The organism is Vibrio makurazakiensis, from assembly GCF_050337375.1.
In the GTDB taxonomy this organism is placed as follows: domain Bacteria; phylum Pseudomonadota; class Gammaproteobacteria; order Enterobacterales; family Vibrionaceae; genus Vibrio; species Vibrio makurazakiensis.
In genome coordinates this window covers 1-41,833 of record NZ_JAKJSW010000027.1, presented here as the reverse complement: position 1 = coordinate 41,833, position 41,833 = coordinate 1, and the positions used below count along the sequence as shown (strand labels likewise).

40 protein-coding genes are annotated in these 41,833 nt (G+C 42.9%); 12 read left to right on the top strand and 28 right to left on the bottom strand.

Going from position 1 to position 41,833, the window contains the following annotated elements:
• Positions 1–205: 205 nt before the first annotated feature.
• The 3 genes from thiI to pomA all read right to left on the bottom strand — a co-directional run bounded on the left by thiI (position 206) and on the right by pomA (position 3,650).
• A complete protein-coding gene (gene thiI, locus L4C33_RS04640) occupies positions 206–1,654 on the bottom strand; it encodes a tRNA uracil 4-sulfurtransferase ThiI (RefSeq protein ID WP_428811283.1) in 1,449 nt (482 codons plus the stop codon).
• 269 nt (positions 1,655–1,923) lie between these two features.
• Positions 1,924–2,871 carry a flagellar motor protein MotB gene (locus L4C33_RS04635; protein WP_428811282.1) on the bottom strand — a complete coding sequence of 316 codons (948 nt, stop codon included), beginning with the start codon at positions 2,869–2,871 and terminating at the stop codon, positions 1,924–1,926.
• Between the two features lie 14 nt (positions 2,872–2,885).
• Complete coding sequence (gene pomA, locus L4C33_RS04630) at positions 2,886–3,650, bottom strand: flagellar motor protein PomA (protein WP_428811281.1); 765 nt, start codon at positions 3,648–3,650, stop codon at positions 2,886–2,888.
• A gap of 299 nt (positions 3,651–3,949) precedes the next feature.
• On the opposite strand from pomA, the gene xseB reads away from it, so the two are divergent.
• The 3 genes from xseB to dxs are packed head-to-tail and all read left to right on the top strand — an operon-like array spanning position 3,950 to position 7,001.
• Positions 3,950–4,192, top strand: a complete 243-nt coding sequence (gene xseB / locus L4C33_RS04625; RefSeq protein WP_428811280.1) for an exodeoxyribonuclease VII small subunit — start codon at positions 3,950–3,952, stop codon at positions 4,190–4,192.
• A gap of 20 nt (positions 4,193–4,212) precedes the next feature.
• Positions 4,213–5,097 (top strand): (2E,6E)-farnesyl diphosphate synthase, encoded by an 885-nt coding sequence (gene ispA, locus L4C33_RS04620; protein WP_428811279.1) that lies wholly within the window; start codon positions 4,213–4,215, stop codon positions 5,095–5,097.
• A 20-nt stretch (positions 5,098–5,117) separates the two neighbouring features.
• A complete protein-coding gene (gene dxs, locus L4C33_RS04615) occupies positions 5,118–7,001 on the top strand; it encodes a 1-deoxy-D-xylulose-5-phosphate synthase (protein ID WP_428811278.1) in 1,884 nt (627 codons plus the stop codon).
• A 108-nt stretch (positions 7,002–7,109) separates the two neighbouring features.
• Here the strand turns inward: dxs and L4C33_RS04610 are convergent, their stop codons facing one another.
• The 16 genes from L4C33_RS04610 to vcdP all read right to left on the bottom strand — a co-directional run bounded on the left by L4C33_RS04610 (position 7,110) and on the right by vcdP (position 20,676).
• Complete coding sequence (locus tag L4C33_RS04610) at positions 7,110–7,469, bottom strand: putative quinol monooxygenase (protein ID WP_428811277.1); 360 nt, start codon at positions 7,467–7,469, stop codon at positions 7,110–7,112.
• A 45-nt stretch (positions 7,470–7,514) separates the two neighbouring features.
• Entirely contained in the window at positions 7,515–8,021 is a 507-nt protein-coding gene (gene pgpA, locus L4C33_RS04605; protein WP_428811276.1) for a phosphatidylglycerophosphatase A, read from the bottom strand.
• 2 nt (positions 8,022–8,023) lie between these two features.
• The gene (gene thiL / locus L4C33_RS04600) at positions 8,024–8,992 is read right to left on the bottom strand and encodes a thiamine-phosphate kinase (protein WP_428811275.1); all 969 of its coding nucleotides are present in this window, start codon (positions 8,990–8,992) and stop codon (positions 8,024–8,026) included.
• 110 nt (positions 8,993–9,102) lie between these two features.
• Positions 9,103–9,570, bottom strand: a complete 468-nt coding sequence (gene nusB / locus L4C33_RS04595; RefSeq protein ID WP_137373508.1) for a transcription antitermination factor NusB — start codon at positions 9,568–9,570, stop codon at positions 9,103–9,105.
• Complete coding sequence (gene ribH / locus L4C33_RS04590; protein WP_004741508.1) at positions 9,570–10,040, bottom strand: 6,7-dimethyl-8-ribityllumazine synthase; 471 nt, start codon at positions 10,038–10,040, stop codon at positions 9,570–9,572. The genes nusB and ribH overlap by 1 nt, the downstream gene beginning before the upstream one ends.
• A gap of 194 nt (positions 10,041–10,234) precedes the next feature.
• Entirely contained in the window at positions 10,235–11,344 is a 1,110-nt protein-coding gene (ribBA, locus tag L4C33_RS04585; protein ID WP_428811274.1) for a bifunctional 3,4-dihydroxy-2-butanone-4-phosphate synthase/GTP cyclohydrolase II, read from the bottom strand.
• 107 nt (positions 11,345–11,451) lie between these two features.
• Positions 11,452–12,108 (bottom strand): riboflavin synthase, encoded by a 657-nt coding sequence (locus L4C33_RS04580; protein WP_428811273.1) that lies wholly within the window; start codon positions 12,106–12,108, stop codon positions 11,452–11,454.
• 27 nt (positions 12,109–12,135) lie between these two features.
• On the bottom strand, positions 12,136–13,218 hold the full coding sequence (gene ribD / locus L4C33_RS04575) for a bifunctional diaminohydroxyphosphoribosylaminopyrimidine deaminase/5-amino-6-(5-phosphoribosylamino)uracil reductase RibD (protein WP_428811284.1): 1,083 nt from the start codon (positions 13,216–13,218) through the stop codon (positions 12,136–12,138).
• A 58-nt stretch (positions 13,219–13,276) separates the two neighbouring features.
• Positions 13,277–13,726, bottom strand: a complete 450-nt coding sequence (nrdR, locus tag L4C33_RS04570) for a transcriptional regulator NrdR (protein WP_428811272.1) — start codon at positions 13,724–13,726, stop codon at positions 13,277–13,279.
• A gap of 169 nt (positions 13,727–13,895) precedes the next feature.
• A complete protein-coding gene (locus L4C33_RS04565) occupies positions 13,896–15,146 on the bottom strand; it encodes a glutamate-5-semialdehyde dehydrogenase (protein ID WP_428811271.1) in 1,251 nt (416 codons plus the stop codon).
• Between the two features lie 37 nt (positions 15,147–15,183).
• The gene (gene proB / locus L4C33_RS04560; RefSeq protein WP_428811270.1) at positions 15,184–16,368 is read right to left on the bottom strand and encodes a glutamate 5-kinase; all 1,185 of its coding nucleotides are present in this window, start codon (positions 16,366–16,368) and stop codon (positions 15,184–15,186) included.
• 97 nt (positions 16,369–16,465) lie between these two features.
• Entirely contained in the window at positions 16,466–16,855 is a 390-nt protein-coding gene (crl, locus tag L4C33_RS04555; RefSeq protein WP_428811269.1) for a sigma factor-binding protein Crl, read from the bottom strand.
• 116 nt (positions 16,856–16,971) lie between these two features.
• The gene (gene frsA / locus L4C33_RS04550; protein ID WP_428811268.1) at positions 16,972–18,219 is read right to left on the bottom strand and encodes an esterase FrsA; all 1,248 of its coding nucleotides are present in this window, start codon (positions 18,217–18,219) and stop codon (positions 16,972–16,974) included.
• 87 nt (positions 18,220–18,306) lie between these two features.
• Positions 18,307–18,771, bottom strand: a complete 465-nt coding sequence (gene gpt, locus L4C33_RS04545; RefSeq protein ID WP_428811267.1) for a xanthine phosphoribosyltransferase — start codon at positions 18,769–18,771, stop codon at positions 18,307–18,309.
• A 40-nt stretch (positions 18,772–18,811) separates the two neighbouring features.
• Positions 18,812–20,107 carry an NCS2 family permease gene (locus L4C33_RS04540; protein ID WP_428811266.1) on the bottom strand — a complete coding sequence of 432 codons (1,296 nt, stop codon included), beginning with the start codon at positions 20,105–20,107 and terminating at the stop codon, positions 18,812–18,814.
• A 482-nt stretch (positions 20,108–20,589) separates the two neighbouring features.
• Positions 20,590–20,676 carry a small protein VcdP gene (gene vcdP / locus L4C33_RS22755; protein WP_489686427.1) on the bottom strand — a complete coding sequence of 29 codons (87 nt, stop codon included), beginning with the start codon at positions 20,674–20,676 and terminating at the stop codon, positions 20,590–20,592.
• Positions 20,677–21,140: 464 nt separating this feature from the next.
• On the opposite strand from vcdP, the gene L4C33_RS04535 reads away from it, so the two are divergent.
• Positions 21,141–22,610, top strand: coding sequence for an aminoacyl-histidine dipeptidase (locus L4C33_RS04535; RefSeq protein ID WP_428811265.1), 1,470 nt, complete (start codon positions 21,141–21,143; stop codon positions 22,608–22,610).
• A gap of 98 nt (positions 22,611–22,708) precedes the next feature.
• Here L4C33_RS04535 and L4C33_RS04530 read toward each other — a convergent pair whose 3' ends face one another.
• Entirely contained in the window at positions 22,709–23,248 is a 540-nt protein-coding gene (locus L4C33_RS04530) for a DUF3332 domain-containing protein (protein ID WP_428811264.1), read from the bottom strand.
• A gap of 265 nt (positions 23,249–23,513) precedes the next feature.
• Between L4C33_RS04530 and L4C33_RS04525 the strand changes: the two genes are divergently transcribed.
• Positions 23,514–24,569 carry a succinylglutamate desuccinylase/aspartoacylase family protein gene (locus L4C33_RS04525; RefSeq protein WP_428811263.1) on the top strand — a complete coding sequence of 352 codons (1,056 nt, stop codon included), beginning with the start codon at positions 23,514–23,516 and terminating at the stop codon, positions 24,567–24,569.
• Positions 24,570–24,658: 89 nt separating this feature from the next.
• Here L4C33_RS04525 and L4C33_RS04520 read toward each other — a convergent pair whose 3' ends face one another.
• Complete coding sequence (locus tag L4C33_RS04520) at positions 24,659–24,973, bottom strand: DUF3622 domain-containing protein (protein WP_428811262.1); 315 nt, start codon at positions 24,971–24,973, stop codon at positions 24,659–24,661.
• Between the two features lie 348 nt (positions 24,974–25,321).
• Here L4C33_RS04520 and L4C33_RS04515 point away from each other — a divergent pair, with 348 nt between their 5' ends.
• Positions 25,322–26,320, top strand: a complete 999-nt coding sequence (locus tag L4C33_RS04515) for an adenosine deaminase (protein ID WP_428811261.1) — start codon at positions 25,322–25,324, stop codon at positions 26,318–26,320.
• A gap of 143 nt (positions 26,321–26,463) precedes the next feature.
• Here the strand turns inward: L4C33_RS04515 and L4C33_RS04510 are convergent, their stop codons facing one another.
• On the bottom strand, positions 26,464–27,648 hold the full coding sequence (locus L4C33_RS04510; protein WP_428811260.1) for an NnrS family protein: 1,185 nt from the start codon (positions 27,646–27,648) through the stop codon (positions 26,464–26,466).
• 311 nt (positions 27,649–27,959) lie between these two features.
• Here L4C33_RS04510 and L4C33_RS04505 point away from each other — a divergent pair, with 311 nt between their 5' ends.
• Positions 27,960–28,520, top strand: coding sequence for a gamma-glutamylcyclotransferase family protein (locus L4C33_RS04505; RefSeq protein WP_428811259.1), 561 nt, complete (start codon positions 27,960–27,962; stop codon positions 28,518–28,520).
• A 76-nt stretch (positions 28,521–28,596) separates the two neighbouring features.
• Here L4C33_RS04505 and L4C33_RS04500 read toward each other — a convergent pair whose 3' ends face one another.
• The gene (locus L4C33_RS04500) at positions 28,597–28,929 is read right to left on the bottom strand and encodes a tRNA-binding protein (RefSeq protein WP_428811258.1); all 333 of its coding nucleotides are present in this window, start codon (positions 28,927–28,929) and stop codon (positions 28,597–28,599) included.
• A gap of 220 nt (positions 28,930–29,149) precedes the next feature.
• Here L4C33_RS04500 and L4C33_RS04495 point away from each other — a divergent pair, with 220 nt between their 5' ends.
• Positions 29,150–30,154, top strand: a complete 1,005-nt coding sequence (locus tag L4C33_RS04495; protein WP_428811257.1) for a substrate-binding domain-containing protein — start codon at positions 29,150–29,152, stop codon at positions 30,152–30,154.
• A gap of 180 nt (positions 30,155–30,334) precedes the next feature.
• Here L4C33_RS04495 and L4C33_RS04490 read toward each other — a convergent pair whose 3' ends face one another.
• The gene (locus tag L4C33_RS04490) at positions 30,335–31,225 is read right to left on the bottom strand and encodes an aldo/keto reductase (protein WP_428811256.1); all 891 of its coding nucleotides are present in this window, start codon (positions 31,223–31,225) and stop codon (positions 30,335–30,337) included.
• Between the two features lie 209 nt (positions 31,226–31,434).
• On the opposite strand from L4C33_RS04490, the gene L4C33_RS04485 reads away from it, so the two are divergent.
• Positions 31,435–32,346: a LysR family transcriptional regulator gene (locus L4C33_RS04485; protein WP_428811255.1), complete on the top strand. Its 912-nt coding sequence runs from the start codon at positions 31,435–31,437 to the stop codon at positions 32,344–32,346.
• 128 nt (positions 32,347–32,474) lie between these two features.
• Positions 32,475–32,861 carry a 3D domain-containing protein gene (locus L4C33_RS04480; protein ID WP_428811254.1) on the top strand — a complete coding sequence of 129 codons (387 nt, stop codon included), beginning with the start codon at positions 32,475–32,477 and terminating at the stop codon, positions 32,859–32,861.
• Positions 32,862–32,929: 68 nt separating this feature from the next.
• On the opposite strand, the gene galM is transcribed toward L4C33_RS04480, so the two are convergent.
• The 4 genes from galM to galE all read right to left on the bottom strand — a co-directional run bounded on the left by galM (position 32,930) and on the right by galE (position 37,575).
• Entirely contained in the window at positions 32,930–34,000 is a 1,071-nt protein-coding gene (galM, locus tag L4C33_RS04475; protein WP_428811253.1) for a galactose-1-epimerase, read from the bottom strand.
• Between the two features lie 83 nt (positions 34,001–34,083).
• The gene (galK, locus tag L4C33_RS04470) at positions 34,084–35,238 is read right to left on the bottom strand and encodes a galactokinase (RefSeq protein WP_428811252.1); all 1,155 of its coding nucleotides are present in this window, start codon (positions 35,236–35,238) and stop codon (positions 34,084–34,086) included.
• A 156-nt stretch (positions 35,239–35,394) separates the two neighbouring features.
• Complete coding sequence (locus tag L4C33_RS04465) at positions 35,395–36,450, bottom strand: UDP-glucose--hexose-1-phosphate uridylyltransferase (RefSeq protein ID WP_428811251.1); 1,056 nt, start codon at positions 36,448–36,450, stop codon at positions 35,395–35,397.
• 105 nt (positions 36,451–36,555) lie between these two features.
• The gene (gene galE, locus L4C33_RS04460; protein ID WP_428811250.1) at positions 36,556–37,575 is read right to left on the bottom strand and encodes a UDP-glucose 4-epimerase GalE; all 1,020 of its coding nucleotides are present in this window, start codon (positions 37,573–37,575) and stop codon (positions 36,556–36,558) included.
• 381 nt (positions 37,576–37,956) lie between these two features.
• Between galE and ebgR the strand changes: the two genes are divergently transcribed.
• Positions 37,957–38,940, top strand: coding sequence for a transcriptional regulator EbgR (ebgR, locus tag L4C33_RS04455; protein WP_428811249.1), 984 nt, complete (start codon positions 37,957–37,959; stop codon positions 38,938–38,940).
• 314 nt (positions 38,941–39,254) lie between these two features.
• The coding region (ebgA, locus tag L4C33_RS04450; RefSeq protein ID WP_428811248.1) for a beta-galactosidase subunit alpha at positions 39,255–41,833 on the top strand (2,579 nt) is incomplete at its 3' end.

Genomic DNA, 41,833 nt, shown 5'->3' with positions numbered 1-41,833 from the left:
AACATATACTTCCTGTATTTATTTTGTCCTGTCTGTCAAATTTTTTCGCACCGCCTTTATGGCGGTGTTTTTTTATCTGCACTATTAATCATTTATAAAAGTATCAATTAGGTACAAGCTATTCTTATCCGAGAATAAAAAAACCGCTCACTTTTCAGCGAACGGTTTTAGTTTTCTCAATGAGCTTATCTTTAAAGATTGGAACCTAAGGGCGATAAACTTTAACGTTAGCAAAGCCTTGCTCTTGTAAGTAAAGTGCTTGTAGGCGACTCATCACACCACGGTCACAGTACAACAAGTATTCTTTAGACTGGTCTAAATCACCAAACTTAGTCGAAAGCTTAAAGAAAGGAAGGTGCTGAACTTCTACACCATCAATTTCTAGTGGATTTTCGTCTTCTTCGTCTGGGCTACGAATATCTAAAACAATAGCATGCTCAGCCACAGCTTGAACTTGCTCCACTTCCGGTGCTTGTTCCTGGCTCTCTTTCTCAATGTCACGGATATCCATAACACGAGCGTTTTCGATCACTTGATCCAAAACTTCAAAGTTAAACTTAGCTTCTTCAGCTTCTAGTTTACCTTTCTTCGCTTTCACTGTCGGTTTCTTAGAGATAACACCACAGTACTCTGGCATTACTTTCGCGAAATCTTCAGTGCCGATAATACGAGACAGGTCGATGATGTCTTCTTTGTCCCAGTTAATCAGCGGGCGAAGGATCAAAGTATCCGTTACGTTATCGATGTGGCGCAGGTTAGTTAGCGTTTGGCTAGATACCTGACCAAGAGCTTCACCTGTTACTAGAGCTTCAATACCGAAACGCTCAGCAACCATGCCACCAGCACGCATAAACATACGCTTAAGAACAACGCCCATTTGGCCGTCTTCTACGTTCTCAAGGATCTCTGCAACTACTGGTTCAAAGTCGATAGAAATGAACTTCACCTTTGCAGATGAGCCATATTTATTCCATAAGTAGTGAGCGACTTGCTTAACGCCAATCTCGTGCGCAGGGCCACCAAGATTAAAGAAACAATAGTGAACCTTAGAGCCACGTTTGATGTGAAGGTAGCTTGAAACACCAGAATCAAAACCACCAGAGATCAAGCTCAATAGATCTTCTTGTGTACCAAGAGGGAAACCACCTAGGCCTTTGTGACGAGCAAGTACTTGGTTTAGCTTGTCGTTAGCAACTTCAACCTTAACCGTTACGTCCGGGTTCTTCAGTCTTACTTTCGCAGACTCTACAGCTTGGTTCAGACCGCCACCTACATAGCGCTCTAGTTCAATAGACGTAAAGTCGTGCTTACCACGACGTTTAGCGCGAACAGAGAAGGTCTTACCTTCGATATCAGCACGGCTACGCTCTAACACTTGCTCGTAAATATCGTGCAAGTCTTTAAATTCTGACTGCTGAACTTCTAGAGAGTGGTGAATACCCGGAGTCTGAGTCAAAGCCTCTAGCACWTCTGAGTAATACTGGTCACTTTCTGACGTCACTTCAATATGGTCACGACGGTTGAATACCGCAACACTTTCACAGCTACGCTGAATAACGTTACGGATATTACATTCTAGAATCCTTGTGAAGCGCTTACGCACCGATTCACTTTTTACAAAAATTTCCGGATGAGGCTTAACAATAAATTTCATAATACTTTCACAACCATAAGGTTCACAACAAATAAAGGATTCACCGCCGAGCGAGCAGGTATGACACACCGCTCTAGAAGCAGAATAGATCATTATCTAAATCTAAGGGCGCGAATTATACATGAGAAATACAAACAAGGAAAAGACTGCCTAACAGCGCAGTTTAATAAGTTAGCTGCTCACTCGATTATTCACCCCATTCTGCAATARATAGGCACAAAAAAGCCCAAGCACACTAAGTGGCTTGGGCTTTCAACATGATGGCTTAATCAAAGGCCAGGAACTGGAACTTCATCACTATAGATAGGCTCACCTTGCATAATACTGATTTCAACACGTCGATTTAAGCTGCGCTGTGTTTCCGTATCATTTGGCCCAAGCGGTTCAGTATCTGCCATACCTCTAACTCTCAATCTTTGATGAGAGAAACCTCTGACCTTTTCCATCTCTTGTGCAACTGAAACTGCTCGCTGAGAAGATAAGTCCCAATTTGAACGGTATAGCTCGGAGTCCAAACGTTGGTCATCCGTATGTCCAGAAATTCGAACAATACCCGGAACATCTCTCACCAACTCAGCTACCTGTCTAACAAGCGGTCGGAATTTAGGTTGTAAGAACGCTGACCCTGACGGGAATGCACCTTTCTCTCGAATACGAATAACAATTTGCTGACCAAGGTTTTCAACTTCAATTGCACCTTGATCGATTTCACGCTCCAAGGCTTTCTTGATGCTTTCCATCAAGGTTTCCATTTCTTGAGATTGTGCTTCAGCTTGCTGCTGTTGCATCTCAGACTCAGAGTTTTGATTATTTTTCGTCGACGTTTCAGGTGATTGACCACCAGTTAGTTTGCCTTCATCACGCTTAGTACCACCAGCTCGGTCTTCTTCCCCTTCATGGAATTCCAACGTCTGCTGAGTAATATCTATGGTTTGCTGCATGATCACATCAATGGGTGTCGGTTCAGGTCGTCCTGGACGAAACTCTTGCGCGATAATACTGGTACCTTTAGGAATATCTTTAACTTCCAATCGGTTTTGCACACCAAAAGCGAATTTCATCGAACCCGCGATTTGCTTAAATTTCAGTACATCCATTTCCGAGAACGAAAGCAGAAGTACGAAGAAACACATCAACAAAGACATCAAATCCGCAAACGTACCCATCCATAACGGGAGGCCGGGAGGTGGACATTTACAGGGAGTTTCTTCTTCCATTATCTATCACCTCTTTAATCAGCATCGCCTTCAAGGACACGACGACCTTCATTAAGGTAGTTTTTCAAGTAGCTATCAATAACACGTGGGTTTTGGCCATCTTGAATTGCCAATACACCATCCATGATCAAACGGCGATTTAGCGTTTCCTGATCACGACGCAACGCCAGTTTATCGGCGATAGGGAAGAAAACCATGTTTGAAAGAATCGCACCATAAAGCGTTGTTAAGAGTGCTACCGCCATTGCTGGACCAATCGATTTTGGATCATCCATGTTTGACAGCATCGCAACCAGACCAACAAGAGTACCGATCATCCCCATCGCTGGTGTTACATCACCAAAAGCACTGAATACTTTACCGCCCTGCTCATGACGCTCATCGGTCAGAGAGATGTCTTTTTGCAATGCCGCACGAACTACATCAGCATCATGGCCATCAACAAGTAAGTCGATGCCCTTTTGCATAAAGCTGTTAGTGATTTCCATTTCTTCTAGTGCAAGGAAGCCGCCTTTACGTGCCGCATCAGCCATTTCAACTACTTTTGCGATTAAATCTTCTGGTTCATCAGATTTAAATGCAAAAGCTTTACCGGCGATTTTTACGGCTCCGAAGAATTGCCCCATGGTGAATTTCATTAACACAACGAAAATTGAGCCACCGACCACGATAAGGATGGAGGTAACATCGATAAACATTGAAATACTGCCGCCAAGAATCATTGCCATGATTACAAAGGCAAACCCGCCAATTAGACCTAATAGGGTTGCTAAATCCACAAAGCACTCCTCATGCTGTTATGCGTCTTCTTTGAGAATAATATTCTTATCGGCCAGAGCCGAAGATCTTTTAGTGAAATCTTGAGGTTAGTATCAAACTTTTTGTGGCTACCAGCTTCATTTCAGATGCTAGCTTAACCCTAGTATCGCTCACTTTGGAGCGTTAAGTTGTAAATTCGGATAACACTTCTATATTTGACCGCCTTCTCAGCGATTTTCTGACAATTTTTATAGCTTAAATTTGACCATCTCAACGCCCTAAGGTAACGTTCGTTCATCTTTATTAACGCAGAATTATTATGGCGACTAAGAAACCTGAAAATATGTCTTTCGAGGCAGCAATTGAAGAACTTGATGGCTTGGTTGATCAACTAGAGAATGGTGATCTAGCCTTAGATGATGCGCTGAAAAAATTTGAGCGTGGTATTGCACTCGCTCGTGCTGGTCAAAGTAAACTAAGCGATGCAGAACAACGTGTCAGTATTCTATTACAGAATGATGAAAACGCAGAACTTAGTGACTTTAACCCACAATCAGAATAAATAATTGTATGAGATCCCCTATGATCGAGACTTTAACGTCTTATCAAGAACGTAATAACGACCAATTAAATCTATGGCTTGATCGCCTACCTCATCAAAACCAACCTCTTATTAACGCTATGCGTTATGGTTTGCTATTGGGAGGAAAACGCGCACGCCCATTTCTTGTTTATATTACAGGGGAAATGCTGGGATGCTCCAAAGAGTCGCTTGATACACCAGCTTCAGCGATTGAATGTATCCACGCTTACTCTTTGATACACGACGATCTCCCAGCAATGGATGACGACGCGCTACGTCGTGGTCACCCAACTTGCCACATTAAGTTTGATGAAGCGACAGCTGTATTAACCGGTGATGCTTTGCAAACACTCGCTTTTTCAATTATTGCTGAAGGTGGGTTAAGTGAACAAGGCGAGACCTGCCGAGTCAAAATGATTCAGCATTTAGCGGAAGCATCTGGCGCTCAAGGCATGTGTATTGGTCAAGCATTAGACCTAGCTGCAGAAAACCGCTTAGTGACCCTTGAAGAACTGGAAGAAATTCACCGCAATAAAACCGGTGCTCTAATGAAGTGTGCGATTCGTTTAGGAGCGTTAGCTGCTGGCGATAAGGGTGTGGAAATATTGCCACAACTCGACACATTTGCAGATGCAATCGGCTTAGCTTTCCAAGTCCAAGACGATATCCTCGATATCATCAGCGACACAGAGACTCTGGGTAAACCTCAAGGTTCTGACCAAGAATTAAACAAGAGTACCTATCCTTCTTTGCTAGGATTAGAGGGGGCTCAACAAAAAGCCCAAACTCTGTTAAAGGAAGCACTTCAAGCTTTAGACACAATCCCATACAATACCCAGTTACTCGAAGAGTTCGCCCGATACGTCATCGAGCGCAAGAACTAAGACAATAAGCGCGCCATACTATGACTCTTGATATATCAAAGTACCCAACACTTGCTTTGGCAGACATGCCAGAGGATTTGCGTCTACTTCCAAAAGAGACGCTGCCTACGCTATGTGACGAACTACGTCGCTACCTACTGAATTCTGTTAGTCAAACTAGTGGGCACTTAGCTTCTGGCCTGGGTACTGTTGAGCTTACCGTTGCTCTACACTACGTTTACAACACCCCATTTGACCAATTGGTCTGGGATGTTGGTCACCAAGCTTATCCACATAAGATCCTAACGGGTCGCCGCGAACGTTTATCGACTATCCGTCAAAAAGGTGGACTACATCCTTTCCCTTGGCGCGAAGAAAGTGAATTCGACACACTATCTGTCGGTCACTCTTCTACTTCTATCAGTGCTGCGCTTGGTATGGCGATCAGTGCTGAAAAAGAAGGTAAGAACCGTAAAGTCGTTAGCGTAATTGGCGACGGTGCAATCACTGCGGGCATGGCTTTTGAGGCAATGAACCACGCTGGTGATATTCACAACGATATGCTGGTCATTCTGAATGACAACGAGATGTCGATTTCAGAAAACGTTGGTGCACTGAACAACCATTTAGCTCAAGTGCTTTCTGGCAGCCTATACACGTCTATACGTGAGGGCGGCAAGAAAGTTCTTTCAGGTGTTCCACCAATCAAAGAATTAGTTCGTCGTACAGAAGAGCACTTAAAAGGCATGGTTGTTCCTGGCACTATGTTTGAAGAGCTCGGTTTCAATTACATTGGCCCTGTTGATGGTCATGATGTTAACGAACTCATCAAAACTCTGAAAAATATGCGTGAGCTGAAAGGTCCTCAGTTCCTACATATTATGACGAAGAAAGGCAAAGGCTACGAGCCTGCAGAGAAAGATCCAATTGGGTACCACGGCGTACCTAAATTCGATCCTGCACACTCCAGTTTGCCGAAAAGCAGCAACTCAAAGCCAACTTACTCAAAAATCTTTGGTGATTTTCTGTGTGATATGGCGGCTCAAGATCCAAAACTGATGGCGATTACACCCGCTATGCGTGAAGGTTCTGGCATGGTGCGCTTTTCCAAAGAATTCCCTAAGCAATACTTTGATGTCGCTATTGCAGAACAACACGCTGTGACACTAGCTACAGGCATGGCTATTGCTGGTGACAAGCCTATTGTCGCGATTTACTCAACGTTCCTACAGCGTGGCTACGATCAACTGATCCACGACGTCGCTATCATGGATTTACCAGTCATGTTCGCTATCGACCGTGCAGGGCTTGTTGGTGCTGATGGCCAAACTCACCAAGGTGCGTTTGATTTAAGCTTCATGCGCTGCATTCCAAATATGGTGATCATGGCGCCAAGTGACGAAAATGAATGTCGCCAAATGCTGTATACCGGCCATCAGCATACAGGCCCTAGTGCCGTTCGTTACCCTCGTGGTAGTGGTATGGGAACTGAAATTCAGCAAGAGTTTACCGCTCTAGAAATTGGTAAAGGTCGTGTGGTTCGCCAAAGTACGAAATCAAAAGATGGTAGCAAGGTTGCTATTCTAAGCTTTGGTACTTTCCTAGAAAGCGCTTTAGAAGCAGCGGATTCGATTGATGCTACAGTCGCTGATATGCGTTTTGTTAAGCCACTAGATGAGGCTTTGATTAAGCAATTAGCAGATGAGCACGATGTACTCGTTACCATCGAAGAAAACGCTATTGCAGGCGGCGCAGGTGCAGGTGTACTTGAATTCCTAATGCAAGAAAAGCTGTTAATGCCAGTTCTGAACCTTGGCCTGCCTGATAAATTTATCACTCAGGGAACTCAAGGCGAGTTGCATGAAGAGCTTGGCTTAGACGCAAAAGGCATTGAAAAATCAGTCTGTGATTATTTAGCTAAATAGATTAAATCTTATAGATAGCGCAGCAATTAAAAGTAACAGAAACAAAAAAGGTTGGCCCTGAGGCCAACCTTTTTTATTGCGTGCTTTAAAAACTAAACGTTAGCTAAATTAGCAGCAAGGCTTTAATACTGGCGCGTCGTAGTTTTCAGGTTCATCAGAGTAAATAGTTACATTAAACTTCTCAACTAAACCAGTTTCTTCAACACACTGCTCTTGGAAGAACTGTTGGATCTCTTTACGTTGGCAATGCGCTTCAAACGCTTCGTTGTCTGCCCAAATTTCGTTAAAGGCAATTGGAAAGCTCTCACCTTCAGCAAATGAACTTTGGATGTGACGAGTTACTGTGTACTGAATACAACCATCTTCACGTAACGTGTTTGGTTCTAGCGATTTTAAAACTTCAAAAAGCTCATTCAGCTTACCTTCTTTTGGCAAAAACTGAGCGATACAGTAAACCTTCTTAGACATTGTAATTCCTTATTTTATTTATCATTTAGCTCGCTTAATAGCGTATTAAACTAACCAACCCGCAAAGTGTGCCACAGCATAAAGTGCAATTGCCGCCATAATACCCGCGACAATATCATCAATCATAATACCTAAGCCGCCGTGAACACGCTTATCTAACCAACCAATTGGCCATGGCTTTACCATATCGAAAAAACGAAATAGAACAAAGCCTGTTAACAGCCATTTCCAATCATCAGCAGGGATTTTCAGCATCGGCACCAAGCTCATGGTGATCCAGAAACCTGCAAACTCATCCCAAACAATAGAACCGTGGTCGTGCACGCCCATATCATCGGAAGTCACCTGACAAATTTTAACGCCAACAATGCAAGTAATGACAACGATCGCGAGGTACACAGATAAAGGCAACTGAACAAGCAGCAAATAAAGTGGTACTGCTGCTAACGTCCCCATAGTGCCGGGAATAATCGGAGATAGTCCGCTACCAAAACCTGTCGCTAAAAAATGCCACGGGTTTTTAAGAGAGATAAGAGATAATGGGTTAGACATAGTTAAGCCTTAAAGTGATCGAAACCGTTTAAATCCCAATGTAACGGTTTGCTATTGTTATGTAATTCAAAATGTTCTTGAGGGCGAATTTGTCCAATACAAGTTACCTTGGTACCGGTATGGCTCAGAATGCTTTCCAACGAGCCTTTATTTTCTTCTGGTACCGTAAAGCACAACTCATACTCCTCGCCACTTGTTAATGCGTATTGTTGCGCCGCTTCTTGAGAGCCCACGAACTGCACCAACTCTTGGGATATTGGTAGCAGACTTACGTCAATACTCGCACCAACTTCCGAGCGGTTTAAAATATGCTTAAGATCAGCAATAACGCCGTCTGAAATATCAATAGCTGACGAAGCAATACCACATAAAGCTTGGCCGACTAATACACGTGGCGAGCTCATAAAATGACGCTCTTCCAATTCTGTCGCACAAGGTTTATTTCGGTTAGCTTCATCAAGTATAACGTCTAGCCCCGCTTTGCTATCACCCAGGTTACCCGTTACGTAGATCCAGTCGCCAATTTTTGCCCCATCACGTCTTAGTGCTTTATCTTCTGCGACAAAGCCTTGAACGGTCAAAGTAAGACTTAAAGGACCTTTGGTCGTATCCCCACCAATTAACTGAATACCAAAGTAATCAGCAAGCTTGAAGAAAGAGTCACAAAATGGTGCCAACCATTCTTCATCAACTTCAGGCATGGTTAACGCGAAAGAAACCCACGCAGGTGTTGCGCCCATAGCAGCTAGGTCACTAATGTTAGACGCTAACGCTTTATGTGCAACCCAACTAGGGCTCGCATTAGTAAGAAAGTGTGTGCCAGCAACCAATGTATCGGTGCTGATAGCAATATGGACATTGCTTGGTGCTTTGACTAAAGCACAATCATCGCCAGCAGCAAGGTGTACATCCTTGCGTTGAGGTTGTCGGTTAACAAAATATTTTTCAATTAAGTTAAATTCACCAGACATAATGTCAGTCCCTAGCTCTCTGTGTAGGTAAGTAAATGCTTATTTACTTAATTTTGGATACAAAAAAGGCCAGCAATTTAGCTGACCTTTTAAATTCAATATACGAAGGGTTACTTCTTACGTACGTGCGGTGCAGCTTTATCTAGCACACCGTTTACGAACTTATGGCTATCTTCTGCTGCGAATACTTTCGCTAGCTCGATAGCTTCATTGATAACCACTTTGTAAGGTACATCTTCACGACGAGTCATCTCGTACATTGCAAGACGTAGCAGAGCAAGTTCCATCAAATCCAAATCTTGCATAGGGCGAGATACGAATGGGCGAAGTTTGCTATCAAGTTCCATGTGGCTTAAAGCAACACCAGTCAGTAGGTCGCGGAAATATGCAACGTCTGTTTCTGGCATAGCTAGTGCAGGTTCTGCAGCATGATGCTCTTCTTCATCATACTTACCACCAGATAAGAACTGTTCTTCAACTGTGGCTACATTTTCTTTAGTAATTTGCCAAGAATAAATAGCTTGTAGAGCAAATTGACGTGCATTACGACGTGCGGCTGGTTTCACACTGGCCCCCATTAGGAATCGATTTCAGAAAGAACGTTGATCATCTCAAGTGCGCTTAGTGCAGCTTCTGCACCTTTATTACCAGCCTTGGTTCCTGCGCGTTCAATAGCTTGATCGATCGTATCAACAGTAAGAACACCAAATGCTACTGGTAGTGAGTACTCCAGAGACACTTGAGCCAAACCTTTATTGCATTCACTACAAACATAGTCGAAATGAGGCGTACCGCCACGGATTACTGTACCTAAAGATACAATCGCATCGAACTTACCAGTTTTAGCTACGCGTTGAGCTACTAGTGGAAGTTCCACTGCACCAGGGCAACGAACAACAGTGATGTTGTCTTCGCTTACTTGTCCATGACGCTTTAAAGTATCGATTGCACCAGAAAGTAGACTTTCGTTAATAAAACTGTTGAAACGAGCAATAACGATAGCAATTTTTGCATTTGGCGCTGGGAAGCCACCCTCGATCACTTTCATAAGCCTTCCTTTAACTATGTTCATCAAGTGAGAATCGCCGGATTCTAGCACAAAACTGTGAGCAATATCTAATGGATATTGAAGTTTATAGCTGTCAGCGTCTTGTCTCTTGAAATTATTATAAAAAATGGAAAAGGAAGCCCTGTGCTTCCTTTTTATCTAAATTGAAAAGCCAAAATGCTTTTCAATAATGTTTATTCACACACGTATTCAACCACATTCAAACCGAAACCACCAAGAGCATGGTAACGTTTTGAGCTAGAAGACAATAAGCGCATATCTGTCACGCCTAAATCAGCCAAAATTTGAGAGCCAACACCTACACGACGTGATGTACCTTGCTTCTTAGCCATAGTTGGAGCTTCACCTTTATCTTGAGCTTCAAAGGTTTTCACTTTATGAATAAGTGCATCTGAAGTTTCTTCGTTRCCTAAGATAACTAAAACACCACCCTCATCACCAATTCGCTTCATCGCTTTATCCAATGTCCAGCTGCGCTCTGTACCACGGTCAGAATGAAGTAGATCGGTAAACGTATCATGCAAGTGAACACGCACCAGCGGAGCTGCATTAGTAAGCTCGCCTTTTTGCATAGCGTAGTGAATTTGATTATCAATAGTGTCACGGAAAGTTACTAGCTCAAAATCACCAAACTCTGTAGGAAGGTGGCATTGAGCAACGCGCTCGATAGTCGTTTCAGTATTGTTACGGTATTCGATAAGGTCTGCAATCGTACCAAGCTTGATATCATGCTTTTCTGCGAAGACTTCTAGATCAGGACGACGAGCCATAGTGCCATCATCATTTAGGATCTCAACGATAACTGATGACGGGTCACAACCCGCTAGACGAGCTAAGTCACAACCAGCTTCCGTGTGACCTGCACGTGTCAGAACGCCACCTTCTTGAGCCGTTAGTGGAAAAATATGCCCCGGCTGAACTAGGTCGGCAGCTTTCGCATCTTTCGCAACTGCAGCTTGTACAGTGACAGCACGGTCAGAAGCAGAGATACCCGTTGTAACGCCTTCAGCAGCTTCAATAGAAACCGTAAAGTTAGTTGTGTATTGCGCGTTGTTGTCTTGCACCATTGGCGCTAAACCTAAACGGTCAGAGCGTTCTTTCGTCAGTGTTAAACAGATTAAGCCACGGCCAAACATAGCCATAAAGTTAATCGCTTCTGGCGTTACGTGCTCGGCAGCCATAATCAGATCGCCTTCATTCTCGCGATCTTCATCATCCATCAGGATAACCATTTTTCCTAGGCGAATGTCTTCAATAATTTCTTGAGGAGTACTAATTGGCATTGTTCTATATCCTTTGAAATGGTTCTGCTTCCTAGAACCGACACTATTTAAACCTGATGATATTGCTTAGCTTTACAAAGTGATGTGTTCAGTCTTTGTATTAGCGGTTAGGCAAAACCATTCTGCTGTAAGAATTCCATTGTCAGCTTAGACTCTGGTTGAGACTCTTCTTGCTGACCTTGAAGTAAGCGCTCCATGTATCGAGCTAGTACATCCACTTCAAGGTTCACTTTACGACCCACTTGGAACTGGTCGATAGTAGTTTCTGATGATGTATGAGGGACAATCGTCAGTTTGAATGCATTTTTACGAAGGTCATTCACTGTTAGGCTAATGCCATCAACCGTGATTGAACCTTTTTGTGCCACGTATTTAGACAAGTCTGCAGGCATATCAATCCAAAATTCAATTGAACGTCCCACTTGGTTGCGTTCAACAATTTCGCCCACACCATCGACGTGACCTGATACGATATGACCACCAAAGCGAGTCGTGGGTAGCATTGCCTTTTCTAGGTTTACTTTATCGCCCGCTTGGTAATCAATGAAACCCGTTCGCTTAAGTGTCTCTAGTGACAAGTCAGCACTGTAGCTACTGTCATTAAATTCCACCACGGTTAAACACACACCATTGGTTGCGATACTGTCACCTAGCTTAACATCAGACATATCTAAGTTTTCAGCGTTAACGGTTATGGTAATGTCTTCTCCTTGAGGAGAAATCGCTTTTAGTGTACCTACCGCTTCTACAATTCCTGTAAACATCTTATAACTCTTATTTATTTTCTGACGCTAGTCTTCGTGATTGATAAAGACTGGCTGAGCAACGATACGAATGTCCTGCCCTACTTGGCGAACATCCTGAATTTTCAAATCGATAACGTCTGACATATCCGACAAACCTAAAGAGCCCATCAAGCCTCGGCCATCGCTGCCCATTAATTTAGGCGCAAGGTAAATGACTAATTCGTCAACTAACTGCGATTTCATCAAGCTACTTGCCAACGTCGCACCCGCTTCAACCCAAATATGATCAATATGGTGAGAAGGCAATTGAGACAATAATTCACTTAAATCGAGCTGACCATCAGTATCTAGTGATACGTTAATATCCGCATTTTCTTCTGCCACTTTAAGAACAGGCGCAGCCGATTGGTAAAGTTTTAGGTCGCTATGCAGTTTGTTCTGTCTATCCAAAATGATACGTGTTGGCTGGCGTAATGTCTCTGCAGGGTTATTAGCCTTTAAGCTTTCAGGTAACTCTGACCAACGAACATTTAATGACGCATCATCTTCAATAACGGTTTGACTGGTGGATAAGATCGCACCTGATTGAGCACGGTATCGTTGAACATCTTGACGAGCTTCTTTTGATGTAATCCACTGGCTTTTGCCATTACTTAGTGCTGTTTGACCATCTAGGCTCGCAGCCATTTTTAGTTGTACAAACGGCTTACCTGTTTGCATTCTTTTAATGAATGCTGGGTTCAGTGCAATAGCATCTTGCTCTAACAAACCTACTTCTACTTCAATTCCGGCGTCACGCAGCATATTAATACCGCGCCCCGCGACCTTCGGATTTGGGTCTTGCATTGCACAAATAACTTTAGCCACTTTGGCATTAATCAAGCCTTCAGCACAAGGGGGAGTTCGGCCATAATGCGAGCAAGGCTCTAACGTAACATAAGCGGTTGCGCCTTCAGTTCGACCTTCTGCCATACGCATCGCGTGAACTTCAGCATGTGGCTCGCCTGCTTTGTGGTGATACCCTTCACCGACTATCTCACCGTCTTTTACAATGACACAGCCAACATTCGGGTTAGGCGCAGTAGTGTAGATGCCACGCTTAGCTAAAAGAATCGCTTGCGACATCATTTTGGAATCAAAGGAAGTAAATTTAGACATGGGGACATTCATTTATTTATCGAGCCAGTTAATCTTCTAACTTGGCAATTTCTTCACCAAATTCTCGAATATCTTCAAAACTGCGATACACAGATGCAAAGCGGATATACGCGACTTTATCGAGTTCTTTTAGTTGATCCATAACTAGGTTTCCAATCATTTCTGTTGGAACTTCACGCTCACCAGTAGCGCGTAACTGAGATTTGATAGTACTAATTGATAATTCAATTGAGTCAGCACTCACTGGGCGTTTTTCTAAAGCGCGTTGAAGCCCACCGACCATTTTTTCTTCATTAAATGGTTCGCGGTTTCCATTAGACTTAATCACCTTAGGCATGACTAACTCTGCCGATTCAAACGTTGTAAAACGCTCACTACACGCTAAGCATTGGCGACGACGACGTACTTGGTGCCCATCAGCAACAAGTCTTGAATCTATTACTTTAGTGTCGTTCTCAGAACAAAAAGGACAATGCATATCACCTCCAAACAGTTGTTAACAGTGTAACGGAATTGCCAAACGTTAGGAAAGAAAAAGGGCCTTTTAAGGCCCTTTACTATCATTACTCATCAAGATTTGTTAACTACTCACATATTTCGTAGTTCATTGGAAATCTGATGGCTAGTTATCATTCACAACACATGCATTAGCTGCGAATTAGATAGTCTGCTTTACCGACCCATTTATAACTTGTTAACTCTCCCAGCCCCATAGGGCCGCGAGCATGTAGCTTTTGCGTTGATACAGCAACTTCAGCCCCTAAGCCAAACTGAGCACCATCTGTAAAGCGAGTTGAAGCATTCACATATACCGCTGCAGAACCGACTGAATTAATGAATAACTCTGAGCTTTGAAGACTATTCGTCATGATTGCATCTGAGTGGCTCGCATTGTGAATGCGCATATGGTCTACAGCATCACGTACGTCACGCACAACTTTCACGCCTAGCGTGTAACTTAGCCATTCGGTATCAAAGTCACCTTCCACCGCATCACGTTGGTCTTCAAAACCAGCTAATAACGTTTTAGCACTGTTATCAGTAACTAGGGTTACTTTTCCTACTAAACGTTCTGCTAGTTTAGGCAAGAATTGAGATGCTACCGCTTCGTGAACCAATAACGTATCTAACGAGTTACACGCAGAAGGACGCTGAACTTTTGAGTTCTCTACAACGTCTAGCGATTTATCCAAATCTGCACTTTCATCAACAAAAATATGGCTAATACCGAAACCACCGATGATCACAGGGATAGTACTGTTCTCTTTACACATTTTGTGTAAACCAGCACCGCCACGCGGGATAATCATATCAACGTAATCAYCTAGCTTCAGAAGTTGAGATACTAATTCACGGTCAGGCTTTTCGATGTACTGAACAGAAGCCGCTGGTAGCTCAGCTTTCTCTAATGCAGATTGAATTACTTTTACCAATTCCATATTAGAGAAGAATGTCTCTTTACCGCCACGAAGAATACTTGCGTTGCCCGTTTTTAGGCAGAGTGCTGCGATATCAATCGTCACATTAGGACGAGCTTCGTAAATCACACCAACTACACCAAGAGGTACACGGCGACGTGATAAAGACATACCATTTTCTAGAACTTTACTATCAATTTCGCTGCCAACAGGATCGTTCAAGCTGATAACGTTACGAACGTCGTTAGCAATACCCGACAAACGCTCTTCATTCAGTAATAGGCGATCAAGCAACGCTTCCGTTAAGCCCGCTTCTCGGCCAAGTTCGATATCTTTTGCGTTCGCCGCCAGAATATCTTTTGAATTCGCTTCAAGTTCATCCGCAATAATTGCCAATGCTTGGTTTTTCTGCGCTGTCGATGCAGTCGCTAGGTGAAATGCAGCTTCTTTTGCTGCTTTACCCATGTTGGTTAAATCCACGTTTAACTCTCCCTAAATCTTTTTAATATTGTTGAATCTATTCTTGGATAACCACGAGATCATCTCGGTGAATCACCTCTGAGCCATAGTCATAACCCAAGATTGCACCAATATCTTTACTGTGTTTTCCGACAATTTTCGCCAAGTCTTGGCTAGAGTAGCTAGAAATACCACGCGCAATAACCTTTCCTTGGCTATCGGTAATACGGGTAACATCGCCACGTGAAAATTGACCACTAATTTTGGTTAGGCCTTTCGCAAGTAAGCTGCTGCCTTTATTGATAACCGCATTAACCGCGCCATCATCAATCGTAATATCGCCAACGGCGGCTGGGCCAGCTAGGATCCAACGCTTACGATTTTCAAGTGCTTCTTCTAATGGTAAGAAGCGCGTACCTTGTGGGTCATCACTTAATGAGTCAAACACCACGTTTTCAGCACTACCTGCAGCAATAATGACTTCAATACCTGCGCGGCGAGCAATATCTGCAGCTTGCAGTTTTGTCGCCATACCACCAGTACCTAACGTAGTACCGCTATCGCCTGCAATTTTACGCAAGGTATCGTCGATTGTTTTAACTTCTTTAATTAACTCAGCATTCGGATCTTTTCTTGGATCGGCTGTAAAGAGACCTTTTTGGTCAGTTAATAGTAGTAATTTGTCTGCACCACATAAAATGCCCACTAATGCCGACAAATTATCGTTATCACCAACTTTGATTTCGCTCGTTGCTACAGCGTCGTTTTCATTAACGATCGGAATAATATCGTTCTCGACAAGCGCATTTATCGTGTCTCGTGCATTGAGGAAGCGCTCTCGGTCATCAAGATCGGCGCGAGTTAGCAACATTTGACCTATTTTAAGGCCATAAATAGCAAACAAAGACTCCCAAGCTTGAATCAATTGGCTTTGGCCGACGGCCGCTAGTAATTGCTTACTTGCCATTGAATTGGGGAGTGCGGGGTAACCGAGGTGCTCACGTCCGGCAGCAATTGCACCAGACGAAACCATGACCACTGAATGGCCTTGTTTTTTTAATTCAGCACATTGACGTACAAGCTCTACCATATGAGCTCGATCTAACGCCAAAGTTCCACCAGTTAAGACACTGGTACCCAGTTTTACAACAACAGTTTTGGCCTGCATTGTGGTCCCGCTTTGATGATTGGATTTCATGAAGTCTTTTATGAAAAAAACAATTAAGAAATGATGTTTTAGCAATCAACACGGGAATTCACAAGCAGAAAAGGTGCTATTTAGCACCTTTTTATACGTTTGATGGGAATACAGCTAGAAATACTAGCTTTTTAGGTCGAAATCAGACGAATTCAACCGACTCTTCATCAAGAGTCACATCAATTTCAAATTGAGTAGACAGTAGGTCAACCAACTTCTGGTGGAACGCTTCCTGCGTACGATTGATTTCCTCAACAGCCTTTTTAGGTAAGGTTTGAGAGTCCCAATCACCAGCTAAGTTGTACTTACCGATATTGTATTTTGCTGAAAAACCTTCTTCAGACTTATCCAGCTCAAGCCACCACCCCCAAAACTCTCGTTCTTCAGGTGACTTTTTGTCGTTTACACAAACAGATAAACAATCAAAAATATAATGCCCTTCTTCGGACTGAGGTTCACGAAGGTAAGGACCAATAGCTTTTAGCGCAGACAACAAACGATAATGAGTAGGTTTTTTTGCCACTTCTGACATATTGAATCTCCATTTCAATGTTAAGAATGACGAACCTTGGTAGTAGTTATGTTTTTCACCAAGGATCATATACTTATAGCATATGAATATCATGCTTAACTAATTTAGGAGAAATGTCACCTAAATAATTCTTCCTCTAGCCACTTTATAGCCAAATCGAGGGATTGCTCATATCCCTTACTGATCGACTTTGCATTAATTTTCTTAGCTTTACCGTATTGGCTAAACATCGCCGCCAATCGATTGTCACTATGAGGAGAAATAGGATCGCCTTCTAATGAGAGTGCAAGAACTGGCACTTGAGTTTTACTGTTCGACAATAAACCTTGTACTTTCAGCGACCACGCCATCATTTGCCCTGAAAGGCTATTTATATCAACAGGGGCTTTACCCAAGCGAGATGACAAAACATCTAAGTACATCTTAGGCATGGCCTTTAATTTTTTAGGGCTAGCCAATACATCATGGATCGGGGCACCTAATGAAACACACGCTTTAACTTTTTTCTGCTCAAGAAAAGAAAGGCGTACCATCGCATTGCCACCAAAACGAAAACCAAATAACCCCACTTTGAATTGATCAACCCAAGGAATATTGGGTAAATCATCAAGTACCGCCTGGTGTAAACACGATGAGTCTTCGGTTAAATTCCAATGAGAACTGTGCCCCACAGAAGGCATGTCAACGGTTAGCATAGCTATCCCTTTAGGAGCCAAATAGTCCCTAAACAAACGCCACATGTCCGTTTGTAGACTGTCTAAACCAGCACTAACAATCACGACAGGTTGTGGTTTTGAGGTGTCCGTTAAATGGATATGAGCTCTGATTTTTTTGTTCTTGTAAGGAATATCAAGCTTTTTGATAACAAAGCCTGTCCGCTCGCTCGCCTCTTCATAGGCTGAATTAGCCAAGACTTGTGCTTGGGCTGCTAGGCTGTCATTTTTTAAGTGCGGATAACCAGCGATACTAAAACACAGTGATGCAGAAAATAACTCGTTCGCAGCATCCTCTCCCACGAGATCATTCGATTTCTTCTGGTGCTGCATGCCTAATTTGGTCCACTCATAGGCCCAGTTACCAGACCGATACCCCATAACTGTATCTAGCCATTCATCCGTCGTACGGGAGTTCTTTGAAGATGCAATACGTGAAAGTACCGCCTCTTGTTCGATAGGATCAACACCTTGCCAAATCCATTGAAAGCGACGCAAGTTACGATACCAAGATTGATTATCTTGCTCACGCTTCTCATCAAGTAGAGCTTCCGAAGTCGGCATATAATGAGTAAGCATCGAGGTTTCTTTCGCTTGTTTGTGTTTTACAAATAGCGTTTCAGAAAGGTTATTGCTGGTTTCTTCAGGCATGGGCTTTTTTAAATTGGGTGTTTGTTCTAATAGTATAAAAAAAAATGCCCCTATAAAGGGGCATTTTCAATAAATAATAACTCGCGCTTACTTTTGCTTGCGGTTGATTGGCTCAACGAAGCTTAAGCTAGTATCCCATGGTTGCTCAATCCAAGTGTCTTGTGCGATATCTACAACGTAGTCGTCAAGTAAATCAGCACCAGATGGCTTAGCACATACAGCGATTAGCTTCGCTTTAGGGTACATTTCACGTAGTTTACGTGCTGTGTCACCACTATCTACAAGGTCTTCAACGATAAGGAAGCCTTCGCCATCACCTTCAGGAGCTTTAACTACTGTCATGTCACGTTGGTGATCGTGGTCGTAGCTTGAGATACAAATTGTATCTACGTGGCGAATACCTAGCTCACGAGCCAGGATAGCGCCAGGAACCAAGCCACCACGACTTACAGCCCAGATACCTTTCCACTGCTCAGCTGGCATTTGCTTTTCAGCTAGTTGGCGACAGTATGCTTGCATGTTGTCCCAAGAGATGATGAATTTAGTCGTCATAGTATAAAACCTAATAGTTATAAGCTTGTTGGTTTACGAATTAAGCAGCAGTTAAAACGTATTTCAAAATAAAGATTGCAGCCATTACCCATACACTGATGGATACATCACGGCCTTTACCACTTGCTAGTTTGATTGCCGCGTAAGCAATGAAACCTAGAGAAATACCTTCCGCAATAGAGAAAGTCAGTGGCATTAGAAGACACGTAACTACAACAGGTGCAGCTTCTGTCAGATCGCGCCAGTCAATGCTTACTAGACCCGATAGCATTAGAATTGCTACGTAGAATAGTGCACCGGTTGTCGCATATGCTGGGATCATACCCGCTAATGGCGAGAAGAATAATGCAAGTAGGAATAAAATACCAACCACAACTGCTGTTAAACCAGTACGGCCACCAGCAGAAACACCAGCAACACTCTCAATGTAAGACGTAGTGTTTGAAGTACCTAATACCGCACCTACAGTCGTCGCTGTAGAGTCAGCAAGTAATGCTTTGTTTAGGCGAGGGATTTTTCCATCTTTATCAATAAGGTCTGCTTTTTGAGCCACACCAACTAGCGTGCCAGCCGTGTCGAATAGGTCAACAAACAAGAATGCAAATACAACTGAAATCATGCCGATTTCGAATACAGCAGAGAAATCTAGCTGCATGAAAGTAGGCGCAATACTTGGTGGAGCAGAGATGATGCCACCGTATTGAACGTCACCAAAGATAAGGCCCAAAACCGTTACAGCTAGGATAGCGATCATAACGCCACCTTTCACACCACGATGAACCAAAGCAATAGTTAGGAAGAAACCAATAGAAGCCAATACTGCAGGAACAGAAGTAATAGCGCCCATAGAAACAAGTGTTGCTGGGTTATCAACTACGATACCCGCATTTTTCAGTGCGATGAACGCAAGAAAAAGACCAATACCCGCAGAGATACCAGTACGCAGTGACATAGGAATCGAATTAATAATCCACTCACGGATTTTAAATACGCTTAATAGAAGGAATAACACACCAGAAACAAATACAGCTGCTAGTGCTACTTGCCACGTATGGCCCATGCCCAAGACAACAGCGTAAGTGAAGAAAGCATTCAGACCCATACCCGGAGCTTGAGCGATTGGGTAATTAGCTACCAAGCCCATGATGAAACAGCCAATAGCAGCCGCTAAACAGGTTGCTACAAATACCGCGCCGTGATCCATTCCTGCATCAGCCAGCATTGCTGGGTTTACAAAAATGATGTAAGCCATTGTTAGGAATGTAGTCACACCTGCAATGATTTCAGTGCGCACATTCGTGCCATTTTCACTGAGTTTGAATAGCCTTTCGAGCATAATCGAGTCCTATAAGGGTAAAAAGTAAACGGTTGCGTAATCGTTTGGCCTCGGATTATAAAGTCATCAAATAACAAATTCCAGATAGAATTAAGACTCTAAACGATATTTATCGCACACCATTATGAAACAGTACGATTAATAAGCATGGAAAATCCACATAAAACACTATAAAAACAATAACTAAGGAACATAAAAAACCATGAGTTAACAATGGTGTTTTTTACATCACCGACTAAATCATCATAAAAATAAACGCCATTCAGTTCGATTTAAAATAGCGAAAGCTAGAACCCAATCAACAGATTCAGTAATAACGAGCAAAATGGGTGCTTTGAGGATAAAAAGTAGCCAGAACTTTTCTACAGGCAAAAAAAACGCCACTCAATTTGAGCGGCGGTAGAATTACTCAACCAAATGGTTGTAAAAAAATTCTTAATATATAGGGGCGAACATAACGTTCAAGTCACATGCACTTGGTCTTAGTAACCAAAGCTTGTTGGGTATGCAAAGTTGCCAGTGTAAACAGAGCTGTTTAGCCAGAACATTGCAGATGGTAAACCTTTCATAACTATCACCTTAATAAATCAATTAAATACAATTTTGATTTCTCGGTTCCTTGGAGGCGATAAACGGACTCATCCTTTGAGCATTTACTCTTCAGCGCTGAAGTTGGTGCTAATATACCCAACAAGAATAAATATTACAAGATTTATTTGACGCAAGTCACAAATAGTTCAAAACAACACTAAAACACAGGCTAAAACTGAAAGTTAATTACAACACTGACAGTAACAAACGTAACGCCTGCCTGATTTATAAAAGCAAACGTTTCCTTTTGTCATATTCATGCTTGTATGATCTCTCTTCTTTTAAAAATTGAAACATTTACTCTGGGGAATCCCTACTCGTCCTTTCTAGGGAGTGGTATGCTGTCAGTCATCAAATGAGACCTTTTCATTTAGTTTATTACACTGTGAATTAGTATTGATTAGCTCAATACTATGGTCATTAAACACAATAGGAGTCATCCGTGTCTGAATTCCATTCTGAAATTAGCAGCTTATCCCCTGCACCTATTTGGCAATTTTTCGATAAAATTTGTTCTATTCCACACCCTTCAAAACACGAAGAAGCACTAGCTCAATACATTATCTCTTGGGCTCAAGAGCAAGGCCTAGATGTACGCCGCGATCCTACCGGTAACGTATTCATCAAAAAGCCAGCAACACCGGGTATGGAAGATCGTAAAGGTGTAGTACTTCAAGCACACATCGATATGGTTCCACAGAAGAACGAAGACACAGTTCATGACTTCACTAAAGATCCAATCCAGCCATACATTGATGGTGAATGGGTTACAGCGAAAGGCACAACGTTAGGTGCAGATAACGGTATGGGTATGGCTTCATGCCTTGCTGTACTAGCATCAAACGAAATCAAACACGGCCCTATCGAAGTTCTATTAACCGTAGACGAAGAAGCAGGTATGACTGGCGCATTCGGCCTTGAGGCTGGTTGGTTAGAAGGTGACATCCTTCTGAATACCGATTCAGAGCAAGAAGGTGAAGTGTACATGGGTTGTGCTGGCGGTATCGATGGTGCAATGACATTTGAAATTGCACGTAATGCGATTCCAGCAGACTTCGTAACTCGTAAGCTAACACTAAAAGGCTTAAAAGGTGGTCACTCAGGTTGTGATATCCACACTGGTCGTGCGAACGCAAACAAATTACTAGCTCGATTCCTTGCTGGTCACGCAAAAGAATTAGACCTACGTATCGTGGAGTTCAAAGGTGGTAGCCTTCGTAACGCTATTCCTCGTGAAGGTTTCGTAACGGTTGCTGTTCCAGCTGCAAACCAAGAGAAACTGGCTTCGCTATACAACTACTACACAGAACTGCTTTCAGCAGAGCTAGGTAAAGTAGAAGACAGCATTGTTACTTTCAACGAAGAAGCTTCTGTTGAAATGGGCACTATTGCTGCTGCCGACCAAGCTCGGTTCATTGCTGCGCTAAACGCATGTCCAAACGGCGTGATCCGTATGAGTGATGAAATTGAAGGTGTTGTTGAAACATCTCTAAATGTTGGTGTTATCACAACAGAAGAAGATTCAATCACAGTTCTTTGCCTAATCCGCTCTCTTATCGATTCTGGCCGTAGCCAAGTAGAAAGCATGCTTCACTCAGTTGCTGAACTTGCTGGTGCAAACATTGCGTTCTCTGGTGCTTACCCAGGTTGGAAGCCAGACGCAGATTCAGAGATCATGCATATTTTCCGCGATATGTACGAAGGTATCTACGGTCATAAACCAAACATCATGGTGATCCATGCTGGTCTTGAGTGTGGTCTATTTAAAGAACCTTACCCGAACATGGATATGGTTTCTTTTGGTCCAACTATCAAGTTCCCACATTCTCCTGATGAGAAAGTGAAGATCGACACAGTTGAGCTTTTCTGGAACCAAATGGTTGCGCTACTGGAAGCTATTCCAACGAAGTAGCTAAATCTATAACCTACTCCAACTAGGTTTAAGTAAATAAAAACAGGTGCTCATTGGCACCTGTTTTTGATCTAAGCTTGTTCTGACCAAATTAATGATTAAGCGCGTGAAGCCGCGTAGCTTTCCAGTTCATCAATTGAAGTTTGCGCTACTACTTCACCATCAATGAAGTACGTCACCATTTCACCATCACGAACACCAACTAGTGTCGCTCGCTCACCAGACTGGTAAGTAATATCCATTTGAATGGTATTTTCATCAATTTGCTGCATTTGACCTTTTTCGATCATGTCAGCACTAGAAATAGGACCAATAGGTGCATCTCTAAGTGATGGGTCTAGCTGGTCATTAATATCCAACATTGTATCGACTTTCGTATCGAAGATATGTGGTGCACCTGTTAGAGGGTTACTACCAGTCCAGAACTCTAATGAGTTAAACACTAAGTAGTCGGCTGCAACAGTTAAACCGTAAGCAGGAGCCAATAGTAAGTTTAAGCCACCACGAGCATAACGGTTATCAACGGCTTTAAGGTTGAACTTCATTAGGTAGCCAGTCACTGCATTGCTACCAACACAGCCAGAAAGAGCGACAGTCGCAACAGAAAGAGCGACAAGTTTAGTAATGGTCTTTTTCATGATTCTCTCGATATAAATATTACCCCACCAAAATGGGAGCCGGATAATATCGATAAAGATCACACTCTTAATCATGGAAATGTCAGAATCTATTTCATGCTCTATTGAGTTTGTTTTGGATCATGAATAAGCAATATTTCTTGTTACTGACTTGAAAAGAAGAACGATTAAAACTATTTATCGACACCTTAAAGCGATTGATTCGTACTAAAAATCAACGATTGGTACATTCCCAAAACAGAAACCACTTGATTGGAAATGCATCATGGCAAGGCTAAAACTAAACCAGCCCTTTGAGCTACTCGGCTATACGGTACAACCAGGAAAAAGACTCGATATAGAACTAAAAGCCGCACAGCTTTATACCCACTCGCCACTCTCGATTCCTATTGAAATTATCAATGGGCACCAAACTGGCCCAACGTTAATGGTCAACGCTGCCATTCATGGTGACGAATTAAATGGCGTCGAAATCGCAAGACAAATAACCAATGCTATTGATCCTAAAAAACTCAAAGGCACATTAATTGTCGTTCCGATTGTTAACGTATTTGGCTTTATCSACAAATCACGATATTTACCTGACCGCCGCGATTTGAATCGCTGCTTCCCAGGTAGTGAAAAAGGATCATTAACATCGCGCATTGCCTATACCTTTTTCGAAAATGTCGTGAAGCAATGTGACTATATTTTAGATTTACATACGGGAGCTATCCATCGTACGAACTTGCCACAAATTCGCGCAAACTTGTCGAACCCAGAAACACTGCGTATCGCGAATGCCTTTGCGACCCCTGTTGTTATTGATTCGGCATTACGTGATGGCTCGCTACGAAGTGAAGCTGAAAAATTAGGTATCCCAGTATTAACTTACGAAGGCGGTGAAGCACTACGATTTGATCATCTAGCCATTCGAGCAGGCTACTTAGGTGTGCATCAGGTAATGAAAGAAATAGGTATGTTACGTGCGAACCGTAAAAAACTACCCTTGCCAGTGATCTGCCGTTCTACTAGCTGGATCCGCGCTGAAGCTGATGGGATTGTTCGTAATATGGTTCGACTAGGCGAAAAAGTAGAGGCAGGGCAAACCATCGCTTACATCAGCTCTCCGTTAGGTCATCAAGAAATTGAAATGAAAACAGCCAAAGGTGGCATAGTGATAGGTCAGCAAACTTTGCCTTTGGTGAACGAGGGAGATGCTGTTTTCCACATTGCCTACTTTAAACAAGATGACGATGATGTTGAACAAAGCGTTGAAAGCTATATTGAAGAAGTAGCCGAACAAGGCTGGGATGACGGTCTTAACGTGGAGTTCAAATAAATAGAGGCGCTAAAATAAAACAGCGTTAACTAAAAAGCCCCGAGGCAGTTTCCTGTCTCGGGGCTTTAATCAATTACGTAAGAGTTAGATTACTCTTCGTCTAGCTCAGCTGCGCGAGCTTTTGCACGTGCTTCACGTACTTGTTCAGCTTTAAGCTCTTTAGCATGACGAACTTCTTCACGCTCTTTACGTTGGTCAGCTTTACGGTCGTTACGCTCTGCTTGATTTTGAACGAAAGACGCTAATTCTTTTTCTGCCCACTCTTGTGCTTGAGCTTCAGTTTCGAAACCAGTTTCACGCTTAGATACGCGAGTGCTACGAGACGTTACTTGACGAGTGATTTCAGCACACCAGCCGTTACGTTTTTCAGTAAGGCGGATATCAAATTTTTTATTCTTAGACATTTTCTATATTTCCTAAGGGAGATCATTAAGGGATCGGTCAACTTTGATAACTCCATCTAAGCTGAGCATCTTTAACACCATCCCTTGGTAAGCGCGGTATTAGAGCACAATTCTATATATATTGCTGCAAATATTTGCAGCGGATCACACTACAAAATACCTAATCGTTTGCGAAGCCATTCCAAGCTGACTTCTTACTTCCGTTTCAGTCTGTTATTCAAGCTATTACACCAAAAATATTTCAGTGAACTATGCTCAAATGATTACCAAATGATCGATAAAGCGATCGTTAACTTTGGTATCAAACTCAAAACTGCTCCCAATAACAAAAATAGCTAAGGAGTTGCTATGGATAGCTTCATTCAAAATCTGCCAAAAGTTGAGCTGCATTTACATATAGAAGGAACACTTGAACCAGAGCTGATGTTCAAGTTGGCTAAACGTAACCATGTCTCCATTCCATTCGAAAGCCCTCAAGAAGTGCGCGATGCTTATCAGTTCCATAATCTTCAGTCTTTTCTCGACATCTACTACCAAGGTGCTGAAGTGCTTATCCATGAACAGGATTTTTATGATCTTACGTGGGCGTATCTATTAAAGTGCCAGCAAGACAAAGTCGTGCATACAGAAATCTTCTTTGACCCACAAACCCACACCGAGCGTGGTATCGCATTTGAAACCGTCGTCAATGGTATAAGTAAAGCTCTCAAACAAGCAGAACAAGAACTGGGAATTAGCAGCCAGCTCATCATGTGTTTTCTGCGTCACCTTGATGAATCCTCTGCTTTTGAGACTTTACAACAAGCCCTCCCCTTCAAAGACAAAATCATTGCGGTCGGCCTTGATTCATCGGAACAAGGTAATCCACCAGAAAAGTTCAAACATGTATTTCAAGAAGCCATAGAGCACGGTTTCCTCACCGTGGCACACGCTGGTGAAGAAGGCTCTGCTCAAAATATTATTGATGCGCTAGAAATGCTTAGTATTACTCGAATAGATCATGGTGTGCGTTGCGCTGATAATGAAGAATTAGTTGAACAACTCGCAGCGAAACGAACTCCACTAACAATTTGTCCGCTCTCAAACACCAAATTAAAAGTGTTCGATACGATGCAAGAACACAATATTGTCGATCTATTAAGAAAGGGGCTATGTGTCACCATTAACTCCGATGATCCGGCGTATTTCGGTGGCTATATGAATGACAATTTCAAAGCAGTCGCAGACGCACATTCACTATCTAAACAAGAGTTAGCTCAATTCAGTATCAATGCTATAGAGGCAAGCTTCATTGCCCCTTATGTGAAAGAAGATTTAATTGCTCAAGTTCGTCAATGCATACATTAAATGACGTAAAGGGTTTAACTGGCTAAGATCCTAGTTCTAGTTCTAGTTCTAGCGTCAGAAACAACAAAGGGAAGCCATGTGCTTCCCCCTTGTTATTTGAATATAGAATTCAATAAATTGTTATTAGCCCAAAAATGCTATCGTTAACCTGGGTGTCCATCTGCTCTAGGTTTCAATAACATCATCGCGAAATGCCACATATACATAGCAAACGCAAATACCCAGAGAGCTGCACTCACGTTAATAAGCTCTAGCATGTAGGCAGGGAAAAAGCTCACGCCGACACTTCTCAATAACGCCGCAACAAAAATTAAGCCAAACGGCAAAGCCATATTCGGCCCGTTATAGATAGCTCGACCAGTATGACCCATTGTCACTCGGGCTATCATCGCGAGGATCAAGCCACCCAACGCGCCTATCGCAAACAAGTGCACCATGTTGTGATTAGCAAACGGGTTATCAAGTAATCCACGCAACAATAAACTGAGAGGAATACACACATAAGCAGTATGTAACGCCCACACAAGAGGTTCAGATAACGTTAACCATGCTTTCCAACGAACAAAACGCACCAATTGGAAAACGCCAGCTAATAGCATGAGTTCTTGGCCAAACTGAGAAAATGTCAGTGGGAAGAAGCTTAGAATAAACAGCCCAACTAGTGGTAAGTTTGCTGCCCACTCTAGCCACACTAAAGGCTGTGCTTTTTCGAAGTTGAACTTCTTCGCCGTAAAGAACGGGATCACTCTGCCACCCATTACCGACAATAAAATGGTGAACCACCACAGCATTGCTTGCCAAACAGCTGAAGCAGGAAACGGCGGTAAGCCTTTGATCGCTGCATAACTCGCAAAATTTGCCACCACAGCAAGAATAAACAGAGGTACAAAAAACAGGTTCTTCCAGCCTTTTGACTTCACGACTCGGAAGCCCACTTCATAAGCGACAGCAATAAGGAAAAGCGCCTCAACAGAAGATACAAGCCATAGAGGTGCTGGTGTCCAAAATAAAATACGAGGCGCAAGCCACAACCCTACTAATACGGCTAGCCTATGATGCTTGGTTCCGTTAACCCCCGTCCAAGTTTGAACGGCCGTCAGTACAAAACCCGCTACAATCGCCATTGAGAAGCCAAACAACATCTCATGCACGTGCCACCACAATGCCGGAACTTGTAATGCACTTGGTTGGCCGTTTTGAAACATCCATACCCAAGCCGCAATCGCAATAATCGCGTAAGCGCTGCCCAAAAAGAAAAACGGACGAAAGCCCAAACGTAAATACGCAGGGATAGTATCTTCAACGCTCTTATCAGTGATATTTAACAAACTCACTCCTAACTGTCTTATCTATCTATGTGCTTTTAGAACAGCACTCATTCCCCATACTCTAAGCATTTATCAAGCCAACTATAAAAGTCATGTAAATCAACGCTTCAAAGATAAAATCACCTATTTCCATGTCAAAAAGACCAAATCAATAAAAGTCATAAAGACTCGACAGGTGATAAATGACTTCAATACTAAGTCAATAAAGCCACTACCAATCTTTTTAGCAACAAGTAATAATGGGTTTTCGAAGAGCTTTATTATTGAAAGGCTTTAGCACCTAACTTTGTCACAGAAGAGCAAGGAGAGTTATGTATATATTTGGTTATGGAAGTTTGATTAATGCGGCTTCGCGACAACTGACAGGACAAACTGGTACAGCTATTCCTGCTATTGCTCACGGCTTAGTTCGTCACTGGGGCAAAATTGATGACAGCTATACCCTTTCTCCGCTGGTCGTAAACCAGGGCGACGGGCAAGTTAACGGTGTGCTACTTGAAATTGATGATGTCGCGTTAGAAGAGTTTGATCGCCGAGAAAGAGGCTATCACCGCATCCAAATTACCGCGGATCAAATTGAAACCGACTCAACGTTTAATAATGAACACCCAATTTGGGTTTACGTGAAAGACAAGCCCGACGCCCCATGTACCAACAGCCCAATCATGCAAACTTACGTCGATACCGTACTTGCTGGCTGTCTGGAAGTATCAGAAAGTTTTGCTCAGCACTTTGTTCATCACACTCAAGGTTGGCAACATCCTATGGAAGACGATCGCCACCAGCCTAAATATGGCAATTTAGCCGGGGTTTCTAAGCATCACCAACCCGTGATCGATCGGTTGGTTCAAGCTGCCCGTTTGGGTTCTTAATTTCCGACTTTCCCTCTTAAGTTCTTAGTTTACTGAACCAGCAATAGGCTCAGTAAACTAAGATAAGACTCTGAACCTAAACGATTCTAACACCAGCTGTCATCACACGCTCTGGAGTCAGCAACACACTTTCAGACTCATCATCCGTTTCCGCACACAGCAACATGCATTCTGAAGTCTCACCGCGCATTTTCGCTTTCGCTAGGTTACACAGAACAACCACTTGTTTACCCATCAATTCTTCTTCTGTGTAATACGGTACTAAGCTCGTCACCGTTTGTAGGCTTTTATCACCCACATCGATTTGTACGATATACAGCTTGTCAGCGTTTTCATGCCTTACGACCTCTGTAATTTTTCCCACTCGTATTTCCAGCTTCGCGAAATCACCGTATGCGATAGTATCCATTTTTTATTCCTTATTAGCAGATAGCAACAGAGCTAATACTCTTGCCCGTTATTGAGAACACAATTAAGTAAAGTTTAGTAAAAGTGTATTCGTTTACACTATCAACAAGCCCTATAAAAACAAGTGGTAAAGCTCTCAAAAACAAAAGTAAAAAAAAAGAAAAATTGCGCTAGTTACATCATCAGTGTTAAATGAACAAAGATCAGAGCAGAGGTTTATCATGGCAACAATTAAAGACGTAGCACGCGAAGCTGGTGTATCAGTAGCAACGGTGTCTCGAGTTATTAATAAGTCACCTAAAGCAAGTGCAAATTCCATTAAATCAGTAACAAAAGCTATGTCTGAGCTTGGTTACCGCCCTAATGCCAATGCTCGAGCTTTGGTTAGCCAGAGCACAAATACAGTCGGTGTGTTAGTTGCCGATGTATCTGATCCCTTCTTTGGTACTTTGATCAAAGCCGTTGACAATGTTGCTCGTGAGAATGGCAAACATATATTGATTGGTAATGGCTACCACGACCGAGAAGAAGAACGTCAAGCCATAGAGCTTCTAATCAACAGCCGCTGTGACGCACTGGTGATCCACTCTAAAGGGCTAACCGACGAAGAATTGATTGGCTACGCTAAAGAAGTTAAGGGCATGGTCGTCATCAACCGTCACATCAAAGAAATAGAAGACCGCTGCATCTTTTTGGATAACCACAAAGGCGCTTACCTCGCGACAGAATTTTTAATTCGTCATGGTCACCACAATATTGCCTGCATCGCCTCATCTCAWAAAATTGAAGATTCCGAGCAACGTATTGCGGGTTACTTAGCGGCGCTTAAAGATAATAATATCGAACTCTCTTCAAGCTACATTGAATATGCAGAGCCCAGTAATGAAGGGGGCGAATACGCAATGACCAACCTCCTGACTAAATCGCTACCCATTACTGGCATTGTTGCTTACAACGACTACATGGCAGCGAGTGCCTTATCAGTGCTTGATGAAAATGGCATTCAAGCACCAGAAAAAGTATCAATCGTCGGTTTCGATGATGGACTTATTGCTCGTTATGTTCACCCTAAGCTAACCACGATTCGCTACCCTATTCAGATGATGGCTGAAAAAGCTGCACGTCTAGCCCTAAGTCTTGCGAAAGAAGAAAAGAACAATGGCGACATTATGATGTTCTCTCCAACATTAGTTCGTCGTAACTCAGTAGAAAAGATTAACCGCTAAACACACGCTTATTTCACCCAACCTAATACGAGAAAGGCACCTCATTTATGTTCTACATATGAACATAAATGAGGTGCCTTTTTTGATAGCGTAGCCCTTTGAAAAACAGAGCCTCAGGCATGTGCAACAAAGTCTTAAAGCATTTGGCCTACCATAGGCTAAATGCTTTATTAAGCGTATTTACGCGACGCCGTGACCTTTTGATGCAACCCAAATTCGGTACCATTGTTCGTGTGTCAACGTAAGTTCTAATGAACCAACTGCCGCTTGAACACGCTCAAAATTACCACTGCCAAGAATAGGCACAGGGTTTGAAGGCATATGCATGACCCAAGCAAAAATCACCTGATCAATAGAAGTTGCGCCGATTTCTTGGCCAACACCCGCCAGTGTTTCACGTRAGCGAACCATTTGCTCACAGTTATCTGAGAAGATACGACCACCCGCCATACAAGACCACGCCATAGGCTTCACACGTGCTTGTTGCAGTTGGTCCAACGTGCCGTCTTCGGTCACTTGCAAGTTAACTGGGTTAATTTCAACTTGGTTGGTGATAAGTGGTGTATCTAAACGCGATTGCAATAAATCGAATTGAGACGTCGTGAAATTAGACACGCCAAAGTGCTTCACCTTACCTTGTGCTTTTAACTCAGCAAAAGCCTCTGCTGCTTGGTCTGCATCCATTAATAAATCAGGGCGGTGCAATARCAGTACATCAAGGTGATCCGTTCTTAAACGCGATAGAGACTCGTCTACTGAATCCAAAATCGCAGATTTACTGCTGTTATAGTGAGAAACACGCTTATTAGTGTCACTGGTGTTTTCAGGGTAAATACCGCACTTCGACACGATCTGGATTTTATCGCGCATGCTTTTATCTAGTGCCAACGCATCACCAAACATACTTTCGCAGGCAGACGCGCCATACACAGGAGCGTGATCAACAGTCGTAATGCCAACTTCAACGTGTTGCTTCAAAAATGATAACTGCTGCTGAGTAGACATACCCCACTCAGCCATACGCCAATAACCTTGAACCAATGGTGAAAATACTTGTTGTTCGTTATCCACGGTACTGCCCCTTTATAATTTTGTTGTATCGAGTTTTTGTTAATCAACATCGACTTACTCATCACAGTATACGCACCGCTAGCAGTCGAATTAAACCCAAAAAAGAGAAAAGATAATTCGATATAAAGCACAATAACAGTTGATTAACTTTTATATTGAACGATACCCTAGACGCAGTTTTCTCAATTAGAGCAATATAGGCCACGGCTATGCACAAGATGCACAAACGATTTGAGCGTTATGCTCTATTTGGCGAAGTCGCGAAACAACTCAGCTTTTCCAAAGCTGCGGACGAACTTGGCATATCTCGCAGCTATCTGTCTTCACAAATCAATCAACTAGAAAAAGAGCTAGAAACAAGCCTTTTGATCCGCTCAACGAGAACCGTTCGTTTGACTGCGGCTGGTGAAAAAATTCTCGATAAAATGAGAACGATTAATGACTCAATTGTTCAATTAGAAAAAGAGCTCGACCACACCAAGAGTGAAGTAAACGGTATGCTAAGGATCACTGCACCTACGATTTTTAGCCATCGTTTCTTAATTGATATTTGCCATGATTTTCAAAAGAAATACCCAGAAATCGAATTTGATATTGACGTTGGGTATAACCGAGAGGACTTAGCCACAAGCCATTTCGACTTAGCAATAAGAGCAACCAACAACCCACCAGAAAACATGATTGCGAAAAAGATCATGCCGTATCAACACATATGCTGTGCTGCGCCTGATTACTTAGATAAACACGGTACGCCTAGTCACCCTGTCGAGCTAAATAAACACAATTGTTTGTGCGACCCTCACCTAAACAAGTGGCAATTTTTTGATGGCAGTGAAACCTTTGAAGTTGAGACCCAAGGTGACATGCACATTAATGACAACTTTCTATTACTCAAGGCTGCGAAACGTGGAAAAGGCATTATAAAAATGCCCTGTTACTTGGTCGAGCCGGCCCTTAAATCTGGCGCTTTGGTACAAGTTCTTGAGTCTTACTTTATTGCTCAGAGCAACATTTATGTCATTTATCCTCAACAGCTACGTCAAAGCACCAAACTATCAACCTTTACCGATTTCATGACACAGTGGTTTTCTGCACAAAACAACAATAGCTACCGTTCTTAGTTATTGAATGTTAAGCCTAAATCTTAATGGTTCATAACCTCYCAAAGAGTTATGATACGGCGTGCACAATTAGGAAAAATAACAACATAGTCATCTGGTTTATCTAACAAAAATGGAATCGAAGTAAAATGGATTTAAAACGTTTAATCGTAGTCGCGCTTTCACTTACGACACTATTAGGCTGTAGCGATGGTGAACAGTCTCTGAAAGTGACCGCTAGTGCCTATACGTCTAGCGTGGGGGAAACGGATTCGACCCCAAACCTCGCAGCCTGGGGAGATACTCTAAAACCAGGAATGAAGTCGATTGCGGTTTCGAGAGATCTGATCGAAATGGGGCTGACTCATAATCAAGAAGTGAAGATCGAAGGGTTTGATGGTACGTTCAAAGTACTGGATAAAATGAACAAACGTTGGAAAAAGAAGATAGATATTTATATGGGTAACGATGTTAAAAAAGCCAGGGAATGGGGAAAGAAAGAAGTCGTTATCTACTGGACAGTTGAAGATAAATAAAATGCGAAAAAGCTAGTCTGAGACTAGCTTTTTTAACTCTGGTGCAGTGGTTTTACATATAATCGCGTTTAAAAGCAGAATGCATAACGCGTCTGATAGTGGTATTCCTTTTCAGGCATCACAATACAACTTTCTTGCTTCCACTCTGGGTGGTTTGGTGAATCTGGCAAGAACTGGGTTTCCAATGCTATGCCTGCGTAGTCTTGATATGTTCCCTGAGCTCGATTCGGCGTACCTGCTAGCCAATTTCCCGTATATAACTGCATAGCTGGCTTACTAGAAAAGACTTTTAACGTGACTAATCCATCAGGTGAAGTCACAGTTGCTGCACAATCCCCGTTCTTGCATTGCTCCGCAAGTAAGAAAGAATGATCATACCCTTTCGCAGACTTTTGCTGCTCATCCCCCAGTAAACGCTCAGCAACGACCATAGGCTTTGTAAAGTCGAAACTGGTTGATTTCACTGATTTAAGATTACCAAGGGGAATACCAACCTCGTTAGTTGGAAGGTATTGAGAGCCGTTAATACTCACAATATGCCCTAAACAGTCATAGCCTCTATCAGCGCCAAGCAAATTAAAATAAGCATGATTTGTTAAATTAACAGGGGTTGGTTTATCTGTATTTGCAAGGTAGCTAATCGACACTTGGTTATCGTCCGTTAACTCAAAACGTACCGATACCTTTAGGTTGCCAGGAAACCCTTGGTCACCATCTGCCGACTCAAGACAAAAGAGTACAGAGCGTTCACTGCACTCGATTATGTCCCAGCGTCGTTTATCAAAACCTGCATCACCACCATGTAAGGTGTTGCCCGCTTGATTTGTTGAAGCTTGGTAGCTTTGCCCTTCAATATCAAACTGACCTTGTGCAATTCGGTTCGCGTATCGTCCAACTGTCGTCCCCATATAAGCTTGTTGAGCATAGAAGTCACCAATACTGGCTACGCCTAAAAGCATTTCACGATCATCACCTTTAACTGGTAGCGTACAACTTAACCATGTCGCACCAATATCCATAAACGTCACGGTCATGCCATTTCGATTACGTAGCTCAATAACATTGGCAGGTTGCCCATCTTTTGCGACTTCACGAGTCATGGATTCTGCTAAGTTTGGTACTCTGATTTGCTCTGACATAACACGCCTTATCCCAACAAGATTTTATTACTTACGACAATTTGAACGATAACTTAACATCGCGTTAAACAATGAAATAAACGCTAAGCAATCAAACCTGCGCCATTTTTAGCTTGGCACACATAGATAGACTCTTTTAACCCTGTAGCTGCTTGGTACTTTTCTTCAACCACTGCTTTAACGTCATCCACTAATGCTGGCGGAACTAAAGCAACAATACAGCCACCAAAACCACCACCCGTCATACGAACACCACCTTGCTCGCCAATCACATCTTTGACCATATCTACTAACACATCGACTTCGTTAACGGTGATTTCAAAATCGTCACGCATAGATGCATGAGACTCCGCCATTAATTGCCCCATGCGCTTCATGTCATGGTTACGCAAAGCTTCAGCGGCCTCTACAGTGCGGTCGTTTTCAGTAATAACATGGCGTGCACGTTTCGCGACTAGCTCATCTAACTCACTCACTTTCTGATTAAACTGTTCAATGGTGACATCACGTAGTGCTGGTACTCCAAAGATACGCGCCGCTTCTTCACACTGTTCACGACGCGTGTTGTATTCACTATCAACTAAACCACGTTTCTTATTCGAGTTGATGATCACAACCGACATGTCTTCAGGCATTGAAACCGCCTGTGTTTCTAGACTACGGCAGTCTAAAAGCATCGCATGGTTCTCACGGCCTTCAGCAGAAATCATCTGATCCATAATGCCGCAGTTACAACCAACAAATTCGTTTTCAGCTTGCTGACCGTTTAGTGCAACCTCAGCTTGGCTAATCTCTAAGTTATAAAGAACCTTGAACGTCTGACCAATCACCACTTCTAATGCAGCAGAAGAGCTTAAACCCGCACCTTGAGGCACGTTACCCGTTACTGAAATATCCGCGCCCTTAAATTCAAAGCCACGACCTTTTAAGCACTTCACCACACCGCGAATGTAGTTTGCCCACATTTTATCTTGTTGGAATGTGATCTCTTGAGTCAGGTCGAATTCATCCACAGCGTTGCCGTAATCGACAGACACGACGCGTACGATGTTGTCATCACGTTTCGCTGCTGCGACAACCGTTTGGTAGTTAATAGCACACGGTAGGACAAAACCATCGTTGTAGTCGGTGTGCTCACCGATCAGGTTAACTCGCCCCGGAGCTTGGATGATGTGTGTCGGTGCGTAATTCAGAACCGCATTGAAAGACGCTTTCACGTTTTGGATTAAGTCAGACATTGTTAATTCTCTCTTTATATTTTGAGGCCCTATTACTGGCACCACTTTCATTCTTTTTATTCACTAGCTTGTAGTTCACTGTTGAAATGGCAGCAACGCGCCACCTTCAAATAGTGAGGCAAAGTGTCGGGAGCTTTTAGCTGGTACTACTTGAATTTATGACTGCTCTTTGTAGTGAACATCACTCACGTCGCGTAAACGCTGGGCTGCTTGCTCTGCAGTCAAATCACGTTGAGTTTCAGCCAAAACCTCAAAACCACTCATGAACTTTCTAATAGATGCTGAACGAAGTAGCGGTGGGTAGAACAATGCATGTAACTGCCAATGATCGATGTCTGAACCTTCCTCAAAGAAAGGCGCATAGTGCCAACCCATTGTGTATGGGAATGAGCACTCAAATAAGTTGTCATAATGAGTCGTGAGCTTTTGAATGGCTAATGCAAGATCGTCGCGTTGCTCATTCGTTAAATCATTCATGCGTCGTATATGCGTCTTAGGCAGTAGCATAGTTTCGAAAGGCCATACAGCCCAGTATGGTACAACCGCAATCCAATGTTCGGTTTCAACAACTGTACGAGATCCGTCTTTCACTTCAGACTCTACGTAATCCACCAATAAGTTTGACCCATTTTGTAATTGGTATTCTTTCAATAGCTTATCTTTACGCTCAATTTCATTAGGTAAAAAACTATTTGCCCAAATTTGTCCATGTGGGTGGGGTTGAGAACACCCCATGGTTTCACCCTTATTCTCAAATGCTTGCACCCAAATATACTCTTTACCTAACTCTTCAATTTGATCGTTCCAAGTTTCCACAACGGTGCGTATCTCTGGAACAGACAATTCTGGTAGTGTTTTGCTGTGATCTGGTGAAAAACAGATCACTCGACTTAATCCACGTGCGCTAGAAGAACGGAACAGGGGGTTATCCGATTTTGGTACATCTGGTGTATCTGGCATTAATGCCGCAAAGTCATTAGGAAAAACATAAGTACCTGGGTAATCGGGGTTTGTATCACCAGAAATTCTTGTATTCGTAGGGCACAAAAAGCAACTTTCTTCGTATGTTGGTAATTGCTCAAAGGATGGTGCTTCGTCTTGGCCACTCCACGGGCGTTTCGCTCGGTGCGGCGACACTAGAACCCACTGACCCGTTAGTGGGTTATAACGACGGTGTGGGTGATCAACAGGGTTAAACTCAACATTTGACATATAACTTACTCAACTCTTTAAAATTTATTTTATCTGCACTCCCCAAGAAAATTGGAAAGCACAGAGAACAGACACTAGAACTACGGCTTCAACTGCTAGATTCAATTACTCCGGGGAGTAGCCATTGGGATTATTTGATTGCCAGTTCCAGGTATCGGCTGTCATTTCCATTACAGTGCGTGTCGCTTTCCAACCGAGATCTTGTTCAGCTTTTGCGGTACTCGCCCAACACTCAGCAATATCACCTTCACGTCGAGGGCAAATTTCATAAGGCACAGGCTTTCCCGATGCTTTTGCGAATGCATCAACCATTTCAAGTACGCTTGAACCTTTTCCAGTGCCAAGGTTATAAATATGCAGGCCCGCTTTTTCACCAACCACTTGAAGTGCTGCGACGTGACCATCGGCTAAATCCATAACATGGATATAATCACGAACACCGGTACCATCTGGAGTTGGGTAATCGTTTCCAAATACAGCAAGCTTATCTCTTCGACCTACCGCGACCTGTGCAATAAAAGGCATCAGGTTGTTTGGGATGCCTTGCGGGTCTTCTCCCATCGTGCCTGAAGCATGTGCGCCGACAGGGTTAAAGTAACGCAGTAATGTTACACTCCACTCAGGGTCAGACTTGAATACATCGCTCAAGCACTCTTCCACCATGTACTTACTACGACCGTAAGGATTCGTCGTTGCACCGGTTGGGGAACTCTCTGTAATAGGGACAACTTCAGGGTCACCATAAACCGTTGCAGAAGAACTGAAGACAATGCTTTTCACGCCTGCTTTTTTCATACTGCGAGCCAAAACCAATGAGCCACTAACATTATTATCGTAGTATTCCAAAGGCTTAGCGACTGATTCACCGACTGCTTTCAGCCCAGCAAAATGAATAACCGCTTGAATATTGTGATGAGAAAACACGGTATTAAGAAAAGACTCGTCTCGGATGTCACCTAAATAAAACGTCGGCTTCTTGCCCGTTAGTGCCTCGATCCTTTGGAGTACTTCTTCCTTGCTGTTACATAAATTATCTACAATGATCGGTTCCATGCCTGCTTGTATCATCTGAATACAAGTGTGACTTCCGATATAACCCATGCCACCAGTTACCAGTACTTTCACAGTGCGCCCCTCTTAATTATTCATATTAGAAGACAGTTAAATTTTAATAACTCACTTCTCAACTGCGGAAATTGTAGCAATCAACTTCGCCGTTGATCTGTGATCAATCGCGCATTGTGTAAACGTTTACACAAATCACACATAAACACGACTCAAAAGATAGAATGAACAAATCTAAAGCAAGCACCAATAAGATGCTGATATGTAAGAATTTATGTTTGATATTCAACAATGATTAAAATCTATGATTTGGACTGGAAAATTTTACTAAAAGTTAATGCAATGACGTGGTGTTTGATTACAATAGACGCAGAAAAGATTTAGGTGCAGTGCGTTTTGTCTCCCGCACACCTTATTCGCACCAAAAAACAGGATGTAAATATGGCAACGTTAAAAGATATAGCAACTGAAGCAGGCGTTTCACTCGCGACGGTTTCTCGGGTTCTCAATGACGACCCAACACTAAGTGTCAAGGAAGAGACCAAAAGACGTATCTTTGAAATTGCAGAGAAGCTGGAATACAAAACAACAAGCTCTCGTAGAAACGTGCCGAATAAAAAGCAAAAGCACCACTTCCTTGCTCTCTATAACTATAAACAAGAAGCTGAAGTGAATGACCCATATTACTTGTCTATTCGACACGGTATTGAAACTCAGTGTGATAAGTTAGGTGTTGAGCTAACCAGTTGTTATGAAAGTAAAATCCAACTAGAAAAGAATCATATCAATGGTATTTTGTTAGTAGGAAGAACTTCCCCTGAAGTATTGGCTCAAGCTAAAAAGTACACCGACAACATTTGCTATGTTGATTTTACTGAGCACAACCAACCTTATGATTCTGTTGATATTGACCTTACCCGGATCAGTAAAGAAATTACCGACTTCTTTGTAGATCAAGGCTATCAACGCATTGGTTTTATTGGCGGTCAGGATGATATCAATACGCCTGATATTCGCGAAGTCGCTTTCGCTGAATATGGAAAACTAAAGCAAGTTGTCAGTGAGAGTGATATCTATCGTGGTGACTTCTCAAGCTCATCAGGCTACAAGCTAGCAAAGGAAATGCTTTCTAAAGGCAATCACCCTAACGCACTATTTATTGCCTCAGACTCCATTGCTATTGGTGTTTTACGTGCAATACATGAGCACGGCCTAAGCATTCCTCAAGATATTTCTTTAATCAGTGTGAATGACATTCCAACAGCTAAGTTCACCTTCCCATCGCTGTCTACTGTCCGAATTCATTCTGAAATGATGGGGATTCAAGGGGTCAACTTACTGATAGAGAAGTCACGCGATGGCCGTACAATCCCTTTAAGAACCTACGTTCCTAGTAAATTAAAACTTCGAGACACCACAAAGTAATTACTTATTTTACTAAATCTAAAATCAAGCCACAGACCTCAATCTGTGGCTTTTTTTTACCTTTCATACGCCTCTAGCCCCCTATCAACCCATTGCATTTAGAACCAAATAGCATTCTTTTAAGTGGATCACACAGCACCGTAAAAAGACCACAAAAAACGTGATGAGGTTAAAGTAAAACGTTTTCACCATTTTCATTTAGTAAAAGTTTTACTAATAATTACCTCAGTCCAAAAATACTCGTATTCACTACGACCCAATTACGCATAAGAACGTCGGTCAGCAAATTGCATTCAGACCGAGAGAGAGGCAACGTGAACAACTGGGAAAACTTCCTGAACTTACATGAGAACCGTATGGCACCGCGTGCATACTTCTTCTCGTACGCATCAGAAAAAAATGCAAAAACGTTTCAGCGTGAACTTAGCAGCCACTTTCAATTATTGAGTGGCCAATGGAATTTCAGCTATTTCACCAACCCACTGCTGGTTCCTGAAGAGTTCTACTCTCAGGAGATGAGCGATTGGGGGAACATCACGGTTCCAAACATGTGGCAAATGGAAGGCCACGGCGATCTTCAATACACAGATGAAGGTTTCCCATTCCCAATTGATGTACCTTTCGTACCATCAGACAACCCAACAGGCGCATACCAACGCTCTTTTTTCCTTGGCGAAAGCTGGGACGAAAAACAAACCATCATCAAATTTGACGGCGTAGAGACTTACTTCGAAGTTTACGTAAACGGCGAATATGTGGGTTTCAGTAAAGGCAGCCGCCTAACGGCTGAGTTCGACATTTCAGCGCAAGTGAAATCAGGCAACAACCTACTTTCAATTCGTGTAATGCAATGGGCAGACTCGACCTACATTGAAGACCAAGACATGTGGTGGACTGGCGGTATCTTCCGTGATGTTTACCTAGTGGGTAAAGAACAGCTTCACGTACAAGATGTTACCGTTCGTACTGACTTTGATGATGCTTACCAAAGCGCGACCCTATCGTGCAACGTTGCACTAGAAAACCTAGCAGCCGCTGCAAACGCAACCCTTGAGTACGCATTGCTTGATGGCAGCCAAGTTATCTCGCAAGGCTCAGTAGATAACCTAACTGTTCCTAACCAACAGACTGGCGGCAATGCCGATACTCAATTCTCTATTGATGTGGTTAACCCAATTCAATGGAACGCTGAAAACCCTTACCTTTACCAACTATTGCTAACGCTAAAAGACGCCGATGGCAAAGTGCTAGAGGTGATTCCACAGCGTGTTGGTTTCCGTGATATTAAAGTTCGCGATGGTCTGTTCTACATCAACAACAAATACGTAATGCTGCATGGTGTTAACCGCCATGACAACGACCACCTAAAAGGTCGTGCTGTTGGCATGGATCGCGTAGAGAAAGACTTAGTGTTGATGAAGCAACACAACATCAACTCAGTACGTACGGCACACTACCCGAACGACCCACGCTTCTACGAACTGTGTGATATTTACGGCCTATTCGTAATGGGCGAAACCGATGTAGAAACACATGGTTTTGCTAACGTTGACGACCTAAGCCGCATCACCAACGATGCAGCATGGGAAGCAGTGTTTGTTGAACGTATCGAACGTCACATCCACGCACAAAAGAACCACCCTTCAATCATCATGTGGTCACTAGGTAACGAGTCTGGCTACGGTTGTAACATTCGTTCTATGTACGATGCGGCAAAAGCGATTGATGACACACGTCTGGTTCACTACGAAGAAGACCGTGATGCTGAAGTAGTTGATATCATTTCAACCATGTACTCACGCGCTCAGCTGATGAATGCCTTCGGTGAATTCCCACACGAAAAACCACGCATCATCTGTGAATACGCGCACGCAATGGGTAACGGCCCTGGCGGTCTAACTGAATACCAAAACGTGTTCTACAAGCATGATGCTATTCAAGGTCACTATGTTTGGGAATGGTGTGACCACGGCATTCTAGCGCGTGATGAAGCAGGTACTGAATTCTACAAATACGGCGGTGACTACGGCGACTACCCGAACAACTACAACTTCTGCATGGACGGTTTGGTCTACCCAGACCAAACACCTGGCCCGGGCTTAAAAGAATATAAGCAAGTCATTGCGCCTGTGAAGCTTCGCGACTTCAACGCTGAAGACGGTACATTCACGGTAGATAACAAACTTTGGTTCTCAAACATCAATGACTACACCATCACAGCAGAAATTCGCGCTGAAGGTGAGACCATTGCTGTACAGCACATCAAAGTGGAAGAGCTAGCTGAAAACTCAAGTCGTGAATTGACTCTAAGCTTACCTGAGCTTGATGAGCGCGAAGTGTTTGTGAACTTCACGGTACGTAAAGATTCTCGCACGCCTTACAGCGAAGCGAACCACGATATCGCGGTTTACCAATTCCAAGTAAAAGAGAATACAGCGCAGCTAGAAGCATTTACTAACAACAATGCTACAGCACTGAATGTGGAAGAATCTCGCCTCGCTTACCTAATCAAAGGCCACAACTTTGCTCTGAACTTCTCGAAAGTGAACGGCAAGCTAACGTCATGGTTAGTAAACGGTGAAGAGCTGATTAAGTCAGAACCAAAACTAAACTTCTTCAAACCAATGATCGATAACCATAAGCAAGAGCACGATGGTTACTGGGAGCCTGCACACCTGCAGATCATGCAAGAGCACTTCCGTAGCATTGACCTTGAATGCGTGAACGTTGAACAGGTAAATGGCAAGGTAGAGATCACGACCACCAGCATCATTGCTCCACCTGTATTTGATTTCGGTATGCGTTGTGAATATCGCTACCAAATCAGCGCTGAAGGCCAACTGAACGTTGAATTAAGCGGTGAACGTTACGGTGATTACCCACACGTGATTCC

Coding starts and splice junctions, on each gene's coding strand:
- nrdR (WP_428811272.1), bottom strand. CDS start 13,726: ATGCATTGTCCTTTTTGTTCTGAGAACGACACTAAAGTAATAGATTCA.
- ribD (WP_428811284.1), bottom strand. CDS start 13,218: ATGATGTCGCAAGCGATTCTTTTAGCTAAGCGTGGCATCTACACTACT.
- xseB (WP_428811280.1), top strand. CDS start 3,950: ATGGCGACTAAGAAACCTGAAAATATGTCTTTCGAGGCAGCAATTGAA.
- L4C33_RS04515 (WP_428811261.1), top strand. CDS start 25,322: ATGGATAGCTTCATTCAAAATCTGCCAAAAGTTGAGCTGCATTTACAT.
- L4C33_RS04505 (WP_428811259.1), top strand. CDS start 27,960: ATGTATATATTTGGTTATGGAAGTTTGATTAATGCGGCTTCGCGACAA.
- vcdP (WP_489686427.1), bottom strand. CDS start 20,676: ATGAAAGGTTTACCATCTGCAATGTTCTGGCTAAACAGCTCTGTTTAC.
- L4C33_RS04540 (WP_428811266.1), bottom strand. CDS start 20,107: ATGCTCGAAAGGCTATTCAAACTCAGTGAAAATGGCACGAATGTGCGC.
- frsA (WP_428811268.1), bottom strand. CDS start 18,219: ATGCCTGAAGAAACCAGCAATAACCTTTCTGAAACGCTATTTGTAAAA.
- L4C33_RS04500 (WP_428811258.1), bottom strand. CDS start 28,929: ATGGATACTATCGCATACGGTGATTTCGCGAAGCTGGAAATACGAGTG.
- pgpA (WP_428811276.1), bottom strand. CDS start 8,021: ATGTCTAACCCATTATCTCTTATCTCTCTTAAAAACCCGTGGCATTTT.
- ispA (WP_428811279.1), top strand. CDS start 4,213: ATGATCGAGACTTTAACGTCTTATCAAGAACGTAATAACGACCAATTA.
- L4C33_RS04465 (WP_428811251.1), bottom strand. CDS start 36,450: ATGTCAAATGTTGAGTTTAACCCTGTTGATCACCCACACCGTCGTTAT.
- galM (WP_428811253.1), bottom strand. CDS start 34,000: ATGTCAGAGCAAATCAGAGTACCAAACTTAGCAGAATCCATGACTCGT.
- dxs (WP_428811278.1), top strand. CDS start 5,118: ATGACTCTTGATATATCAAAGTACCCAACACTTGCTTTGGCAGACATG.
- L4C33_RS04485 (WP_428811255.1), top strand. CDS start 31,435: ATGCACAAGATGCACAAACGATTTGAGCGTTATGCTCTATTTGGCGAA.
- crl (WP_428811269.1), bottom strand. CDS start 16,855: ATGTCAGAAGTGGCAAAAAAACCTACTCATTATCGTTTGTTGTCTGCG.
- L4C33_RS04520 (WP_428811262.1), bottom strand. CDS start 24,973: ATGTCTAAGAATAAAAAATTTGATATCCGCCTTACTGAAAAACGTAAC.
- L4C33_RS04580 (WP_428811273.1), bottom strand. CDS start 12,108: ATGTTTACAGGAATTGTAGAAGCGGTAGGTACACTAAAAGCGATTTCT.
- L4C33_RS04610 (WP_428811277.1), bottom strand. CDS start 7,469: ATGTCTAAGAAGGTTTACTGTATCGCTCAGTTTTTGCCAAAAGAAGGT.
- ebgR (WP_428811249.1), top strand. CDS start 37,957: ATGGCAACGTTAAAAGATATAGCAACTGAAGCAGGCGTTTCACTCGCG.
- L4C33_RS04480 (WP_428811254.1), top strand. CDS start 32,475: ATGGATTTAAAACGTTTAATCGTAGTCGCGCTTTCACTTACGACACTA.
- gpt (WP_428811267.1), bottom strand. CDS start 18,771: ATGACGACTAAATTCATCATCTCTTGGGACAACATGCAAGCATACTGT.
- L4C33_RS04530 (WP_428811264.1), bottom strand. CDS start 23,248: ATGAAAAAGACCATTACTAAACTTGTCGCTCTTTCTGTTGCGACTGTC.
- L4C33_RS04635 (WP_428811282.1), bottom strand. CDS start 2,871: ATGGAAGAAGAAACTCCCTGTAAATGTCCACCTCCCGGCCTCCCGTTA.
- thiL (WP_428811275.1), bottom strand. CDS start 8,992: ATGTCTGGTGAATTTAACTTAATTGAAAAATATTTTGTTAACCGACAA.
- ribH (WP_004741508.1), bottom strand. CDS start 10,040: ATGAAAGTGATCGAGGGTGGCTTCCCAGCGCCAAATGCAAAAATTGCT.
- nusB (WP_137373508.1), bottom strand. CDS start 9,570: ATGGGGGCCAGTGTGAAACCAGCCGCACGTCGTAATGCACGTCAATTT.
- galK (WP_428811252.1), bottom strand. CDS start 35,238: ATGTCTGACTTAATCCAAAACGTGAAAGCGTCTTTCAATGCGGTTCTG.